Raw genomic sequence first — 47,823 nt, forward strand, 5'->3', positions numbered from 1 at the left:
GTCCGACAGCCTCCTAGCCCGCACAACGTTCCGCGATCCGCTCCAACTGCGCGGGCCCCAGGTCCTGATGGATGGGCAATACCACCGTCCGGCGACCGAGGCGGGAGGCGCACGGGAAGCCTCCCGCCTCCACCTCCGGCGGCAACTCCTCCCCCGGCCACCGGTAGGCGCCGATGCCGTCGGCGCGCAGACGCTCGACCAGACGCCCACCGGCGTCGATCAGCGGCAACCCCATCGGCACCTCGTCCTCGGCGCACCGCGCCCACGGCAGCTGGATACCCAACGCCGCCAGCCGCGTGGCCAGATAGTCGAAGTTCTCCCGCCGCCGGCGGACCACCGCTTCGGACACCGCGGGCGACCGCAGATAACGGACCAGGCGCCGCGACGGCACCCGCGGCGCGACGGCAGGGTCGAGGGCCGCCGCCCCGCCGCCGCCCCCGCGCAGCCGCCCGATCACCGTCCCCTCGGCATAGGGATTGGAGCCGCCCCAGCCGAAGAGCGCCCGCTCCGCCCAGTTCCTGACCGCGAAGCGCAGATCCGCACGGCGGTGGCCGTCCCCTTCGCCGGAGGGCGGGGGCGGCAGCCTGTCCGGTCCGCCGGCCACCACCAGCATTCCGCCGTCGCCGACCGGGATGAACTTGCGCAGGCTGTAGACCGCCGCCTCACCCAACAACGCCGCGTCGGAGACCCAGCAGTGGCATCGATCCTCCACCACCGGCACCCCCAACCCGCGCAGCCGCTCCACCGCCCCGGCGAGTCCGCACCCGAAGCCGAAGTAGCGCACCAGCAACGCCGCCGCCGGCCGACTCCGCGCCACCGTCTCCTCGAGCCGCGCGACGTCGATGGAGAAGTCCTCGCGCACGTCGATCCACACCGGCTCGATGCCCGCCGCCCGCAGCGGCGCGAGGGCCGAATCGCAGATCAGGGCAGGGACCAGAACGCGCGCTCCGGGTGCGACCCCCAGCAGGGTCAACGCCGCGAAGAGCGCGTCGCGTCCCCGCGGATAGAAGCGGCGCGTCTTATCGAGGAGGGGGAGCGGCGGCGCCCCCGTGTGGCCATCCGCCAAGGGCGCGAGGGGCTTGCCGGAAATCGGCTGCTTCATCCGCGCCCGCCTCAACCCGAGCGCAGGCCGAACACCGCCCGCAGGCGGCGTGCCGCCTTGCGCGCGAATACCGTCAACATGCGCCGATCGGCCAGCACCACGATGGCGGCGAGCTGGCGCAGCCACTCGCCGTAGCGCCGCTGGGCCAGCGCCCGGCGCGCGAAGCAGAGCGCCACCCGCGAGCGGAGCGAGCGCCATAGCCGCTCCTTGTCGGGGATCCCGTGCGGCACCTCGAAGACGTGGCGGTGGAATAGCGACCGGAGGTTGTCGCAGTAGCGCGGGAAGCGCCGGATCAGGTTGTCGTCACCCACGAAATAGCGGCCCAACACACGGTCGATGAACAGGAACCGCCCACCGTGAAAGGCGCAGTTGAGCCAGAAGTCGTAGTCCTCGACCACCACGAGGTCCGGCGACTCGCTGAACCGCAGGCCGTGCCCGTCGAGGAAGGATTTGCGCAGCACCGTGGCCGAGGGGGAGAGCCGGTTGCCGTCGCGCAGCATCTCACCATACATGTCGGCCGCGGCCGGCCCGCTGTTCACCACGCGGACGACCTCGCCGGTGCGATCGTCGACCATCCACTCGTTGTGGCCGCAGAGATCGACATCCGGCCGACCGGACAGCGCCTCCTTAACCGCCTCGAGCTTTTCGGGCAGCCATTCGTCGTCCGAATCGAGCAGGCAGATCCACTCCCCGCGGGCGAGACCGATGCCGGTATTGCGCGGACCGGCCGGATTGCCGGTCCCCGTCTGGTAGTGGTAGCGGATACGCGGGTCGCTGAAGGTCGCCTCAAGCCACTGGGCGGTATCGTCGGTGGAGCCGTTGTCGACGATGATCAGCTCGAAATCGCCGCAGCTCTGGGCGAGCACGCTGGAGACCGCCCGGCCCAGGATCCTGGAACGGTTGTAGGTGGGAATGACAACGGAGAAGAGTGGGGAAGACATGATTCGAACTCGCCTGGATGAGGTGAACTAGGGAACCCGATAGACAAACAGTTTCCCGTCCGCGCATACCGGCGAGGAGTCCGCCAACGGCCGGTCGGTCATCCAGTAACCGATCCCGAGGCGGGCGAGACGATCGGCGATCTCCGCCGGCACCACATCGCGATGGATCGCGTCGACCCGCTCCATCCACTGCGCCTTGTCCGCCACCTCCCGCCCCTCCACCAGGCGCACGAACCGCGCCAGCCCCCGCTCGCCGTACAGCGCGCGGATCTTGGCCTTGAAATATTCGTACTGCCGCTTGGTGAACAACGAGTAGTCCAGATCGGTGCCGTCGATGTAGACCTCGCGCGCGAAGTCGAAGTCGCGGAATCCGCGGGCCGGGGGGATCGCCACCTTGCCGCCGCCCGGCGGCAACGCCCGCATGCACGCCGCCAGCGAGAGGTGCCCCGCCCCCTTGCGCACCTGGAGGGCCAACTCCTCGAAGTAGCGCTCCCCGCTGTCGCCCCCCCCCGCAACCAGGCTCTGAGCGATACGCCCCTGGTATACGCCGTAGGCAAGGCCGGCCCCCAGCACGAGGAGCAGCGGAACCGCCACCACCGCGATCCGCCGATCCGTCCGGCCCCTCGCCGCGACCGCGGCGTAAAGAGCCGCCGCCACCGCGGCGATGATCAGTGAGGAGAGGACGGTACGGGTGTAGCCCCGATCCGCGTAATAAAGATACTGAACGACACCGAACCCCGCCGCCACGGCGGTCAATCCCCATAGCGGCGCCGATCGGCGGAGGCGCGCCGACGCGCCGCAGACCAGGACGGTCGCCAACGACGAAGGGAGCAGGTAAACGGCGACCGCCGCGGCACCTATCGCCCCCTCCACACCCCCCGCGACCGTGCGGCGATCGGCCGCCCAGCGGGCGATCCGTGCCAGCGAGAGGAGCGCCGCCACCCACAGCCCCCGCCGCACCTCCACGCCGATGAACAACTCGGAAAAGCGGCCAAGAAAGATCCCCCCGCGGTGCATCAGCTCCAACAGGAGCACCATCACCAAGGCCAGCGTCGCCCCCCACAACAGGTGATCGAGACGCCCGCGTCCCTCCCGCTCCCGCCACGACAGGTAGAGCGCGCCGAACAGCATCGGGAGATAGAGGAACCCGCCGAACCCCAGCGACCAGAGCGCCGAGACATCGTCCGGATCGAGGAAGTAGGCGTATCGGTACCACTCTCCGGTGGACGCCGCGAGCCCCGGCAGCGGATGCCCCATGGTGGCCCAGGCCAGATACCCCACCCCCGCGCCAAGCAGCAGCGTCCCCGCCAGGTGGGTGCGCACGCCCCGGCCGCTGGCGGCGGCATGCCACCACAGCCCCGGCACGATGAACGCCAGCGCCGCGACGCTGTTCAAGGGGTGTACCTGCATCGCCGCCAGGAACAGACCGTACCCCCACGCCGCACGCCCCCGCAGCTGCGCCCACATGCCGGCGAAGAGCAGCGTCGCCGCCAGGGTGATCGGCATGAACTTGAGCTTGCTCCACAGCCCCAGGTGGACCAGGCCGTGGGCGTAGTAGTTGTAGGAGAGGGCGAACAGCAGCGTCACCGCCAGCGCCGCACCACGCCGCCCCAGCAGCTCCAGCGCTACCCGGTAGAGCAACCACAGCAGCACCAGACGCTGGGCGAAGGCCAGAAACAGGTAGCGCCAGTCGCTGTCGAGCAGCGGCGTTACGTGGCGGATGAAGTGGTAGGTGAAGGTCAGCGGATTGCCGGGACCGAGAAAGTCGTCTTCGGCGATGCCTAGCGAGAGCAGCGGTTCCACGTTGTAGATGTAGTGGTGGAGCAGTCCGGCGCCATAGCTGAACAGCTCGACCACGGCGATCAGCGACAGCAGCAGCGCCACCGTGGAGCCTTTGAGGTTCTCACCCATTGCAAGCCCTTAGGGCTCGTCCGTGAACAAGTTGAACATATGGGGCGTCGAGGCGCCTCCCCGGCAAGGCGCGCCGACGAAGGCATACTCCTCGTATGTTGAGGAGGCGCAACGCCGCCGGGGAGGATGCATCGGCGGTCCAGATGTTCAACTTGTTCACGGACGAGCCCTTACGCGCGGTGGCGCTTCACCCGATCGATGACGTGGCGCTGCTCGTCCTCGCCCATGCCGGTGTAAAAGGGGAGCCGAACCAGGCGGCCCGATATCGATTCACTGACCGGACAGTCGGCCCCCGCGGCGCCATATTCCAACGCCGGCCGGGAGCGGTGCAGCGGCGGGTAGTGGAACACCGCGCCGATCCCCTCCTCCTTCATCTCGGCGATGAAACGGTCGCGCTGCGCCTGGTCGTCCATCAACAGGTAGAACATGTGAAAGCTCTGCTCACACCCCGGCGGCACCACCGGCAGACGCACGCGCTGCTCCGCCGCCCACTCCGTCAACGAGTCGAAGTAGCGCCCCCAAACGTCGGCTCTCCGCGCCTGGATCGACCGGTAGTCCTCCAACTGGGCGTAGAGCAGGGCGGCCAGGATATCGGACATCACGTAGCTGGAGCCCTTGTCGACCCAGGTGTACTTGTCCACCCGCCCCTGGACGAACTGGGAGCGGTTGGTCCCCTTCTCGCGGATGATTTCGGCGCGTTCGATGAAACGCTCGTCGTTGATCAGCAGCGCGCCACCCTCACCGGTGGTCAGGTTCTTGGTCTCGTGGAAGCTCAGCGCGGCGAGGCTGCCCATACTGCCGAGGCGTTCGCCGTGATATCCGCCGAAGGGGCCGTGGGCATTGTCCTCCAGCACCAGCGCGCCGCACTCCGCCGCGATCCGGCGGATCTCGCCCATCTCGCAGCTGACCCCCGCGTAGTGGACCGGGACGATCGCGCGCGTGCGCGCGCTCACCAGCCGCGCGAGGCAGCGCTCATCCAGGTTGAGCGTATCCTCGCGAACGTCGCAGAACACCAGCGTCGCGCCGTGCATGACGAACGCCAGGGCGGTGGAGACGAAGGTGAACGAGGGGACGATGACCTCGTCGCCCGGGCGCAGGTCGAGCAGAATCGCCATCATCTCCAGGGCGTGGGTTCCGGAGGTGGTGAGCAGCGCCCGCCCGACTCCCGTCTCGCGCTCGAGAATCGCCTCGGCACGTTGGCTGAACGCCCCGTCCCCGCCGATATCCCCGGAGAGAAGCGCCTCATTGGCGCGCCGAATCATCGCCTCATCGACATGGGGGCGATTAAATGGAACCGAACGCATCGACGTTGGAACTCCTAAGAGTGGTTCATTAGGCTGGAGGCTTGCGCCCCACGACCACGACACTGCCCCCACCCCATTCGGGCAACAGCGGTGCGACGCCCCGCTCCATCGAGCAGAGCACACCCAGCGCGCGGTTGAGCAGCGGATGGATGCTGAAAATCCCATCCCGCGGCACCTCGTCCGCCGCCTCATGGTGCTCTCCGAGCAGCCGGCGCAAGACCAGCAGCGGGAGCAGGAACTTGAAGAAATAGGCGCTGTGGAGCACCTCGAAGCCGGCCCCTTCGACCAGCGCCGAGAGGGTGGCACGGGTATAGCGGCGCTTGTGCCCGGAGAGCTCGTCATGGCGGTTCCACAACCAGGCGTGGGCCGGTGCGGTCAGCACCGTCAAGCCACCCGGCGCAACCATGCGGTAGACGTTCTCCACGGCGCGCCGATCCTCCTCCAGGTGTTCCACCACATCGAACAGGGAAACCACGTCGAAGGCGTCGTCGAAGGGCGGCTCGTAGATATTCATCAGATAGCGGGTTTCGACCCCCGCCTGACGCGCCCGCTCGAGGCCGGAGCGGTGGATATCCCCCACCGCCACGCGATACCCCAGCTCGCACAGACGCGCCGCCACCCGCCCGGTGCCGGCGCCGATGTCGAGGGTCGAGGCGCCGGCAGGCACCCAGCGCCGGAAAAGCGCCTCGATCCACGCCAGCCGCGCGGTGAACCAGAAGTGTCCCGCGGCCTCGGCCCGCGCCATCTCGTCGATCAGGTAGGCCTCGAAATCGCCGTGGCCCTCCTCGGCCTCCGCGGCGAACACCTCGACCTCTCCCCGCGCGCGCGCCTCACCACCCCCCTTGCCCGCTTGCGGTCCGCTCACGAGCCCGCCTCATCGCTCACCAGTACCACGATCCCGACAACGATCAGGCCATAGGCGAGCAGCTTGCGGCTCCCCATCGACTCGCCGAAATAAAGGTAGCCGACCACCCCGCCGAGCACCACGGTCAGGATGTTGGCGGGAATCAGCACGGTGAACTGGATCCGCGAGGCGGCGACGAACCACGCCGCGAGCGCCGCGCCGTAGAGCCCCAGAATCAGATAGAAGCGGGGGTCGGCGACGCCCGCCAGGATACTCCCCGCATGGCGCATGGCGATCCCCTTGAGCGCCGACTGGACACCGACGGTCAACAGAATCGAGACCAGCAGCAGCGCGTGATAGCGGGTCACCGCGCCACCTTGCGGATGACGTATTGGGGCCGCCGGTTCACCGTCAGGTACATCCTGCCGAGATACTCGCCGATCAGCCCCAGCGACATCAGCGTCATGCCGCCGAGAAAGAGCAGCAGCGCCACCAGGGTGGTCCACCCCTCGATCATCACCTCGGAGGTGAAGTAGTCGTAGATGTAGAACGTCCCGAGGACGAAGCCGAACAGCGCCGAGAGCAGCCCGATCAACGACGCGATCCGCAGCGGCGCGACCGAGAACCCGGTGGTGTGTTTGAAGAAGACCGACAACGAACGCCGCAGGTTGTAGTTGCTCTTGCCCTGATCGCGCGCACGGTGTTCGACGTGAACCTGGGTCACCGCGCTGGTGGCCCGGAAGATCAGCCCGTCGACGTAGGGATAGGGCCCCTCGTACTGAATCACCGAATCCACCACGATCCGCCGGATCGCCTTGAACGGCGAAAGATAGATCTCCCCCGGCTTGCCGATCAGGTATTCGGCCTGCTTGGAGTTGAGATGGCTGCCGAGGTTCTTCCACCACGCCTGTCGCTTGTGGCGGCTATAGTCGGCGTAGCAGACGTCGGCCCCTCGCTCCACCTCGGCCAGCAGCAGCGGGATATCGTAGGGCGAGTGCTGAAGATCGTCGTCCATGATCACCACGCTCGCCCCGACCGCGCGGCCGAGACCGGCCATGATCGCGTTGTCCTGGCCGAAATTGCGCGCCAGACAGACGCCGACCACGCCGAACTCCCGGCTCAACCGCTCGATGACCTCCCAGCTGCGGTCGGCGCTGCCATCGTTGACCAGGATGACCTCGAACTCGCGCCCGTCGAGGGCATCCCACAGCTGCCGGCACAACTCCGGCAGGGCCTCCTCGCTGTTGAAGACCGGGATGACTACGCTGACTTCCATCGCACTTCCCATACCGCATCTTTGCGGCCGAGCCGCATCAATTCATATTCGTACCGCTCCCCGCACGCCGCCGCCAGGGCGGCAGCGAGGGTGCGCTCATCATAGCGGAACACCTCGTGACCGTGCCCCGCGTCGGCGGAACGGCTTGCCAACATGCCGAGCAGGCCGCCGGCGCTCGACAGATTGCGGATCGGCTCGGAGATCACCCAGCGGCGGGACACCGCCATCACCCGCTCCAGCAACTCCGCCAGCATGTCATGGAAGTGGTAGAGCGAGCCCATCGTCACCACCACGTCGGCGGCAGGCAGGGAGGTCTGTTCGCGCAGGTCGCCATGCAGCGCGCGGTAACCCCGGGCGGCGGCGAAATCGACGAAATGGGCATTCAAGTCGATCCCCGTCCACTCGATTCCGTGGCGGCGACACCACTCCGCCACGTAGACGTCACCGAAACAGAACTCCAGTACCGTGTGATCGCGGGCCGGGTCGAGACAGGCGATGACCTCGTCGAAACGCCGGGTGTATCGCCCCAGGTAGAGTACGTTCATCATCAGCCGGTAGAGGCGGATGTTGCGGTAGATCAAGCTGGTTCTGGCCTGCATTTCCCGACCGCTACCAGACACGCCACGCGGCCTCGCCGCGCGCCCACATCTCCTCCAGAACGCGCTTGTCGCGCAGCGTGTCCATGCACTTCCAGAAGCCGTCGTGATGGAAGGTATAGAGATGCCCCTCGCGGGCCAAGCGTTGGAGCGGCTCCTCCTCGAACACCATGGCGTCGCCGGCGATGTAGTCGAAGACCTGCGGATCACACACGAAGAACCCTCCGTTGACCCAGGCGCCATCCCCCTTCGGCTTCTCCAGGAACCTCGACACCCGCAGGTCGGATTCGACGTCGAGGGCACCGAAACGCCCCGCCGGCTGCACCGAGGTCATGGTCACCATTCCGGAGTGGCCACGGTGGAAGTCGACCAGCCGGAGGATGTCGATATCGGCCACCCCGTCGCCGTAGGTCAACAGGAAGGGTTGATCGCCGACGAACTCGCGGGCGCGCAGGATGCGCCCGCCGGTCATGGTCTCCAGCCCGGTGTCGAGCAGGGTCACCTTCCACGGCTCGCAACTGCTGTTGTGGATCTCCATCCCGTTGCCCGCCAGATCGATGGTCACGTCGCTCTGGTGGAGGAAATAGTTGGCGAAGTACTCCTTGACGAGGTAGCCCTTGTAGCCGAGCAGGATGACGAACTCGTTGAATCCGTAGCGGGAATAGAGCTTCATGATGTGCCAGAGAATCGGGCGCCCGCCGATTTCGACCATCGGTTTGGGCTTCAGCTCGGTCTCCTCGCTGAGCCGCGTGCCGAGTCCCCCCGCCAAGATTAAGACTTTCACCCCACCCCCCAAAACTTCAGTGGATATCCAACAACCGCTTCCAGCGCGGCAGATCCCGATCGAGAAAGAAGAAGTCCGGATCGAGCCGCGGTGACTCGGGATCGCGCACCGCCTCGGCCAGCTCCCGCCCGTCGCCGACGAACCGCACGCCCGGCACGCCGAGCATCGAACTCACATTGAACCCGTCCACCGGACGGGCGACGATGGTCGGCAGCCCGAGATAGGCCGACTCCAGGGCGGCCGCGGTGGTATTGCCGCAGAACACCATCCCGACCCGCGGCCAGAGCGCCTCCAGCGCGCCGCCCACCACCTCCACCGACGGCACCAGGCCGAGCCGCGCCAACGGCTCGTCCAACGGGCAGAACGGGTGTGGTTTGACCATCACCCCGATCTCCAGCCGGAAACGGGCGAGCGCCTCGGCCAACATCTCCAGCAGCTCCTCCGTGGCCGCCGCCGAAATCTCCCCCAGCACCAGCAGCGAACCCGCGCCGCCGGGGTGGCGCGAGGTTCGCTTGAGCGCCGGGAGATAGAGGTAACGCAACGCCTCCACGTCCACCAGACGCCCCTCGGGAACCCCCGCGGCGGCCAGCAACTGCCGGGCGCCACGACCGTTCACCGCGATCCGATCCGGCTCGGGACAGCCGCCGGGGCGCCCCACGCCATCCCAGTACCCCGGGGCGTTGAACTGGCGGTAATCGTGCCGGCGCACCTTGCTGTGGACCACCCCGATCAACTCGCCGCCCCCGGCGCGGCGGCAGGCATGAAGCATCGCCCGCTCCCACGGCTGGTTCTCCCGCAGGTAGAGGTAACCCGCCTCCCCGCCTCCGCGGGCGCTTGCCATCCGCGCGAACAGATGGGCCGCGATGAGCCCGTGCATCGCCGCCACACCGCGCAGCGATCGGCCCACCGCATCACCGAACAGCGGCCACAACGGCACCTCCCGATCCAACCCGGCGATCAACGGACGCAATCGGCGACGGATTGTACCGGCACTCCTCCACAGGCGTAAATAGCGCGCCAGGACTGCCACGACGCCCCCCCAGCTCATGAACCCGTCGAGGGGTACGAGGCGCTGACGGCCGCGGCCGTCACCCGCGCGGCGGAGGTTGAAGCGATCCAGCAGGGCGCGGAACGCCGCACCATCGGGGCACTGCGCGCTCGGCGAGAAGAGCAGCAACCAGTCGACCGGCCGAGCCGCCCCCTCCAACAGCTCATGCAACCCGCCCCAGTAGCGCGAGCGGAACACCCCGTCCGCCGCCGCCCCGGGATCGAAGTTGGGAAAGTAGCCGACCACTCCCAGCCCGCATTTCTCACCGGCTTGCGCGTCGAGCGCACCGTCGGCGGCCGTCGGGTAGCCGAAAAGCGCGCGGCGGCGCCACAGATAACGGCCGAGGAAGATGAGCGCCCGCAGGGTGTGGGGCAACCGGTCGAAGCCCGCGCGCAGGGAGAGCCGACGCCAGCGACGCCCGGCGGCCCCGCGCACCGTCAACCCCAGCCGCTCGCACACCCCGCGCGCCGCCGCACGGGCGCTCGGGGAGGAGAGCCGGATCTCCACGTCACGATAGCCGCCCTCGCGCACCAGCTCGGCGAGCGCCCAGCAGCGCATCAACTCCTCCAACTGCGGCAACTGGTGGATATCCTTCTCCGCCACCACCCCGAGCCACCAGAACGAGAGCCCGTCCAACGGCTCCGGGGCGATCCCGGCGCAGGCCGCCACCACCGACTCGCCCATCCGGTCGATCAGCTCATACAGCCGTTGCCGGAGGCGCGCGTCGTCCCGTTCCAGTCGCAGGGAGAGGGCGATCTCCCCTTCGCGGCCGGACAGCCCGTCCCAGCGGACCACCTGGACCCCGCGGTGCGGGGGCTCCAAGGACGGCTGGTAGCGGTCGACCAGCAGCATCGAAGGGCCCACCCCGCCGTGCTCCCTCACCTCCCCGCGCCCCTCCATGGGGGTTCAGTCGTCCCGCCCGGTGTGCCGCTTGCCGATCTCCACCGCCTTGAGATCGTAGGCCCGGCAGATCCGCATCCCGCGGTCGATCAGCTCGGTGACGTTCTGCGGCGTGACGATACCGAGGAAGCGCAGCCCCGCGTCGCGGCAGGCGTTCCAGATCCTCAGGCGCACCGCCTCCAGCTCCGCGGGCAACGGGAAGTCCGGCTTCTCCGCATAGCCGAAGGAGAGCGACATATCACCGAGGCCCCACTCGCCGAAGCAGAGCCCCGGCACCCGGGCGGTCTCCTCGCAGTGCTCGGCCGCGCGGCGGTTCTCCATCTTCACCCCGATCACCAGCTCGCCCTCCGGGTTGAGCGGCCAGGGGTCGGCGCGCCGCATGTACTCCTTGGGCGTCACGCCCCACACCGCCGCGGCCCCTTTCTCGCCGCCGTGACCACGCCTGCCGATGGCCAGGCCGAGCCGCTCGTCCACCGGCTGCAGCGGGTAGCGGATCCCCTCGACCAAGGCGCGCACCGCCTCGGGCGACTCGGCATGGCAGAGCAGCAGACCGTGGACGCCGCGGGCGAGCAGTTGGGTCGCGATCCAGACGTTGCTCTCCACCACCTCGCGGCTGCTCCCCTGAAACGGCAGCTCCGCCACGATCGCCGGGGTACGGTGGCCGCCGGCGGTGGGTCCACCGGCCACCAGCCCCTGCATGAAGCGGTCGATGCCGCCGAGGTCGAAAGGACCATGTTCCAGGTCGAGCCGGATGTAGTCGGCCCAGGTGGAGGCCATCCTCACCCCGTTCTCGTAGGTGAAATCCGATGTGCTGTCGTAGTACACCGGTTGGTCCCGCTCCAGCAATTCAATGATCTTGTTGATACGCTTCATGCCTGTTCCCGCATCTCGTCAATCGCCTCTCCCGCCGCCCGGGAGAGCCTGCGCCACGCCTCGGCGGAGGTCAGCTCGCCGCCGCCCAGGGCGGGGCCGGGGTAGATGGCGCGAAACAGCGCCGGCCGCTCTTCGGCCACCCCCACCACCGCCACCACCGGGGTCCCCGACGCCTGGGCGATGCGCGCCAGGTAGTAGGGCCCCTTGTTGTGCAGGGTGGTGCGGTCCATCCGCCCCTCCCCCACCACCAGCAGATCGGCGTCGGCGATACGCCGCTCCAACGCCAGCTCCGCCGCCACCAGTTCGGCACCGAGGCGCAGCTCGGCGCCGAGAAAGCCGTGGAGTCCCGCGCCGAGGCCGCCCGCCGCCCCGGCCAGCGGTATATCCACCTCGATCCCGCTCTCCCTACGGATCACCGCCGCCAGGTTGCTCAGGCCGCGGTCGAGATAGGCGATCTCCACCGCGTCGGCCCCCTTCTGCGGGCCGAAGGTGGCCGCCTGGCCGTGCTCGCCGAGCAGCACCGTCTCCACGTCGGCCGCCACCACCAGCTCGAGGGCGCCGGGATCGACGCGCAGGCGGTCGCGGCGGAAGCCGCCCACCGCCATCAGGCTGAGGGCGTTGTGGCCCCGGTTGCAGAGCGGCGCCAGCGGCGCCCCGTCACGGTCGAGGAACTCCACCCCCAGGGCCTGGGCCATACCCATGCCGCAATCGGTGACGATGGAACCGCCGAGGCCGACGATGATCCGCCGGCGCCCCCGTTCCACCGCGGCGAGGATCAGCTCACCGACGCCGAAGGAGGTGGCCACCATGGTCTGGCGCTCGTGGGGAGCGAGGATCGCCGATCCCGCCGCCTCCGCGATCTCGATCACCGCGGTGGCCCCGTCGTCGAGCAGACCCAGCCGCGCCTCGCGGGGCCGGAACAGCGCATCGTGGGCGGGCACCGACTCCACCCGCCCGCCGACCCCGGCGGTCATCACCTCGATCAGGCCGTCGCCGCCGTCGGCCATCGGCGCGCACTCCACCTCCACCCCGCTCCGCACCATCCCCTCGGCGATGGCGCGACAGGCCTGGGCGGGGGTAAGCAGGTCCTTGTGACCGTTGCTGGCGACCAGCACCTTCATCGCACCGCCTCCCGGGGTTCCAACGCGCCTGCACCGATCGCGGCGACCCGCTCGGCCAGTCGCGCCAAACCGCGCTCGTTCAAATGATGGACGTCGAAATAGTCGTCGTCGGGGTAGTCGCGCAGCGCCTCCACCCGCCACAAGGGGTGCTCCGCGGCGATCCGCGCCAGCAACTCGTGCTCCAGCGCCCGCAGGCGGCCGCGCCGCTCCGCACCGAGGGCCGCCATCGCCACCGGAGCCGCGCCGATCAGCAGGAAGCTGAAGCGGTGGGGGATTCCGCGGTCCTGGAGATAGGCCTCGAGGCGTCCCATCGAAACCCCCAGCATCTTCACATTGTTCTCGATGACTCCGTCCCGGGCGTAGTGCGCCAGTTGCTTCCAGAACACCTGCCCCATCTCGCCGGGTTCCATGCCGGCGCGGACTCCGGCGGCGTGGCGCCTCAACCATTGGGGGCGGCGCACCTCGCGGGAGGGCGCCCCCTCGCACCACGGTTCACCGTCGGCGATCCACGCCGACAACCGGCTCTTGTTGATCGGACAGCGCATGTTACCGAGCAGCAGGCGGCTCCACCACGCCGCGCCCTCGGCCGCCGCGCCTTTGGCAGGCGTCACGTAGCGCTCCACCTTCAACGCCTCCGCCAGACCGTGAATCGCCGCCGAACGCCAGTACTGGTCGCCGGTGTAGAAACGGGCCAGGGGGTAGACGATGACGATGTCATACCCCGCGGCGGGCCGTCGGCGCTCCGCCGCTTCGATCCCCACCACCGCCAGCGAGGCGCTCGCCCCGGCGTAGTCGCCCACCAGCGCGGCGTTGATCACATCGAACCCCTCCGCCAACCGGGCGTTGAGGAAGCCACGGTCGATCGCCCCGGCCCCGGCGGCCACCGAATTGCCGATCAACACCAACCTCCGCCCCCCCTCGAAGCGCTCGATTCCACGCAGAAAGGTATCGCGCAACGCCCCCTCGCTCACCGGGACCACTCCGCGATCGGTGTCGAAGTAGGCGGCCCGGGGGACCTGGTAGGCGTCGATGCGCCCGGCGTAGTCGAAATCGAACAGCGCGACCAGCAGGGCAAGCGAGAGCAGCCCGAAGAGCGCCAGGAAGCGCCCATGATCGGCACGCAGAACCGTCGTTGCCGGGGAGTTGGGATCACCCATGGTCAGAACTGGAAGTAGATGAAAACCTTGTCGTCCCTCATGAACAACAAGAACGAGCAGAGCACGAAACCCAGCCAGACCGCCGACGCCCACCCGGGCGAAGGGCGCCAGCGCAACCTCGCTTCCCCGTCCGCCCCTTCCAGACGGAGCAGTTGCTGGGCGTTGGGCAGGCTCCACACCATCCACCAGAGCGCCCCGAGGATGGCGGCGAACGCCCATCCGGAGGCCCACCGGCCGCCGCTCAACACGCCCTCACCCAGGAACCAGGGACCCAGGTTGGCGAAACGCCCGGCGGCGCTGAAGTCGAGACCGGCGCCGTTGCCGCCGAACATCGCCCACAGATAGCGCTCCGCCCCGGCGAAGGAGTCCGCCCGGAATACCACCCAGGCGACGGTCACCGTGGCGAAAGTGAGCAGCCGCGCGCCCCAGCGCCACCACGCCGCGTCACTGAAATCGATGCCACTCAGCGCGCACCCCCGCCGCCACAGCTGATTGAGCCCCAGGAGCAGCCCGTGCAGCGCCCCCCAGGCGACGAAGGTCCAGGCGGCGCCGTGCCACAATCCGCCAAGCAGCATCGTCACCGCCAGATTGAGATAGTGCCGCGCCCGTCCCCGCCGGTTGCCCCCGAGGGGGATGTAGAGGTAGTCCCGCAGGAACCGCGACAGGGTGATATGCCAACGGCGCCAGAAGTCGATGATGCTCGCCGCCTTGTAGGGAGAGGCGAAGTTGAGCGGCAGCCGAATACCAAACATGCGCGCCACGCCCAAGGCCATGTCGCTGTAGCCGGAGAAGTCGAAGTAGATCTGGAAGGCGTAGGCGAGCGCCCCACCCCAGGCCTCCACCGCGGTGAGCGCCGTGCCCCCCTCGGCGGCGTCGAACAGGGGCGTGGCATACCCCTCCACGCCGTCGGCCAACACGACCTTCTTGACCAGCCCGATGACGAACAGGGTAAGCCCGACGCTCAAGTTCTCCGCCAGCGGCGCACGCAACCCGGCGACGAACTGGGGGATGATCTCCTTGTGGTGGACGATCGGCCCGGCAATCAGCTGGGGGAAGAAGAGGACGAACAGGCTGAAGTGCAAAAAGCTGGGATCCCGCACCTCGCCTCGATGCACGTCCACCAGATAGGCGATCTGCTGAAACGTGAAGAAGGAGATCGCCAGCGGCAGCACGACGCCGCCCAGCCCCCCCTCCCATCCGAGTTCGCCGGCGATGAAGCCGGCGTACTTGTAGTAGCCGAGCAGCAGCAGGTTGAGCACCACCCCGAGCGTCAGCAGTCCTCGCCCGCCACCATCGTGGGAGGCGCGGGAGAGCAACCGCCCGAGCCCGTAGTTGGCGGTCACCGAAACCACGATCAGCACCACGTGGGGCGGGTGCCACCAACCATAGAAAAGCAGCGAGGCGGCAACCAGGAAGCCGAGCGAGGCCTCCGCGCCGAAGGCGAGCCGAACCAGTTGGTAGCCGATCAGCGCGGCCGGCAGAAAGAGGAAAATGAAGAGTTCGGAGGAGAAGAGCATGCGTCGACCGCCCGCCCGACGGCGACCGAATCAGGCCAATTGCGCCAGTCCGTCGAGCCCGAGCGTGGGAAATCCCTGCCGTTTCGCCGCCTCGATCCCCCCTTCCCAGGTATACCCCCAGGTGCAGAGGCAGCCGGCGATGCCCTGGGCCGCCGCCATCTCCAGATTCTCGAGGTTGTCGTCGATGAAATAGAGCTCGCGGCCGGGGTGCTCCTCGATCAGGCGGCGGAAGTGGCCCGGCTTGTCCCCACCCTCGTTGCCCGAAACCAAGTCGTCGGGCAGCTCCACGCCGTTGTTGCGCAGGATGGTGAGAATCGAGCGGCTGTCCTTGGAGGAGACCAGGTGGGCACGCCCCTCGGCGAGGCGGGCGACCAGCCACTCCTTCATTCCCGGGAAGAGGGCGTGGATGGCGACCCAGCTCCGCTCATCCCGCTCCATCCAGCGGTAGCGGGTGGCATAGAACAGCTCGTGGTAGCGCATGATGCGCGCCGCATCGATCTCCCACTGACGATCGAGGGGGAGGTCGGGGTCGATGGCGCTCCCCGCCTCGATCAGGTCCCAGATCACCATGAACTCGCGGGCGGTGCGCGCCAGATAGCGGAAACGGATGAACGCCTCGGCGGCATCGGCGGGGACGTCGTCGACGGTGAAGGCGGGTTCGAAGGGCTCCCCCTTCAGCTCGCGGTAGGCGGCGTAACCGGTGACCATGCACTCGGCCCGCGAGTCGCACACCACACCGTCGAAATCCACCAGATAGAAGGGTTCTCGCATCGCTCGCTCCGCCTACAGCTTGCTGTAATCGATCACCAGGGCCTTCGGCGTCTCGCCGCGGTAGACCCGGCAGAGGTTCTCCACCACGTGTTCCACCACCCGCATCCGGGTCTCCTTGGAGGGGCCGGAGTGGGGGGAGAAGATCCCCCTGACCACCTGGACCTCGCGCTGGAAACCGAGCACGTCCCAGGTCTCGCTGACCGGCCGGCCGTAGGCGAGCAGCGGCAGGTCGGCGGCGGGGGGTTCGTCGTAGAACACGTCCAGGGCGACCCCGGCGATCCGCCGCTCATCGAGGGCGCGGGTGATCGCCGCCTCGTCCTGCAGGTCGCCGCGGGAGAGGTTGACCAGCAGGGCGGTGGGCTTCATCCAGCCGATCAGCTCCTCGCTGATCATCCCCTTGGTGCGGTGGGTGAGCGGCACGTGGAAGGTGACGATGTCGGCTTCGCGCGCCAGCGATTCCAGATCGCGCGACTCCGCCCCCTCCACCCTCTCGAACCCCTCCATGCCGTCGCGGATGTCGTGGTAGAGCACCCGCATGCCGAAGGCGAGGCAGCGCCGCGCCACCTGGCGGCCGACGCTGCCGAGGCCGACGATGCCAACGGTCTTGCCGTGCATCTCCAGGTTGTAGTGCTTGAGATTGACCCACTGGCCGTCGAGCACCGTCTGGTGGTGGTGGAACAGGTGGCGGTAGAGCGCGAGCACCACCGAGAAGAAGTGCTCCGCCACCGAGATGGCGTTGGCCCCGGCGTTGTTGGCGATCGGCAGACCGTTGCGCGCGGCGCGATCCAGGTCGATCTGGTTGTAGCCGGCAATCGGCAGTTGGAGGAACTTGAGCCGGCCGGCGGCGGCGTACTCCTCGTCCGACAGGTCCTTGCGACCGACGATGGCATCGGCCTCCGCCAGCAGCTCCAGGTAGTTGTCCGGCTTGTGGTGGTTGTCGTACTCGATGCGCACCCACTCGAAACAGGGCTCGCCGAGCCGCCGGAGTTCATCGAGGAAGGTGTCGTAGAGATCGTGGGTGATCAGGATCTTGAAGGGACGCTCACTCATCATCGTTCACCGTGCTCGATCAACAGCCGCGCCATCTCCATCTGGAAGGGGTGGTCGATGTCGATGGATCGCTCGAAGGGCATCACGAAGGGGATCGGCGCATCGCCGATGAGGTTGCCCTGGCGGCGCAGCATACCGGCGGTGTTGAACATCACCGAGTAGTTGGCGCGATAGGCCTTGGCGTGGTCGTTGTGGCGGGTCGACTTCCGGTAGTCGTCGCCGAACATCGGCGCCAGCCGTCCCCCCCCGTCGATCGACAACGCCACCTGGATCGGATACTCGTACTCGGTCACCGCCGCCACCGGAGTGGTGGCGCCGTGGTCGACGAACAGCCGATAGGCGCCGCGGATATCCTCCGCGTTGCGTAGCGGGCAGGTGGGGAAGAGGATCGAGACCACGTCGTCGTCGGCCATGCCAAGACTATCGATCATCTCCTGCACCACCTGGATCATGAAGGTGGTGCCGCTGGCCAGCGCCTGCGGCCGGCGATAGAGTTCGGCGCCGCTCGCCTCGGCGGCGACCAGGATCTCGTCGTCCTCGGAGTTGACCACCACGTGGCCGAACAGCCCGCTCGCCTTGGCCGCCTCGATGGTATGGGCGATCAGCGGCTTGCCGCCGATGGGCAGGATGTTCTTGCGCGGCACGCGGCTGGAGCCGCCACGGGCGCAGATCACCGCATAGCGCTCAGCCATTGCCGCCTCCCACCAGGGCGGCCAGGTCGACCACCCGGTTGCTGTAGCCCCACTCGTTGTCATACCAGAGCACCAGGCGCAGACGCCGCCCATGCATCAGCCTGGTCCAGCGACCGTCGATGAAGACCGACTCGTCGGTGCCGGCGTAGTCCACCGAGACCCGCGCCTCGTTGTCGTAGCCGATCACCCCGGGGTTGCGCGCCACCAACCCACTGAAGAGCTCGTCGAGCTCCTCCTCGCGGCTCTCGCGTCCCAGCTCCAGCACCATGTCGGAGACGGTGACGCTGCCGGTGGGAATGCGGAAAGACATCGCCTCCAGCCGCGCGGCCAGCTCGGGCAGCACGTCGCCGAGAGCCTTGGTCAGGGTGGTCTGCTTGGGAATCAGGTTGGTGGGGCTGGCCCGCCCGAGGGAGAAGTCGTCCCAGAAGTGGCCCGGATTGGAGATGGAGCGCACCGTGCCGTCGAGCAGGTTCTGGTAGGAGAGCCAGGGGTGCAGGGTGGTGATGAAGCCGTGCTCGACCCCCATCGCCCCCTCCAGGGCGTTGAGCACCACCGCCGAGGAGATGACGTCGCAGATGCTGGAGCTGACCAGGTGATCCCGCGCCGGATCGTAGCTCCCCTCGTTGACGCCGAAGACGACGGTGCGATCGGCATCGCGCTGGGCGTGGGTGAAGACCACCTTGCCGACCCGCCCCTGCTCCACCATGCGACGGGCCGACGGGACGTTGCGGTTGACTCCGGAGGAGTCGATCACCACATCGACGCCGAGCGACTCCCAAGGCACCTGGGCGATGTCCTCATGGGCGAAGAAGCGCACCTCGCCCTCGCCCCAGTCCATGCGCAGGGCGTCGTTGTCGCCCCGCACCGCGTGGGGAAAACGCCCGTACTGGGAGTCGTACTTAAGCAGGTAGGCGTGGTTCTCCACGTTGGGGTCGATGTCGTTGACCGCCACGACCTGGAACTTCTCCCGCCCGGCGTTGATGCGGAAGACCGCCCTCCCGATCCGGCCGAAGCCATTGATTCCAACCTTGATCATCTCTCTCGATTTCCACCGCTTTTCTTATGAATGTCGTCACCGCTCGCCGACCACCTCGGCGTAGCTCCCCTCCTCGACGATCCGCCCCTCGTGGAGGCGATAGACCACGTCGCAGTCGGCCAGGGTGCTGAGCCGGTGAGCAATGATGATGAAGGTGCGTTCGCCCCGCAGGGCGTCGACCGCCGCGGTGATCGCCCGCTCGGTCTCGTGATCGAGTGCCGAGGTCGCCTCGTCCATGATGATCACCTCGCGCTGATGGTAGAGCGCGCGCGCCAGCGCCACCCGCTGGCGCTGCCCGCCAGAGAGGCGGATGCCGTTCTCGCCGACGCGGGTCTCGACCCCCTCGGCCAACTGCGCCACCACCTCCTCCAGCTGCGCCAAGCGCAGCGCCCAATCCACCCGCTGGCCGTCGATCTCCGCCGCGGGTACGCCGAGCGCCACATTCTGGCGCAGCGTGTCGTCGGCCAGGAAGATCGTCTGCGGGATGTAGGCCACCCGCGTCAACCACCGCCGGGGATTGTCACCCAACGGCTCGCCATTCACCAGCATCTCGCCCCGCTGCGGGGGGAGAAAGCCGAGGATGAGATCGATCAGGGTGGTCTTCCCCGCCCCGGAGCGGCCGATGATACCGATCGAACGTCCCCGTTGGAGATCGATGGAGATGCCGCTCAGCGCCGGCCTGTCGGCGCCGGGATAGGTGTAGTCCACCCCCTTGAGGGTGAAGCGCTCGAAGGGCGGGCCGCTCCCCTCGGGCAGCGCCTCCGGAACGGTCCAGCGCCCCATCCGCTCCACCTCGCGCAGGTCGCGGTAGACCTCCTGCATCGCATGCCTGCTGAAACGCATCTGATTGACGCCGCTGATCATCTGGCTGGCCGCCGGCATCAGCCGCACCCCGGCGACACCGAACATCCCCAGCACCGGCAACACCTCGGTCAAACCGACGCCCGCCGCCTCGCTGACCAGCACCACCCCGACGACGAAGGTGACCATCGCCGATTCGACCAGATAGCGGGGAATGATCTGATAGCCCTGGTAGCGTTCGTTCCACAGGCCGTAGCCGTCGGAGGCCTCACGCACTTGGTCGAAGAAGTAGCGCTCGCAACCGAGCACGCGCACCTCCTTGAACCCTCCCATCCCTTCGTTGACCCCGCGGATGATCTCCTTGGAGTGGACGTTGCACTCGCGGCCGGCGACCACGATGTGGGAGCGGACCCAGGCGTAGTAGAGGGCGATCACCACCACGAACATGCCGAGCACCCCGAGCACGCCGACGGGAGAGACGCTGAACAGCAGCCCGATGACGAACAGCACCGAGATCGCCTCGGCGGTCATGCTCAGCGAGTTGACCAGCACGCCGTTGGTGTAGCTCACGGTGTAGTTGGAGATCGACTGCACCATCTCCGCGGTGTTGCGCGTCAGGTAATCGTGGTAGGGCATGCTCTGGAACGCCCCCATCAGGCGGCCGCGCAGCCAACTCAGGTGGGACATGCTGAAGGCGACGATGCGCTTGCGGATCCAGTAGGCGCTCACCCCCTTGAGGTAGAACGCGACGAGGATCACCAGCCCCATGCCCACCGCCGGGTGAGAGAACCCCGCGGCGACGAACAGCGCCTGCACCCCGCCCCACGCGGCGTTCCCCCTGGCCGCGCCCGGTTCCAGGCTCGCCATGAACGGGCCGATCAGCCCGATCCCCAGCAGATCGAGCAGCGAGACGACGCCGAACAGCATCACCATGGACGGCAGCTCCCGCCGCCGCTCACCGATGATGAAGAGATATTGGCGGAAATAGGATTTCACCGGGCGTCCGACGCCTCCCCCGTATGCAGGCCGACGGCGCGGCGAATCACCGGCACCGGATCACGCACCTCCAGGTCGATCAGCTCCGCGAACGCCTGGAAGTCGTAGCGCTCCTCGCCCGCCTCGATGCGCGTGATGCGTTGCGCGATCTCTTCGAAGCCGTCGACGCACATGGTGGGAAAGTCCCGGTAGTAGACCTGTTCACTCGCCTTGTCACGGTCGAGGAAGAAGGTGATGCAGCGCAGTTGGATCGCCTCAGCGGCGGTGGTGCTCCACACGGTGATCGCGTAGCCGGACTGAAGCATCACTTCGTAGACATAGCGCTTGCCCGCGGTATCGACCGACTCCACCCATGGCCGTGAACCGAAGCGGTCGCGGTCATGCATGCCCACCAGCAGCTTCAGGTTCGGCGGCGCATCGTCGAGCGCCCTCAGGTTCCCCGTATTGAAACTGCCGTCGGCGACCCGCGACGGCTTGGGCCAGATCACCACCTTGCGCTCGGGGAATCGTCGGGCCAGCCCGATCACCCCCCCGAGAACCCCCTCCAGGTCGTCGACCGGATTGAGGAAAAAGGCGATGTCGTTGGAGCGCTCCCCCGCGACGGCCCGCCCTAGCTGATCGGGAGAGATCGCCAACGAACCGACGGGAATGCAGCGCAGGGACTCCGACCAATAGCGGCGGTAGTAGCGCTGGTAGAGCCGGGTGCCGTAGGAGAAGTAGAAGTCGGCATCGACAAACAGCCACGGCACGGAGCCGAACGGCGTATACGGGAGTCCATGATTGGTCGCCAGCGCCACCCCGCCTGAACGGCGCAGCTCGAGATTGCGCACCACGTGATCGGCGCCGTAATCGTCGAGCATGAAGAAATGGTCGATGGAGAAGCGATCGAAGAACGCGCGATACATGCCGCGCACCACCAAGGCCCCCACCAGCGAATAGAACAGATCGCTGTCCCGCGCCCAGAAGCGCCGCAGAAAGGCCGCGCCGTCGCCGATCAGCAACGACATCGACGCCCCCAGCGTCCGCGCACAGACCCGTGCATCGGCCACGCAGTGGTGGTCGTGATCGGGAACCGCCTGCCGGCGCCGCTCATCGATCCCGCGACCGCGATGGAAGTAGAGCAACCGCTCTCCCGCATCGGGCAGACGAAGATAGACCGGATCCAGCCACCCCATCATTGCGTCGACGGCGAATTGGTAGCGCTCCTTGCGCACGCCGGAAAGCGACAGGCGCCGGACCAGCCACAGCGCCATATAGGCGCAAGCGGCAACGTAGAGGAGGAGATTGGTCACACCCCGGATCAGCGGCCTGCAGCGGACCGGATAGAGCGGCTCACCGTAGTAGATCTCCACCAGCTTGGCCAGATCCGCGTAGACGCCGACGATCCGCACCGCGCCTTCCGGCATCACCTCGCGCGACCAGCGCACGAGAAAGAGATCCTTCATCACCGCGAACAGGTGACGACTGACCAGCTTCTTCCCCACATAGCCGTAGCCGAGCGGATCGAGCCCGGCGTCGACACCGACCCAGCGGGAAAAACGCTCCCCGGCACGCGCGTAGATGTTGCTGCGAAACAGCGTCTCATGACCGACCATCGGCCGACCGGAGAGCCACTCGCCCGAGCCGGGAATCGACTCGGGCAGACCCGCCCACCCCCTGCGCACCAACCACTTGGCCACGCGCCCCAACACCCCCTTGAGCGGCGGGAACAGCGCCCGCTCGGAATAGAGATGGACCTCCTTCCGAAGCGCGATCAAGAGCAGCAGGTACGGGAGATTGAATTCGCTGAGGATGAAGAGGTAACGAGGCTTCACAAGCGACCGACGAGCCTCACCCACCCAGTGTCAGGGTGCGGGCCTGGACGCCCCGGTAGGCCTGATGCATTCGCTCCACCAGCTGCCCGTCCACCCCCGAGAGGTCGATGCTGCGGTCCTTCGCCGGCTCCCTGAACGCCGCGAGAATCCCCTCGGTCTTCTCCCCGTAGCGGACGTCGAGACGGGCCGCCAGCTCCTTGAAATAGGCGTGGGGCTGCCGGCACATGGCATCGTAATCGACAAACAGGGCGTCATCGATACGCAGTGCATGCTCATACAGGTGAGCGTACTGGTACACCGCCCTCGCCATCGGATTCATCGCCAGAAACGCCTCTTCCTGGTCGTCGGGCACCCAGTAGTGGACGTTGACGTCCTCGCGGCTCTTCAGCGGGTAGTAGCGGGCCTCGCCCGTCAGCTCCGAGGTTTCGTACCAACCGAGCTTGGCGATCGAGGCGAGCACGCTCTCGGGCTTCCTCACCATCACCACCACCGACAACGCGGGATACTGGCGCACCAGCTCCGGCACCCACGGCAGCGCATTGGGCATGCTGAACGCCAGCCGGCGTTGCGGCACCACATCGAGGATACGCCGCCGGTCCCAGTGGGTACCGATCCGCTCCTCGATCTGCGTCTCGCTCAGGGCCATCCATGCCGAAGAACGGGTGTCCATCCGGTTGTAGTTGAGCCTTCGCCCGGGGATGGCCTGTACGAACACCTCCTCGAACAGATAGGCCTCGAACAGCAGCCGCCAACTCGCCGGCGGCAAATCGGCGATTTGCGGCAACAGAAAGTTGAGCATCGGCGGCTCGTAGGCGAACTCCACCGCCTCGAGCGACTGCAACAGAGTGCCGAAGATCGACGTACCGGTGCGGGTCGAACCGGTCAGGAAGATCGAGCGGTCAATGGCTGGCCTGGCCAGCGGCGTCATTCGAAAAGTCATCGATTCTCTTCACATTCGCTGTCGCGCCTGGGGGCGGACTAGATTTTTTTCAGTACGAAGATCTTGTGATAGCCATACTCGCCGAAGTTGGGCAGCTTCGCCGCGGCATCGAACAGATCCTCATCGTAGGTGAACTGATCGATGTATTTGCCGAGGATCACCTTGTGATAGAGCACCCGGCTGACCAGCATGTAGGTCGAGGAGTGGTAGCGCTCCTTGACGAGCTCGTACTTGCCTGGAACGTACTCCCGGACCTTGGCATCCTCCAGGAAGATATTGTGCCAATTGCCCGCCTTGTCCATTCCCATCTCGAGGGTGCTGCGCACCTCGTTCATCCGGTTCACCGTATCCACACTGCCTTCGAGCATGATCAGGCGACCGCCGGGCTTGAGGATCGAGTGGATCTCGTCCATCGCCTTCTGCTGGGCCTCCCAGGAGGGCAGATTGATGATCGAGCGAGTGGTGCAAACCGCATCGAACGGCTCCTCGTTCATTTCCGACAGCTTGGTGAGATCCCCCCACTCGAAGCGTACACGCCCCAGGAGTTCGGGATGATCCCGTTCCAGTTTGGCCCGCGCGTTGGCCACCATCTCCTCGGAGAAGTCCGCGCCGACGATCTCCAGATCGCCGATCCGCGAGGCGTACTGGATCGTCGAGTAACCGTTTCCGCACCCGATGTCGAGCACCCGCTTGGCCTCACCGATCTCCTCGCACATGCTGCTGACTTCGATCTCCCGAAGATTGTGGTCCTTCAAGGTCCCACCCTGTCCCTTGGCATCCACGAAATGGTCGGACTGCCAGTCGAACACCTTCAACTCGTCCACCTCTTCCCGGTTGAGTACCGCCTGTTTGTCCCAGTACTCTTGGATCTTGCGGCTCATTTCCTCGGTCATGACATCGCCTCGCAAATTGTCGAATCGAATAAGAAAAATACGGTTAAGTTTCCCGCGCCGAGCTTTCGGCGATCAGCGCCGCGACTCGCCGACGGCCCCGCCCGTCGATCAGGCTCCGCCCGGCCCGGCCCATCCCGTCGCGGCGCTCGACGGAAACCATCAATTCATCGAGCGCCCTCGCCAATCCCCGGGAAGTCGGCTCGCCGTTCCACATGCCGAGGTCGATGGCGCAGCCGGCGTCGGCCAACCGATTCGCCACCGGCACCTCGTGTTCGATCGACGGGATCAGGATCGCCGGCGTACCGACTCTCGCCGCCTCGAGGGCGGTTCTGCCCCCCGCGCACACCACCAGATCGGCCGCCAATAGCGCGCTGCGCAGCTCGGGCAGGCTACGGTGGAGACGAACCCGCTCGGCAAGCGGCGCCAGCGTGTCGGCCAGTTCCCGGCCATCGCCATACCCCGGTCCGATGACGAAATCGAAGGTCATCGGCGGGGGATCGGCGGCGATGCTCTTCGCCACCGACATCGTCAAACCGCGGGGATCGGAACCGCCGAAGGTCACCAGCACCGATGCGGCGCGGGCCGGCACCGGCTTGGCGACGATATCGTCGTAGAGCGGGGAAAGCACGAAGTAATCCGGCCCGGTAAACAGATCCGGGGCCCCGTCGGGGCATGGTCCGTAGTGCCAGACATCGGGAACGATGCTCCCGTTGACCACTTTCGACACGCACAGCGTCTTGTGGCCGAGATCGTCGATGACCACCACCTGCCGTCCCTGCGCCAGCAGCGGCTCCATCGCCAGCCGGTCGGCGTCGTGACGGTCGACCACGATCGTCCGTTCCGGCGCCCCGAGCATGGCGGCCACCTCGTCGGCCGGTGAACTCTCCACCGGCAGGGTGGCGACCGGATACCCGGCGTCCCGCACCAGTTGCACCCCCTCCGGGTACTCCTTCATCAGGAAACGGAGGCTGAATGTCCCGAGCTGATCGAGTTCGCGGGCCAGCTCCAGGCAGCGATAGACGTGCCCGAAGGAGAGTCCCCACACCTTGCCGCCGTCTACGCGGAAAAGAATCTCGCTCATCGACGCGGCACACCCTTTCGCCCGACGCAAGCGATCAAACCATCTCCCATTCGATCGCCTCTTCCCGCGCGATCGCCCGTCGTGCGGTGCGCCCGACCAGCTCCCGCACCATGCGCGGCTCGATGGCGGTGTAGGGCCTGACGATCTTGACCATCTCCTTGGTGATCACGGTCCCGGCGGCGATCTCGCAGGCCGCATAGACGCCACGACGCATGTTATTGAGCTGCTCCCGGTCCGGGCGCGACTCGTCGGCACAGGGTCGTCCGAGGGCACTCTCGATGGTGCGAATGTCGCTGACGATGCGGGCCATCTCGTCGGTGTCGGCGGAGAGCGCCTGGTCGGGCCCCGGCAGCCCCTTGTCGATCGTGAAGTGCTTCTCGATGGCCACCGCCCCGAGCGTCACCGCGGCGAGAACCGCGGCGCTTCCGAGCACGTGATCGGAATAACCGACGGGCAGACCGAAGGCGGCCGACAGCTGTCCGATGGTCCGCAGGTTCGCCTCGTCGGGACGTGGCGGATATTTCGAGATGCAATGCAGCAGGATCAGCTGATCGTTGCCGCTGCCGTGAACCGTCTCCACCGCCTCGGCGATCTCGCGCAGGGTGGACATCCCGGTGGAGAGCAGGATCGGCTTGCCGGCCGCGGCCACCTCCTCGAGGAACGGGATGTTGTCCAGGTCCATGGAAGCGATCTTGAAGGCGGGAACCTCCAGCTGTTGCAGCAACCCCAGCGTCTCGCCGCAAAACGGCGTGGAGAGGAAGGCGATCCCCCGTTCACGGCAGCGTTCGGCCAACCGCGCAAAGCCCTCCAGGTCCAGTTCCACCGCGCGGATCGCCCGATGGGCCTCCTCACGCTCCAAGGTCAACCCGGAAGCGGTGAAGGTCTGGAACTTCACCGCATCGACGCCCGCCTCCGCGGCGGCGTCGACCATCTCCAGCCCCAGCCCCACATCGCCGTTGTGGTTGAAGCCGACCTCCGCGATGACGTAGCCCGGCGCCCCCGCGCCGATCGGCCGCCCCGCGATGGAAGGTACGATATTGCCCATGGCGCGATGCTCATCCGACACGTTTACCGCCCTTCCAATCCATCTTTTCCATGTCCCACTGCTCCGGGATGCGGTCGTAACCGTAGCGTACCGCGCCCTGATTGCAGTCGCGGCAACCGGGCACGATCTCCGTGCGACGCCCCTCGAGGTGAAGCTTGCGCATCTCCACGATCCGCTCGCCGTGCCACGCGCTCTTCAGGGTGCACTCCGGCACATCCACCTCGGCATAGGTGCCGTCGACGTTGCGAATCCGCTTGGGCTCCGCTCCGACGTAGCGCCCCAACACCATCGCGCTCTGCTCGTAGTAGGCGGTGGTGCACGGCAGCATGATCCCGTTGGCGGTGACCGTCAGGCGCTGGAAGGGGTATTGGCAACCCCAATGCTCATCGATCGCCTCCGGCGGGAGGTCACCCGGGCGAAGGTCCACGATCTCATTGATGGTGAGCAGATCGACCCCCGCCTCCAGCAGCAGTTCCCGGTAGCGCTCCTTGTTGTTCGCGATCGCCGGATAGATGGAGTTGGTGCGGACCTGGGGTCGGTTTTTGCCCTTGGCGTTGCGCGCCGCCACCAACCGCCGGATGTTCCCGATCACCGCCGAGAAGGCGTCGTATTCGTCATCGTCCTTGTATTTCGGCGGGGTACGGATCTTGTTGTAGTCCGCCTCCAGACCATCGATGGAGAAACTGATCCAGCTCGGCTCGGCATCGACCAGCGCCTCGGCCATCTTGTCGTCGATGCGCTGACCGTGGGTGATCGCGGTGATTTCGAGGATCCCCTTGTCGCGGGCGTATTTCACCACATCGGGGAAGGTCACCTCGCGATCACCGTCCTTCCACTTGTACATGGTCGGTTCGCCGCGCCAGCTGAGCAGCAGCGAGGGCACGCCGAGTTCGGCACACTCGTCGATCACCGCCTTGGCGACGGGCCAGGGCATGATCCGCTGCGCGCCGGTGATGGCGTTCTTGAAATCGTCGGAGATCGTGTAGCACATGGTGCAGGCCAGATCGCAGGTACTGACCAGCTCGCAGCACACGGCGAGCGGGAAATCACCGGCGTCCCCCTCCTTCGGGCGGCGATGCCACTCCTCGCGATACCAGCGATAGCGCTCCCGCTCATCATCGGTAAGAAACTGCTTTTCGATAAACGCCTTCTCGCGCTCGTCGGTGTCGAATCGGAACTGCACCCGGGAGACCGGGATCCGCTCGTTGACCTCGGTCCACTTTTCTCGCAGGTTCTGCTCGCGCAGACCAATCGTGGTATCGGTTTCGTCGCTCATTTGGAAACTGCTCCAACCTTCATCGATTCATTACGTCGCCGCCGGCTCAAAGGAAGCGGCGGCTCTCATCCCCATGATTAAAAACCAGATCCAACACGGATAGGTTTGGAACAAACTCGGGGCACTGCTGCGGGTAGGGCTTGGCCCGGTAGTCGAGCCAACTCACTCCCACACCGCGTTCCGCGAAATCATCCAGGACCAGATATTCCTTCCCGAACATCCCACTCAAATACTCGCTGGCACCGTTGCGCACGCACAGCTCCAGAATCAGCTCGGAGCCGGAAAACCCCTCCACCGGAAAATCGGAGGAGTAGACCAGCGGCGTATCGATTCCGAGTTTCCTGCGGAAATGGTCGATCAATGCCAGGTTGAGTTCGACCAGGCGCAGGTACTCCCGCCCTTCGATCAGTTCGCGCAGCTCCTCGAAACAGGGGGAGAAGAAGGGCGCCCGCCGATACATCTGCTGAATCGGCCCCAGCAGCTTCTTGCGCCAGGGCTGGGCATTGTCGATCTCCACCTCGTTGATCGCCTGGGTGTAGCGCCCCTTACTGATCACCGGCACGCCGACGAACTTGACCTCGCCCGCGGAGTCGACCAACCGGTTGCGGTTCTCGAAATGACGTTTCTTGAATTGGACGTGGTCGAACACCACGTAGCGCTCGGCCAGCGCCATCTTGCTGAAAAAACCCAGCCACGGCATGAACTCCGGCTGGTGAACTGCGATTTTCATCTCGATCGAACCACACCTACCCTGCATCCGGCGAGGGAACCAGGAAACGCCGCTTCTGGAAAAAGACGTTGTTCCAGTCCTCGAACACCATCTGGCGATACATCGAACGGTCGTAGAGCTGACCGCTGTTGTCCATTCTATACCAGACGTTGATCGGGCTTAAAAACCCCATTTTATTCTTGCGTTTTACCACCGCATCGGGAACGAACTTGCCGGCGACCTTCTTGAACAGCCACTTGGTGACGCCGTCGTTGATCTTGTACTTGTCGGGAAGGCTGTAGGCGAACTGGATCAGCCGCGGATCGAGAAACGGCGCGCGATTTTCGATGCTGAAGGCCATGTTCATGCGGTCGGCCATCTGCAGCAGCACCTGCATGGAGGTGTAGTAGTCGACCAGCCCCATCGCCGAGATCACCCCGGGGAAGGTGGCGAAGGGGCCCTCCACGCAGGAGCGGAGGTACTCCTGCACCCGGGGATCGAAGGGGTTCTCGGCGCGGTTGATCAACCGACCATAGCGCTCCGCCGGCGAGCCGTAGTATTTGTTGATGAGGAACGAGTAGTTCTCCATCGCCTCCAGCTCGAAGATCTTCTGATCGTGGTTGAGGAGGTGGTAGCGGTGGTAGCCGCCGAACAGCTCGTCGACCCCCTCGCCGGTGATCGTCACCCGCGTCTTCTTCGCCACCTCCTTGAGCAGCACGTACTCGTTGAAGCTGGTCCAGGTGCATGGGTAGTCGAGGAACCACATGATCTCTTCGCGGTAGGCCTCGAAATCTTCACGGGTGGGGCGGACGATGTGCAACTCGCGGCCGATGTGATCGGCCACCTCCTGCGCGTAGCGCAGCTCGTTGAACTCGTCGCCCACGTCGTAGGTAACAGTGAACAGGTACTCCGGCTTGGCGATGCAGGCGAGCAGCGAGCTGTCCACACCCCCGGAGAGCAGACTGGCGTAGTCATAGGAGCTGTTCTGGGTGCGCACCTCGACGCAGTCGACCACCAGGTCGGTGAGCATCCGCTCCAGCGTGTCGAGGTCGTCGGGCAGCTCGACGCGGTGGTCCTCGACCCGCCAGTAGGTGACCCGCTTCACCCCGCCGGCGGAGACCTCCAGATACTCGCCGGGGAGCACGCTGTGGATCCCCTCGAACAGGGTCTCCCGATCGCAGCAGATCTCGAAGGCGTGATAGGCGAGGCAGCTGTCGTTCGCCTTCGGCGGCACGTAGGGGAGCAGCGACTTCACCTCGCTGGCGAAATAGAGTATCCCGTCGCGCTCGGCGTAATAGAGCGGCTTCTCCCCGGCCACGTCGCGGGCGACGAAGAGCTTGCGCAAGCGGGCGTCGTAGACCGCAATGGCATACATGCCGTTGAGCTTGTCGAGCATCCCCATGCCCCACTCCTCGTAGGCGTGGACCAGGGTCTCGGTATCGCTGTTGTTGGCGAAGCGGTGCGCGTGCTTGAACTGGGCACGCAGCGCCTGATGGTTGTAGATCTCACCGTTGAAGACCAGCGCGACGCTGCGGTCCTCGTTGAAATAGGGGATCTCATGGTCGTCCCGGTCGATGATCGACAGACGGACCATGCCCACTCCGGCCTCCTCGCAGGCCCACGCGCCCTGGTCGTCCGGTCCGCGGTGTCGGATCAGTTCCAGCATCCGGTTGACCACCGAACGCCGGTAGTTGTCTTCGTCGGGCAGTCGCCCGAAATACCCGGCAATCCCACACATCGCCCGTTACCCCATCCACTCTTTGCCGCCGAGCGGCACGTAGGGAATGCCCTCCCCGGCCAGCCCGTAGGGAACCCACTGACCGCAGCAGTCGAGCACCAGCTTCATGTCGCGCAACGCCTCGGCCAGCCGCTCCCGCCCGAGGTGCTTGAAGTGGGCGTGGGCGGAGTAGAGCACCACCCCGTCGGCGGCGGCGAGCGCCTCGGCCAGGCCGAGGGCGCTCGCCCCGGTGATCCGCTCCACCTGGTCGGCGGCGAGAAACGGTTCGCATACCGTCACCTCCACGCCGTTGCGCCGCAGGTAGACCGCGAGGCGCGTCGCCGGGCTGTTGACCACCTGGCCGGTGTTCTCCTCCACCGCCAGACCGAGGATCGCCACCCGCGTCACCCCCGCCTTCTTGAGCCGGTCGCTGACCAGCGGCACCATGGCCAGCTCCGCGTGGTGCGCCTCCGAGGCGATGGTCAGCATCTCCGGATAGTGGGCGCCGGAGAGCAGATACTGGCAGGCCAGCGGTTGATCGTAGCCGCCGAAACCGAGGCTCGGCGCCCGTCCCCGCCCTTCGCCCGCTCCTTCGACCAGCTCGATCGCCGCACGCACGTCGGTGCCGGGAAAGGCCTGGGCCATCTGGTTGATCGCCGCCTGGCGCACCTGCGCCAGCGCCAGCTCGGCAACCCGCGCCATCTCCGCCTCCTCGGCGCCGGCGAACGCCAGACTGCGGTGACCGAACAGCTCCAGGATCGAGGCGGCCGACTCGGCCGAGGCCGCGTCGACGCCCCCGACCATCCGTGGATAGGCGGCGGGCTTGTAGGCGATGGGATTGACCTCCCGATCCCGCCGCGGCGCCACCGTGACCAGCAGGTCGCGCCCGACCTCGACGCCCACCTCGGCAAGCGTCGGCAGGATCACCTTGTGGAGCGTGCCCGGCATGAAGGTGGTCTCGATGATCATCAGCGGTGGCTGCGCGGGGGCACTACCGGCAAGCCGGCCGAAGGCGGCCAGCGCCCGGGTCAGGTCGCGGGTGGATGGTGCCCCCGCGTCCTGGTTGCTGACGCAGATGAAGTGGACCAGCGGATCGCCGGCGAACATCCCGTCGTAGTCCTCCACCACCTCGATCCTGCCGCCGCGCCAGCCGTTGCTACCGGCGAAATCGAGGGCGATCGGCACCACGCTGCGCTTGTAGAGCAGTTCACCCTCGCTCTTGAGGTTCTCCAGCCGGTCGCGGTCGTAATCCGACACCAGGCAGTCGATCCCTAAAGAGGTCAGCTGGATCAGGTTGGTACTGCCCAGGTAGCCCATGCCCCAGACGGCAGCCGCCCGCCCCTTCATCACCAGCTCCGCGTAATCACTCATGGTTGTCACCTTCAACAAGGGATTCCGGATCCATCGTTCGAAAGACGCCGCGTCGTCAGCGCATCGCGCGCGGCCGAAGCGACGCCCGCTCAGTCGATCAACGTGTAGACCTCGAACGCCTCGGCCAGGGCGGTACCGGCGCGGGCGCCGCGCACCTTCGCCAGGCTCATCATCAGGTCGTTGGAGAAGTAGTCCCCGGTGGTCATGCCGCCGGAGTGCTGCGAATGGTAACAGGCCACCGCCGCCGCCTTGCGTTCGACATGCTCCGGCTCCAGGGAGATGTAGAGGTTGGGGGCGAAACCGGTGGCGCTGTTGACGATCTCGTAGCCCCATACGGAGGCGCGCTTGAACGCCTTCAGCGCCATCTCCGAGACGGTGCGGTGGTCGTGGTGGATGTCGTGTCGCGAGGGGACCAGCACCAGCTCGGGCTGCACCTCGCGCCCGGCGCGGTAGAGCTCCTCCAGCACCAGCTGGCGGTACTCCGGCAGCATCTGGCCGGCCACCTCGTCATTGAAGTGAAAGCGCTCGCGGGGAATGCCCAGCGCATCGAGCGCCGCATACTGCTCCGCCATCTCGCGCACCTCCTGCACCTCGCCGTGGAACGACTTGCGATTCAGGCTCATGCCGAAAAAATGGATCTCCGCCCGCTCCGCGTATTTGGCGACCAACCCGCCGCAGCCGAACTCCGAGTCGTCCAGGTGGGCGCTGACGCAGAGGATCCGCTTGCCGTCCAGTTCCAACATATCTTCATCCGCCTCGTTTCAAATGGTACCCAACGCCTTCTTGCACACCCCGGCGTTGATCGCCGTCACCTCGGGATGGGCGTCGAGAAACGCGATGATCCCGTCGAGATCGGCCGCCGGGCCGAGCGCCTCGATGATACGCCGTACCACCTCCAGGTCCGGCATCTCGTCGACGGTGAAACGCAGGGTCTCACGCCGACGCCGCTCCTCCGACTCGTGGAAGTGGACGTTGAACGCCTCCGGGTGCTCCAACAGGTACTCGACGACATGCTGACGGTGGTAATCCTCCAGCGGCGCGTCGAGCGAGCGCAGCAGCGCCGGGTAGGCGACGATCTCCTCCTGGGCCCCCACCGGCAGGTGGAGCAGCCGGGTGTAGTCGGCACCGCGGGCGATGTGCTCGCGCAACGCGGCGGCCAGTTCGTCGACGGCGGTCAGCGGATCGTCGCCGGTGGCGCGCACGATGTGGCCGGTCACCCCGAAGGCCTGCGCCGCGCCGATGTAGCGCGCCAGCACGTCCTCGCTGTCACCGCGGAACACCGGCACGCCGATCCGCTCGGCGTACTCCGCCAGGCCGTCGTCGCCGGGCAGGTCGGTGGTGGCGAGGTAGACCCGGTCGCGCCCGAGCAGCGGCGCGAGACGCTCGACCACCCGCTCCAGCAACGGCTTGCCGCACAGGTCCAGCATCATTTTGCCGGGCAACCGGGTCGCGCCCATGCGGGCCTGGAGGATGACGGCGCTGTCGGCGAGCGGTGCGCAGGCCAGTTCCGCGTCGTCGAAATAGCGGGATCGGTTAACGGACATCGGGGCCCACCTGGATCATTCGAACGATCTCACGGCGCGGAACCACTCGCCGCGCCACCCATCGGAAGTACGGGCGAAGCGCTCGCACCACGCCTCCCTCGCCCGCCTCACCGCGTCGCCGTCCCACCAACGCCGTGGATCGTCCGCCACGGCGAGAAGCTGGGCCGCCGCCGACTCGCCGGAGGAGTGGCGAATACCTGCCCGCGCCAGCTCGTCGAACCAGGGGCGGGCGTCCTGGTGGATGCACCAGTGTTCGTCCCGCCAGAAGGCGATGGTCGGCACCTCCATGGCGAGGGCGATATTGAGCGCGCTGATCGGATGGTCGACGACGATCAGGCGCGCCTCGAGCATCTGGTCGATCAACGCCGCCGCCCGCGCGCTGCCGTCGACGATCCGCAGCTCGGGAAACGCCTCCCGCACGTGCTCCGCGTCGCGAAACGAGGTGGTGGTATCGGCGACGAACGGCCGGTAGATCAGTTCGCCGCGCAGCGCCGCGCCCACCCCGCGCAGAAAACCCATCTTCTCCTCCCGGTACTCCAGCCACTGGCTGCCGTAGGGCATGGAGAACAGGCGTAGCAGCAGCGGCTCCATATGGGCGCCGATCATGACGATGCCACCCCCGCCACGCCCTGCGCGCCGCCGGCGGGCGCGTTTGAGACCGCTCAGGTGGGGGGTGGGCAACGGCACGATGCGCCCGGCGGCGTCCCCGTAGCGGTCCCATCCCCACGACAGGTAGTAGTCCTGGCGCAGCTCCACCTCGCGCGGCAGCCCCAGGGAGCAGAGACGCCCGGGATAGCCGCCGTGCTGGGTGCAGATGATCTTCTCGCCCAGTTCCCGCGCCAGGGCCAGCGTCGCCTTCGCCCGATCGTCGAAGAAGAGATAGGGGCCGATGAGGCGGAAGGCACCGGGGCGCACCCACCAGGGAGTGCGGCCGGCAGCCACCGGGAGGTGGCCGTCGAGCAGGGAGTCGGGAATACAGCGCTCCACCACCCGCTCCGCCACGGCAACGAAGCGCTCCGGCAGCACCTCGACGGGATCCAGCGAAGGAGCGGCCTGCACGTTGACCACGCCACGCTTGAACCACAACAGCAACGAGGCGGCCACCTGCTCCGGCAGATTGAGGCCGTAGACGCCACGACAACGTGACCAGCGCAGATCCAGCACCCGCTCCACCAGCGCCCGGACCCGCTGCCGCGCCCCACCACGCGGCTGCGCGTCACACCGCTCCGCCCCCGGCGCCGCGCCACGCCGCTCCAACACCCACTCCGCCGGGGCCAGCTCCTCGGCGATCAGCGAGAGCAGCCAGTGGTGGAAATCGACATTGACCGCGGCGCGGCGCATGAACGCCTGGGTGTCGCTGAAATGCCAGCGGGTCTCGGGGTCGATCAGCTCCACCCGGAAACACTCCCCCGGGTGGTCCTCGATGAACTGCTCCAGTTGTCGATAGCGGCTCCAGGCGATGGCGAGCAGGGTCAGCAGCCAGCCGTTGAGCAGGGTCTTCCAATATTCGGGCCCCCGCTCGATCCCGCGCGCCTCGCGCACCCGCTCCTGGAAGCGCGGCACCACCTGCCGGTAGGCGAAATCGCGCAGTCGCCGCCAATCCCGCTCCATCGCGGCGAAATCGGTGTAGCCCCGGTAGGGCTCGCTGAAACGCCAGCGGCGCCAGTCGCCGAGCCGCTCTTCGCGACCGAGGAAACACTCGACGTAGAAGGGGTGCTCGAGCTGCGGATCGAAGCGCTCGCCGATCCGGTTGAACAGCAGACGCCGCCCGCTCACCCGCCGCCCCGCGCCTCGATCGCCGCGGCGATGCGCTCGGCGTCCAGCAGGAACGGGGGACGGTTGAGCCACTCGGTGATCCGCTCGCGCTCCTCGCGGTAGCGCCGCAGCACCCCCGCATCGCGCGCCACCCCGGACCAGTCGTAGCCGAGCGCCGCCATCCCCTCGCCGCAGAGGAACTCCATCACCCCGATCTCCTCTTCGCTCAGCGCCTCGCGCCAGTAGGCGAGCGGCTGGGCATTGAAGGCGCGGGTCACGGTGGTGGTGGAGTTGGGGGCCCAGTGCCGCCCCCGCCCGTCGGTGTAGGCGGAGGGGTCGCACATCGCCTCCTCGAAATCGATCCCCAGATGGTCGCAGACGCCGCGCAGGGTGGGCTCGGGATCGGTCACCAGGTCCTCGTAGCGCAGGGCGTGGTAGCGGGCGTCGCCGGCGTGGCGGCGGACGTAGCGCCAACTGCGGTTCCAGGTGGTGGCGACGAACAGGATCGGGTACTTCATGTTGTCGCAACCGGCCAGGTAGCGGCCGGTGTTGCGCGAGGCGAGCACCGCCCGCGGGTCACGCAGGATGTGCACGATGCGGATACCGCACTCCTCGATCAGCAGCGGCGAGAACTCCTCGCACCACACCTCCTTGACCCCCACGCCGGCGCTCCCCAGATGCTCGCCGATGACGTCGAAGAGGCGACCGACGTTGTCGATGAAGGGGCCCTCGGCCAGGGCCTCCAGGACCACCTCGATCGCCTGGAAACGCTCCTCCGGATCGCGCTCGGCGTCCCGCCTCAGGGCCGCGCGCAGCTCGGCGAGGCCGGCGGCGTCGAGCCGCGCGTCACGGGCGGCGTCGAGGAAAGTCCGTTCCCGCCGCGGGTCGTCGAGGTAATCCCACCCCATCGGCATGCTCGGGTCGAGCCCGCTCTCCTCCCCCATGCGGGCGAACGCCGCATTGCGCCAGGCACGGAACAGCGGGCTGAAAGGCTGGTAGAGGACCCGCAGCCGGGAGTGGGCATCCAACGCCCGGGTCAGCAGGGTGGTGCCGGAGCGGAAGATCCCGCTGATCAGCAATCGATTCGCACTCATCGTCTCACCGCTCGAAGGAGAGTTCATAATAGGGTCGGAGGTCGCCGCCGAAGCTGAGCTTGAACCAGCCCCGCTGCGGGCTGTTGACCCCCTCCAGATCCACCTCGTCCACCCCCTGCCGGGCGAGCCGGTGAAACGCCTCCCAGAGCACCGCGGTGCCGGTGTGGGTGTTGCGCATTTCGGGATCGCTGGCACCGAACAGGTAGTAGGCGCGGCGGCGATCGAGCAGGTAGACCGCCATGCTGCCGATGCGGCCGTCGGCGTCCTTCGACTCCACCATCAACGCCCGCCCGCACGCCGTCAGTCCGGCGACCAGCGCCTCCATCCGCTCGCACACCGCCGTCGCCACGACGATCCCCTGGCGCGCCATGGTCATCCGGTAGTATTCGGCGAAACCGGCGGCGTCGTCGCTCTGCTCCGTCACCACCCCCTTACGCATGCCGTAGCGGATCTCCTGCCGCCGCGAGACCGACGCCCGGTTGTAGATGGCGATGTCCTCGAGCCGCTCCGCGGTGGCGAAATCGGCGATCTCCACATGGCTGGTGTAGCGGATCTCGGCACTGTACTTGGGTTGATCGGTGCCGTAGTTGAACCACAGGAAGGGGCGCACGTCGACCAGCGAGGAGTGGAGCGCGGTGCGCACCCCACGGTAACGTTCGGCCAGCTCCTGCGCCACGCCCTCCTGGATCTTGAACTGTTCGGAACCGCGCTGGGCGTGGTTGAGGCGCGGCAGGTCGCGATACATCAGACCGTCGTAGATGACGAAGTCGTGGCCGACCAGACGCTCGCCACCGGCCTCCACCGGGGCGAAAAAGGCGGCCATCGGCTCGTCGCTCTTCAGGCAGTAGTAGGCGTGCACCGGCACGCCGAGCGCCTCGAGGTAGGCGACGGACGCGAAGGCGGTGCCGTTGGGGCTCGACTCGACGAAGCGGTCCCACCGCTCGTCGCAGGCGGCCTCCACCAGACGATACTTGCTCATGGTGTGCGGTCGTCGAGGAAACGCCGGATCTCGTCGATGATCCGAGTCATGTAGGCCTCGTCCACCTGGTCGTTAACCCAGAGGTTGAGGATGGTATCGCCGACCCGATCGCTGACCGGGGTCTCCGCCCAGCGCCCCGCAGGCTCCAGGAAACGGTCCACCGACGGCTGCCAGCTGCTGATCGGGTAGCGCTGGTCGAGCAGGTGGCGAAAAAGCGCGTCGCGCCCCCGCTCGACCATCACGTTGAGACGCCAATAGGTGTCGCCGGGGGAGTGCTCCACCGCGCGCACCCCCGCCACCCCGGCCAGCCCTTCGATCAGCCGGCAGGCCTTGGCCCGGCGCCGCGCCAGGTTGGCGGGGAGGTCGTCGAGGGCGCGCTCCAGGAGATCCCGTCGCGCCTCTTCCCAGCCGAACAGGTAGGCGTCGCGGTGCCCCTCGAGCACCCGCCGGAAGCGCTCCCCGTCGGGAGCGCGATGGAACAGGAACTGATTATTGTAGGTGGAGTTGTGGAGCCGGTTGACCTCCTCCTCGGCGCGCTCGTCGGCGGCGCTGAAGGGGGGACAGGCGGCGGCGAAGGCCGCCATCCCCGCGGCCCACTCCGGCTCGTCGGTGAACACCGCGCCGCCCCGTCCGATGTCGATGATCTTGCCGGCGCCGAAGCTGGTCACCGAGATATCGCCGTAGGCGCCGGCCGGGGCCTCCCCCCCCGCTCCCTGGGCGACGGCGAAGTCCTCGATCAGGTACCAACCCCGCTCGCGACAGAGCCGGGCGAGCGCTTCGATCTCACAGAGCCGGCCGTAGGCGTGGACCGCGACGAGCGCGGCCAGCCCCTGCTGCTCTGCGCAACACTCGGGGCTGAGACCGAAACGCTGCGCCTCCACGTCGAGGTAGACCGGCTCGGCGCCGGCGTAGAGCACCGCCTGGGGCACGCTGAAGCAGACGTTGTTGGGCACCCCCACCCGGCGCCCCTCAAGCCCCAATACACGCAACGCGGCCACCAATCCGACGGTGCCGCTACCAACCAGCCGCGCCTCGGACTTGCCGTGCATCCGCGCCAAACGGCGCTCGGTGGAGTTCATCGCCACACTCATCCGCCCACCGCCGTCCCCCGCTCCATCACCCCCTTCTCCACCAGCAGCTCAGCGGAGCTGCGCAGCGCCGCCAACGGCAGGCCGGTGCGCGCCGCCACCCTGCGCAATGAGGTGTTGCCGTCGCACAGGAAGAGCAGCCAGAGCCGCGCGTCGAGCTCCTGCGCCTGATCGGGCAGGAAGGCGCCGCCGGTCGCGGGGTAGATGCCGTGCTTGGAGAGCATGACCTCACAGTGCGGCTGGAGGTTGCGGTAGAACACCTCGCCGTCGAGCCGCTCCAGCACCTCCAGGTGGAGTGCCAGACTGGCCGCGAGATGCTCCCCGCGCACGAACGCCAAGTCGTCCAGCGAGGTGTGGTAGTAGGGGTACTCGTAATACTTGTCCTTGGTCAGCGAGGCGACGTTGATGCGAAACCCCTGGGACGAGTACTGGCGCTCGTCGCTGCCGTGGATGTCGAAGGGGTAGCGCACCCACTCCCCCGCCGCCCGCTCCTCCAACACCTCCTCGATCAGCGCGTTGATCGGATCCTCGGCATCGACGCTCTGCTTGTAGCCGAAGGGGCCCGGCCCGCCGACGCAGGTGACCACCAGGCCGCGCCGGATGCGCTTCATCGCCGTCTCATTGCGGGCGCAGTAGGCGACGGCACCGACGGTCTCCGGCACCCAGACGATGCGGTAGCTGTAGTGACGTCGCTCCCGTTTGAGCAGCTCGCGGGCGAGGAAGGCGGTCATCACCGTGCCGCTGAGGTTGTCGTTGGCCAGCGAGGGGTGACAGAAATAGGTGGAGATGAGGACCTCTTCCGCGCTTTCGCCGGGGATCAGCAGCTCGCCCACGGTCAGCGAGCCGGCGGCGTCGAATTCGCTGTCGACCATCACCTCCAGCGGTCCCGGCGCCCGCTCCAGCGCGTGGTACTGCGCCTGCGTGACGCAGAAGCCCCAGTCGCGGCAGTAGTAGCTGGTACGGTAGGGGATCGCTTCGGGCAACTCCTCGGAACGGTGCAGGCGGGGGGCCAGCTCGTCGAACGTCATCTGCCGATGCAGCGGTTCGCTATAGCTCACCAGATGGATGTTGCAGCGCTGGAAATCCACCAGTTTGTTGCCGGCGGCATCCTTGATCCAGGCATCGCGTACCCGCCACTCGTCGGGAATCACCCAGTCGTAGACCGGACTCCCGCAGGGGTACTCCTTGATCTCCAGCGGCACGATCCCGCGCAACACCCGCAGGGTCTCGCGGTTGCCCTCTCCGGTAAGGCTGCGGGTCAGCGGGAAGAGCCGCTCCAGCACCGCGTCGATCTCGGCAATCACCCCGCTCACGCTGCGATTCTCCAACAAAGTGGCTCTCTCACTGTTCGAACATGGGCCATTGGAGGACCGCATCCTCCTCGATCGCCGCCGCCGCGGTGCAGCCGAGAAGCCGATCAAAATCGCGCGGATCGATGCCGTGGCCGGGACGCTTCCAGGTCAGATCCTCCGCCTCGACCCGCTTGCCGGCGGGAATCGCCCGCGCCGCCACCAGACTGCGCCGGGCGTTGCGCCGCGCCGGCGCCTCGCTCGCCAACGGCTCCTTGCGGTGACCGCCGAGCAGCCCGAACAGAAGGTCCATACGGGCGTGGAAACGCTTCAGGTCCTCCTTGTCCATGGCATGATAGTGATCGTTGCCGGGTAGCGTCTTGTCGTGGGTGAAGTGTTTCTCGATGATCCGCGCGCCGAGCAGGGTGGCCACCTCCAGGGTCTTCATGTCCCTCGGCAGGGTGTGATCGGAGTAGCCGACGACATGCTCCGGGAACTTGCGCGCCAGCTCGGGAATCATCGCCAGGTTGGCGTTGGCGTCATCGGTCGGGTAGTTGAGCACGCAGTGGAGCAGCGACAGCGCATTGCCGTGGGCTTCGATCCAGCTGACGCTCTGCTCCACCTCCCATAGGTAGGCGGCACCGGTGGAGAGCACGATGGGCTTGCCGAAGCCGCACAGGTAGTCGATGAAGGGCTTGTTGTTGAGATCCGAGGAGGAGATCTTGAAGACCTCCATCATGTCGTTGAGAAAGCGTGCCGATTCCACGTCGAAGGGGGTGCTGAGAAACTCGATCCCGGCGCCCTCGCAGTGGCGGGCCAACGCCTCGTACTCGCTCTTCCAGAATTTGTCGTACTTCTGAAACAGCTTGTGTTGGCTGTCGGTCGGCTCCTTGCTCAGGTCCCAGTAGGAGGGGGAGTCCTTGGAGGCGATGGTATCGGCCTTGTAGGTCTGGAATTTGATCGCCTCGGCGCCCCCCTCGGCCGCCTCGTCGATCAGGCGCTTGGCCAGCTCCATATCGCCCTCGTGATTCACCCCCGCCTCGGCGATGATGTAGGGGCGGCACACGGGGGCGCCGCCGGGGCGGTACTCTTCGATCAGTTGGCGAAGTTTCATGTCGGGGTTCAACTCTCTCGTTGGGCCAGCGCCGCGGCGACCACCTCGTGGGCGGTGCTCTCCGGACGCACCTCCAGGCGTAACAGGCGGGCGTAATCGTCGATGGTATCCAGGTCCAGTTTCAGCTCGGGGTGGGCCAGCGCCGCGTCGGACGGGTCACAGGTGCCGATGCGGAAACGTCCGGCATCGGCCCACAGGCGGTTGAAGACATGCTCGCGGTGCTCCGGCGCGGTGGCCTCGCGGTGCAGCCGATCGAGCACCGCCATGGAGGCGATCTCCGCGCCCAGCCCGTCGGGATAGCGGTTGCCGCGGGGGATGTGGTTGTAGGCGTAGTCGTAATCGCCCCCCTCGAACAGCTCCACCAAGCGGTCGATCTCCGAGCCGCAGATGAGCGGATTGTCGGCACAGATGCGGACCACCGTGGCGGCGCCAAAGGCGGTGGCCGCACCATGGTAGCGGCCGAGCACGTCCGCCTCCGATCCGCGGAAGGTGGTGGCGCCGCACCGCTCCAGATGGGCGGCCAGCAGGTCGTCGGCGGCACGATCGGGGAGCGCGAAGACCACCCGGTCGACCCGTCGCGCCGCGCTCACCCGGCGCCACACCCACTCCACCACCGGCAGCCCGTGGAGCCACAGCATCATCTTGTTGGGCAGACGGCTGGAGCCCATGCGCGCCTGCACCACCGCCACCACCGGCGCCACCATCAGCGCAACTCCTCGATCAGCGCCAGCATGCGCCGCACAACCTTCGACTTGTTGGCGGTGAAGTGGGCGCTGCGCTGGGCGTCGAACAGGCGGCGACGGTAGGGGGCCTCATCCACCAGCCGGCGCAACACCTCGCGCAGCTCGGCGTCGGTGCGCTCGCCCTGGTGCATCCCCAGCGGGATGAAGCCGTTCTCCTCGCGGGCGAAGCGGTGGGTGTTCTCCCGTGGGTGGTGGGAGAGAACGATCGCCGGCAGATTCATGTGGGCCAATTCGTAGACCGTGCGACCGTTGGAGGAGATGGCGATTTCGGCCCGCTCCATCAGCTGGGAGATCACCCCAGTGGCGTGGGTGTGGGTCACCTCCTGATCCGCCAAGGCGGCGATCATCGCCTCCAGTTCGGCGTGGTGACCGTAACCGTCGCCGGTGACGATGTCGATCGCCACCCCGCGCTCGGCGCAATACGGGGCCACCGCCTGCAGCACCTTGCGAGTGAGGTCGCTGGGGTCGGTGCCGCCGAAGGCGATCAGCAACCGATTCACCCTGTCGCCGAAGGTATGGGGCCGGGCGTCGGTGAATTCGTCGCGGACGAAGAACCAGTCGTGGCCCCAGAGAATCCTCTCGCCGGGGATCTGCGGCTCGTCGTAGAGGTCGTTGACCGTGAAGTCCGCCTCCGCCGCGCCGGGGCCCAGGTCCTCGAAGTTGACCACTCGAACGCCGTGGTCGCGCAGACGCCGGACGTAGTCGACCTCGGTGTTGAGGATGTCGTTGACCACCAGGTCCGGTTCCAGCGCCAGGATGGCCCGGTCGATCCCCTCGGGCGGATAGACACCCAGCCAATAGTCGTAGCCGGCCAGCTTGTTGGCCACCACCCCGCTACCGGAGTCGCAGACGAAACGGATCTCGTGGTCGCTGATCTCGTGGGCCAGCGCCAGGCAGCGATAGATGTGGCCCATCCCCACCGCACGGTTGCCGATCACCCGGAAGACGATGCGGCGGCGGTTGAGCAGCTTCTCGCAGATCCACCAATCCTCGTAGCTGCGGATCTCCAGCAGACGCCCCTCCACCGGATAGGCCACTGGCAGCACCTCGCGCCCGCCGTCCCCCTCCAGCAGCGAGCGGGCGAGAATGGTGAAGGCGTGGGACTCGCTGACCAGCTCCTGAGCGGCCCCCTCATGCATCACCCGGGCGAGCGGCCGCCGCCACGGCGAATAGAGCCGCTGCCAGGCACGGGAGACCGGAACCAGCAGCTCCGCCCCCACCTCGATGAAGTGGCGGTAGGCGTCACGCAGCTGTCCGACCCCGATCAGCGGCACGTAGGGAGAGAGCACCAGCAGGTGTTCCCAGTGCTCCGCCAGCCGGCGCAGGGCCGGTGCCAGGCTCTCCAGGTACGCCTCCTCGTCGAGGCGCAGGGTCGCTTCGTAGTGACAGCCGACCCCGGCACGTTCGCAGATGAGACGAATCTCCTCGGAGTCGGTGGCCACCTGGACGGCGTCGGCGGAAAAGCTCTCCACCGCCTTGTCGATCGCGCGCTGGATCAACGCCGTCCCAGCGAGCTTCTTCACCAAATCGTCGGGGAAGGCGACACTTTTCTTCACCGCCGGGATGAGCACGGCGACGCGCGACGGGATCTCTCCGGCCATCACCCTTCCCGCGACTCGCCGAACACCACGGTGAAACGGGAGCGACGCAGCGAGACCTCCTCGAGCGGAACGAAATGATCGGCGACCGCCGCCAGCAGTTCCGCCTCCGACTTGACAAAGCCGATCGGATCCTCCGGCAGATAGAGGAAAACCATCAGGTAGCGGCTGTAACGCGACAGCAGCGCCAACAGCTCCCGCCAATTGCTCAGGTAGGAGAGGCATTCGCTGGTGAAGACCAGATCGATGCCGCCCCACGTCTCGTGACGTTCGCGCAGATACGCCTCGACGGCCTCCAGGTCATTGACGTCGAGCGCCGCGAAATCGATGTCGGGATAGCGCGAACGCGCCACCTCGATGGCGGTGGGTGAGATGTCGAGCCCCGCCACCACGTTGTTGCGCCGCTTCAGGCGGTGGGTCAGCGCCCCCTTGCCGACGCCGATGTCGACCACCCGTCCGAAGTTCCACTCCTCGAGCAGCGCCAGCGCCACCTTGCGGTTGAGCTGACGGCTATCCTCCTGGTGCCAGGAGTCGAAGCCGTCACTCCCCTCGTGGCGATACATCTCCTCGAACTCGCCGACGAAGCTGCGCCGCGCGGTATCGAAGACATATTTGTGGTAACCGGTCACGCTCATCCCTCCGCCCGCAGGGCCTCGATGGTACGGCCCGCAGCCTCCACCACCACCGCCAGCTGATCGTCGGCGAGGGCATGGTGGAAGGGGAGAGAGACCATGTTGTCGAAGAAGTCATCGGCGTGGGGACACGCCGCCTCGCCAAAGCCGAGCTTGCGGTAGAGGGGATAGCGGTTCAGCGGGTAGTACTGCACCACGCACTGGATACCGTGCTCGCGGGCCATGGTGCGGATAAAGCGGTCGCGCCAGCCGTTGCCCACGCGGGCCACCAGCAGGTGGTAGTTGTGGCGCGCGTCGTCGACGCGGTGGAAGGCGAGCTCCGGATAGCCGGCGAGGGCGTCGATCACGCGCAACGCCCGATCCCGCTTCTCCGCGTTCATGGCATCGCTGCGCTCGAGCAGCTTGGCGCCGACGGCACACTCCACTTCGCCGAGACAGTAGTTGTTGGGCATCAGCGGTTCGCCGTCCAGCTCCGGCAGGTCGACGTTGCCCATGGCGGGAACCCAGTAGTCGTCGCGCTCGCCGGGGAAGGCGCAGTGACCGTTGTGACGCAGCATCGGCACGATCGCCGCCACCGCGGGGTCGCGCACCGCCAACATCCCCCCCTCGCCGAGGGTGGTGATGTTCTTGTGGGAGTGGAAGGAGAAGACGCCGAAGTGGCCGAAGCTCCCCGCCCGGCGACCATCGATCTCCACGCCGAGGGCCTGGGCGGTATCCTCGATCACCAACAGGCCGTGGACCTCGGCCAGCGCCATGATCGCCGGCATGTCGGCGCCGAAACCGTAGAGATGGACCACCACGATCGCCTTGGTGCGCGGGGTGATGCAGGCGGCGATGCCCTCGGCGGTGACCACCCGGGTGGCAGGGTCGATGTCGGACCACACCAGTTTCGCCCCCTTCTTGGCGAAGGGGTAGGCGGAAGCGGTGAAGGTGTGCGACGGGATGATGACCTCGTCGCCCGGTTGAAAACGGCACAGCTGCGCGGCGATCTCGAGCGCGGCGGTGGCATTGCAGAGCGCAAAGGCGTGCTCCACGCCAGCGTAGCCGCGGAAGGCCGTTTCGAAGGCCTGGAGATAGCGCCCCTGGGTAAGCGGCACCGCTTCGCGGGCCGCCTCCACCATCACCGCGATCTCCTCCTCGGTGAAGGCGTGGGCACGACCGCTGAAGGGGATCTTGAACGTCATCGCCCTACATCCTCTTGAAGATCTCGATCACCCGCTCCTTGGTGAGGATGTCGCGAAACCCCTCGCCGAGGGCGTTGGTCAACGGCTTCTCGTGGATCACCGTGGAGTTGAAAAGGGCGTCGTACTGTTCATCGGTGAGATCACGACAGACCCCCTCGGGGACCTCCACCCCCTGGCGCTCCGCCATCGACCAGAACTCGCCATACCGCTCGGGATAGAACTCCTCCATGGCGCGCATGGTGATGCAGTTGGCCACGCCGTGGTGGAGCTTGAGCACCACACTCAGCCCCGCCGAAAAGGGATGAACCACGCCGACGTAGCTGTTGGCGATGGCGCAACCGCCGAGATAGGCGGCGACCATCATCTTTTCGCGGTTCTCGGCGCTCATCATGTCGTCGCTGAGAAAAACCTCGCGGCAGAGCTTGAGGGTCTCCTCGGAGAAGGCGTCGCCGACCGCGTTGCGATAGCCCCCCTCCAGTGACTCGATGCAGTGGATGTAGGCGTCCATGCCGGTGTAGAAGTATTGGTTGCGCGGCACCGTGGCGGTCAGATCCGGATCGAAGATGATCTGGTCGTAGACGGTGAAATCGCTGTTCATGCCCAATTTGAGACCGTTGTCCGGATTGGTCATGACACAGGTACGGGTCGCTTCGGCGCCGGTGCCGGAGAGCGTCGGCACGGCCACCTTGTAGATCCCCGGCCGCTTGACCAGGTCCCACCCCTGGTAGTCGCTCGCCGAACCGCCGTTGGTCAGCAGGTTGGAGACCGCCTTGGCCACATCCATGGTGATGCCGCCACCGACGCCGACCACCGCGCAGGGCTCGCCGCACCCCTCGCTCACCAAGCGGTCGCGCAGCTCGTCGATGTAGCGGGTGGTGGGCTCGTCGGCGGTGTCGACATGGATCACCACGTCGTCGGGCCCCACCGCGTCGATCCCCTCGGGGAGGCCGCGCGCATCACCGTTGCCGGCGAAGTACTGGTCGACGAAGAACACCGCATAGGCCCCCTCGCCGTGGCGTCTCGCTTCCACGATCCCCGCCAGATCGGCTCGCGCACCACTACCGTAGATGTAGCGCAGCACATTGCGGGAGTTGCGGATGCCGGTCTTAAGGATTTCGCTCATGATTCGATTCCATAGGTTGCCCCAGCGGGGCATCACCCGGGCGCGCAAAGCGCCCGAGAAGGTGGTGGATCAATGCTCGGCACCATTGCGGACATTGGCGCTGAACTCGGCGACAAATGCGGCCAGCGGCGCAAGCAGCAGCCCGAGCAACAGCGATAGCACGATGGGCTGTTTGGGGTTGCGCGGCCGGACGGCGATATCGGCGTCAGGGGCGACGATCAGCGAACTCTGCTCGACGACCACCTCGTCCGCCCAGGGCGCCTCACTGTGCTGCTCACGGCTCAGCGCCTCGCGTTGCGCCGTCATGGAGGCGATCCTCTCCTCCTGCTCGATGCTACGCTGCCGCGCCTTCGCCAGATGTTCGGCGGGACTCTCCGCCACCGTCCCGCCGGCACCAAGGAAAGGGCGCCACCCCATGGAATAGGGCTGCGAATTCATCCATGCGACGGGCGGGCCACGTCGCATCTTCATCACCTCGCCCCATCGGTCGAACTGCGCCACCTCCGCATCCGTCAGCTCCTTCTCCTGCCTCTCCTCGTGGATCTTGCGATCGAGCTCTTCGATCTCGCGTTGCGCCTCCGCCTCCCGCTGGCGCAGCGTGCTCTCAAGCAGCGCAGCAGCCCGCTTCCGGTGGGCCTCAAGCACCCCCTGGACCGCGGCACCGAGCCGCCGCTCAATCCACTCTGGCGAGCGCGAACGGAGATTCACGCTGACGAAGGGGGAATCTTCGGAGGGAACACTCACCTCGCACGACGGGCAGATAACGGCAAGCAGCGAGCGCACCTCGCCGATAGATTCGATCGGTTTGCCGTCCACCGTACCCACCTTGATCGCGCTCCGCCCGGTGTAGTCACGCGGCGTGGAGATCAGGTAAACCATTGCCGCGGCGAGGGTGGCGAGAAAGACCACGCCGACCAAGCGGCGACGCCGGACCATCACCAGCCACAGATCCGCCAGGGTGACCGAGCGCTCCACCGCCGACTGTTGCTCTTCGCTCTCCATGCCGTCCCCCAGGGTTTTAGACTCGGTAATAGTCGCGATACCACTCGACGAAGCGGGCAATCCCCTCCTCCACGGTAGTCTTCGGCAGATAGTCCATGTCGCGCACCAGATCGTCCACGTCGGCGTAGGTATCCGGGACGTCTCCCGCCTGCAACGGCAGCAGATTCATCTCCGCCTTGCGGCCAAGGCAGTTCTCCAGCGTTTCGATGTAATGGAGCAGCTCCACCGGCTGGTTGTTGCCGATGTTGTAGACCCGCCACGGCGCCGAACTGCTGCCTGGATCGGGGTGGGCACCGTCCCACTCCGGATTGGGGGCAGCGACCCGGTCGAGGGTGCGCACGACCCCTTCGACGATATCGTCGATATAGGTGAAGTCGCGGCGGTGCTTGCCGTAGTTGAAGACATTGATCGGCTCGCCGGCGAGGATCGATTTGGTGAACAGGAACAGCGCCATGTCGGGGCGCCCCCAGGGCCCGTAAACGGTGAAGAAACGCAGGCCGGTCGTGGGCAACTGGAACAGATGGCTATAGGAGTGGGCCATCAGCTCATTGGCCTTCTTGCTCGCCGCGTAGAGCGACAGCGGGTGGTCGACGTTCTCGTGGATCGAGAAGGGCATGTCGGTGTTGGCGCCGTAGACCGAACTGGAGGAGGCGTAGACCAGGTGCTCCACCTGGTGGTGACGACAGTTCTCCAGGATGTTGGCGAAACCCACCAGATTGGTGTCGACGTAGGAGGCGGGGTTTTCCAATGAGTAGCGCACACCGGCCTGGGCGGCGAGATTGACCACACGGTCGGGTTTATGCTCCGCGAACACCCTGGCCAACCCCTCGCGGTCTGCCATGTCGAGGCGCACGTCGACAAACCCCTCGCCACACTCCTGGACACGGCGCAGACGGGTGCGTTTTAGATTGACGTCGTAGTAATCATTGAGGTTGTCGACGCCGACCACCTCGTCGCCACGTGCGAGCAGGCGCATGGCCAGATGGGAACCGATGAAGCCGGCGGTTCCGGTGATCAAGACTTTCATATTCGTTCCACTCGTCGGTTTCGGTTGTTCTTAGGGCCCGCGAAAGAATAACTTCCTGTTTTGGGGCGTCGAGACGCCCGTCCGG

43 protein-coding genes are annotated in these 47,823 nt (G+C 66.8%); all 43 read right to left on the reverse strand.

Features of this window, described 5'->3' with window-relative positions; all coding sequences use genetic code 11:
• Positions 1-13: 13 nt before the first annotated feature.
• The gene (locus ACYQ2W_RS11305) at positions 14-1,102 is read right to left on the reverse strand and encodes a DegT/DnrJ/EryC1/StrS family aminotransferase (RefSeq protein WP_459866612.1); all 1,089 of its coding nucleotides are present in this window, start codon (positions 1,100-1,102) and stop codon (positions 14-16) included.
• 11 nt (positions 1,103-1,113) lie between these two features.
• The gene (locus ACYQ2W_RS11310; RefSeq protein ID WP_459866615.1) at positions 1,114-2,043 is read right to left on the reverse strand and encodes a glycosyltransferase family 2 protein; all 930 of its coding nucleotides are present in this window, start codon (positions 2,041-2,043) and stop codon (positions 1,114-1,116) included.
• Between the two features lie 27 nt (positions 2,044-2,070).
• Positions 2,071-3,954 (reverse strand): hypothetical protein, encoded by a 1,884-nt coding sequence (locus tag ACYQ2W_RS11315; protein ID WP_459866618.1) that lies wholly within the window; start codon positions 3,952-3,954, stop codon positions 2,071-2,073.
• A 170-nt stretch (positions 3,955-4,124) separates the two neighbouring features.
• Positions 4,125-5,258, reverse strand: coding sequence for a dTDP-4-amino-4,6-dideoxygalactose transaminase (gene rffA, locus ACYQ2W_RS11320; RefSeq protein WP_459866621.1), 1,134 nt, complete (start codon positions 5,256-5,258; stop codon positions 4,125-4,127).
• 28 nt (positions 5,259-5,286) lie between these two features.
• Positions 5,287-6,123: a class I SAM-dependent methyltransferase gene (locus tag ACYQ2W_RS11325; RefSeq protein ID WP_459866623.1), complete on the reverse strand. Its 837-nt coding sequence runs from the start codon at positions 6,121-6,123 to the stop codon at positions 5,287-5,289.
• Positions 6,120-6,470, reverse strand: coding sequence for a hypothetical protein (locus ACYQ2W_RS11330; RefSeq protein ID WP_459866626.1), 351 nt, complete (start codon positions 6,468-6,470; stop codon positions 6,120-6,122). The genes ACYQ2W_RS11325 and ACYQ2W_RS11330 overlap by 4 nt, the downstream gene beginning before the upstream one ends.
• Positions 6,467-7,378 carry a glycosyltransferase family 2 protein gene (locus ACYQ2W_RS11335; RefSeq protein ID WP_459866629.1) on the reverse strand — a complete coding sequence of 304 codons (912 nt, stop codon included), beginning with the start codon at positions 7,376-7,378 and terminating at the stop codon, positions 6,467-6,469. The genes ACYQ2W_RS11330 and ACYQ2W_RS11335 overlap by 4 nt, the downstream gene beginning before the upstream one ends.
• Positions 7,363-7,977 (reverse strand): class I SAM-dependent methyltransferase, encoded by a 615-nt coding sequence (locus ACYQ2W_RS11340; RefSeq protein ID WP_459866632.1) that lies wholly within the window; start codon positions 7,975-7,977, stop codon positions 7,363-7,365. Before ACYQ2W_RS11340 ends, ACYQ2W_RS11335 begins: the two co-directional genes overlap by 16 nt.
• A 10-nt stretch (positions 7,978-7,987) precedes the next feature.
• Entirely contained in the window at positions 7,988-8,758 is a 771-nt protein-coding gene (gene rfbF, locus ACYQ2W_RS11345) for a glucose-1-phosphate cytidylyltransferase (RefSeq protein WP_459866635.1), read from the reverse strand.
• 16 nt (positions 8,759-8,774) lie between these two features.
• Positions 8,775-10,706, reverse strand: coding sequence for a TIGR04326 family surface carbohydrate biosynthesis protein (locus tag ACYQ2W_RS11350; protein WP_459866638.1), 1,932 nt, complete (start codon positions 10,704-10,706; stop codon positions 8,775-8,777).
• Between the two features lie 6 nt (positions 10,707-10,712).
• Positions 10,713-11,579, reverse strand: coding sequence for an HpcH/HpaI aldolase family protein (locus tag ACYQ2W_RS11355; protein WP_459866641.1), 867 nt, complete (start codon positions 11,577-11,579; stop codon positions 10,713-10,715).
• Complete coding sequence (locus tag ACYQ2W_RS11360; RefSeq protein ID WP_459866644.1) at positions 11,576-12,700, reverse strand: glycerate kinase family protein; 1,125 nt, start codon at positions 12,698-12,700, stop codon at positions 11,576-11,578. The genes ACYQ2W_RS11355 and ACYQ2W_RS11360 overlap by 4 nt, the downstream gene beginning before the upstream one ends.
• Positions 12,697-13,857, reverse strand: coding sequence for a hypothetical protein (locus tag ACYQ2W_RS11365; protein ID WP_459866647.1), 1,161 nt, complete (start codon positions 13,855-13,857; stop codon positions 12,697-12,699). The genes ACYQ2W_RS11360 and ACYQ2W_RS11365 overlap by 4 nt, the downstream gene beginning before the upstream one ends.
• A gap of 2 nt (positions 13,858-13,859) precedes the next feature.
• Positions 13,860-15,374: an MBOAT family O-acyltransferase gene (locus ACYQ2W_RS11370; RefSeq protein WP_459866650.1), complete on the reverse strand. Its 1,515-nt coding sequence runs from the start codon at positions 15,372-15,374 to the stop codon at positions 13,860-13,862.
• Between the two features lie 30 nt (positions 15,375-15,404).
• Positions 15,405-16,145, reverse strand: a complete 741-nt coding sequence (locus ACYQ2W_RS11375) for an HAD family hydrolase (protein WP_459866653.1) — start codon at positions 16,143-16,145, stop codon at positions 15,405-15,407.
• A gap of 12 nt (positions 16,146-16,157) precedes the next feature.
• Positions 16,158-17,195, reverse strand: a complete 1,038-nt coding sequence (locus tag ACYQ2W_RS11380; RefSeq protein WP_459866656.1) for an NAD(P)-dependent oxidoreductase — start codon at positions 17,193-17,195, stop codon at positions 16,158-16,160.
• Positions 17,195-17,887, reverse strand: coding sequence for an acylneuraminate cytidylyltransferase family protein (locus tag ACYQ2W_RS11385; protein WP_459866659.1), 693 nt, complete (start codon positions 17,885-17,887; stop codon positions 17,195-17,197). The genes ACYQ2W_RS11380 and ACYQ2W_RS11385 overlap by 1 nt, the downstream gene beginning before the upstream one ends.
• A complete protein-coding gene (locus ACYQ2W_RS11390) occupies positions 17,880-18,923 on the reverse strand; it encodes a type I glyceraldehyde-3-phosphate dehydrogenase (RefSeq protein ID WP_459866662.1) in 1,044 nt (347 codons plus the stop codon). The genes ACYQ2W_RS11385 and ACYQ2W_RS11390 overlap by 8 nt, the downstream gene beginning before the upstream one ends.
• A 36-nt stretch (positions 18,924-18,959) precedes the next feature.
• A complete protein-coding gene (locus ACYQ2W_RS11395) occupies positions 18,960-20,720 on the reverse strand; it encodes an ABC transporter ATP-binding protein (protein ID WP_459866665.1) in 1,761 nt (586 codons plus the stop codon).
• Positions 20,717-22,534: a hypothetical protein gene (locus ACYQ2W_RS11400; protein ID WP_459866668.1), complete on the reverse strand. Its 1,818-nt coding sequence runs from the start codon at positions 22,532-22,534 to the stop codon at positions 20,717-20,719. The genes ACYQ2W_RS11395 and ACYQ2W_RS11400 overlap by 4 nt, the downstream gene beginning before the upstream one ends.
• Positions 22,535-22,550: 16 nt before the next feature.
• Entirely contained in the window at positions 22,551-23,474 is a 924-nt protein-coding gene (locus ACYQ2W_RS11405; RefSeq protein ID WP_459866671.1) for a sulfotransferase, read from the reverse strand.
• Between the two features lie 38 nt (positions 23,475-23,512).
• Positions 23,513-24,355, reverse strand: coding sequence for a class I SAM-dependent methyltransferase (locus tag ACYQ2W_RS11410; protein WP_459866674.1), 843 nt, complete (start codon positions 24,353-24,355; stop codon positions 23,513-23,515).
• 55 nt (positions 24,356-24,410) lie between these two features.
• Complete coding sequence (locus tag ACYQ2W_RS11415; RefSeq protein ID WP_459866677.1) at positions 24,411-25,448, reverse strand: PseG/SpsG family protein; 1,038 nt, start codon at positions 25,446-25,448, stop codon at positions 24,411-24,413.
• A 34-nt stretch (positions 25,449-25,482) separates the two neighbouring features.
• Positions 25,483-26,493, reverse strand: coding sequence for an N-acetylneuraminate synthase family protein (locus ACYQ2W_RS11420; RefSeq protein ID WP_459866680.1), 1,011 nt, complete (start codon positions 26,491-26,493; stop codon positions 25,483-25,485).
• A gap of 10 nt (positions 26,494-26,503) precedes the next feature.
• A complete protein-coding gene (locus ACYQ2W_RS11425) occupies positions 26,504-27,769 on the reverse strand; it encodes a radical SAM/SPASM domain-containing protein (RefSeq protein ID WP_459866683.1) in 1,266 nt (421 codons plus the stop codon).
• Between the two features lie 46 nt (positions 27,770-27,815).
• Positions 27,816-28,499 carry a WbqC family protein gene (locus ACYQ2W_RS11430; protein ID WP_459866686.1) on the reverse strand — a complete coding sequence of 228 codons (684 nt, stop codon included), beginning with the start codon at positions 28,497-28,499 and terminating at the stop codon, positions 27,816-27,818.
• A 16-nt stretch (positions 28,500-28,515) separates the two neighbouring features.
• Positions 28,516-30,216: an asparagine synthase (glutamine-hydrolyzing) gene (asnB, locus tag ACYQ2W_RS11435; protein ID WP_459866689.1), complete on the reverse strand. Its 1,701-nt coding sequence runs from the start codon at positions 30,214-30,216 to the stop codon at positions 28,516-28,518.
• 6 nt (positions 30,217-30,222) lie between these two features.
• A complete protein-coding gene (locus ACYQ2W_RS11440) occupies positions 30,223-31,566 on the reverse strand; it encodes a UDP binding domain-containing protein (protein WP_459866692.1) in 1,344 nt (447 codons plus the stop codon).
• Positions 31,567-31,655: 89 nt separating this feature from the next.
• Positions 31,656-32,309: a PIG-L deacetylase family protein gene (locus ACYQ2W_RS11445; protein ID WP_459866695.1), complete on the reverse strand. Its 654-nt coding sequence runs from the start codon at positions 32,307-32,309 to the stop codon at positions 31,656-31,658.
• A gap of 18 nt (positions 32,310-32,327) precedes the next feature.
• Positions 32,328-33,110: a cytidylyltransferase domain-containing protein gene (locus ACYQ2W_RS11450; RefSeq protein WP_459866698.1), complete on the reverse strand. Its 783-nt coding sequence runs from the start codon at positions 33,108-33,110 to the stop codon at positions 32,328-32,330.
• 15 nt (positions 33,111-33,125) lie between these two features.
• Positions 33,126-34,886 (reverse strand): LIC12162 family transferase, encoded by a 1,761-nt coding sequence (locus tag ACYQ2W_RS11455; protein ID WP_459866701.1) that lies wholly within the window; start codon positions 34,884-34,886, stop codon positions 33,126-33,128.
• Positions 34,883-35,959: a sulfotransferase family protein gene (locus ACYQ2W_RS11460; protein ID WP_459866704.1), complete on the reverse strand. Its 1,077-nt coding sequence runs from the start codon at positions 35,957-35,959 to the stop codon at positions 34,883-34,885. The genes ACYQ2W_RS11455 and ACYQ2W_RS11460 overlap by 4 nt, the downstream gene beginning before the upstream one ends.
• Before the next feature lie 4 nt (positions 35,960-35,963).
• A complete protein-coding gene (locus tag ACYQ2W_RS11465) occupies positions 35,964-36,938 on the reverse strand; it encodes a GNAT family N-acetyltransferase (RefSeq protein WP_459866707.1) in 975 nt (324 codons plus the stop codon).
• Positions 36,935-38,017 (reverse strand): DegT/DnrJ/EryC1/StrS family aminotransferase, encoded by a 1,083-nt coding sequence (locus ACYQ2W_RS11470; RefSeq protein WP_459866710.1) that lies wholly within the window; start codon positions 38,015-38,017, stop codon positions 36,935-36,937. Before ACYQ2W_RS11470 ends, ACYQ2W_RS11465 begins: the two co-directional genes overlap by 4 nt.
• Before the next feature lie 8 nt (positions 38,018-38,025).
• A complete protein-coding gene (locus ACYQ2W_RS11475) occupies positions 38,026-39,339 on the reverse strand; it encodes a DUF4910 domain-containing protein (RefSeq protein ID WP_459866713.1) in 1,314 nt (437 codons plus the stop codon).
• Positions 39,340-39,367: 28 nt separating this feature from the next.
• Positions 39,368-40,429, reverse strand: coding sequence for an N-acetylneuraminate synthase family protein (locus ACYQ2W_RS11480; RefSeq protein WP_459866716.1), 1,062 nt, complete (start codon positions 40,427-40,429; stop codon positions 39,368-39,370).
• A gap of 8 nt (positions 40,430-40,437) precedes the next feature.
• Positions 40,438-41,133, reverse strand: coding sequence for a cytidylyltransferase domain-containing protein (locus ACYQ2W_RS11485; protein WP_459866719.1), 696 nt, complete (start codon positions 41,131-41,133; stop codon positions 40,438-40,440).
• Complete coding sequence (locus ACYQ2W_RS11490) at positions 41,133-42,773, reverse strand: cytidylyltransferase domain-containing protein (RefSeq protein WP_459866722.1); 1,641 nt, start codon at positions 42,771-42,773, stop codon at positions 41,133-41,135. The genes ACYQ2W_RS11485 and ACYQ2W_RS11490 overlap by 1 nt, the downstream gene beginning before the upstream one ends.
• A complete protein-coding gene (locus ACYQ2W_RS11495; RefSeq protein ID WP_459866725.1) occupies positions 42,773-43,399 on the reverse strand; it encodes a class I SAM-dependent methyltransferase in 627 nt (208 codons plus the stop codon). The genes ACYQ2W_RS11490 and ACYQ2W_RS11495 overlap by 1 nt, the downstream gene beginning before the upstream one ends.
• 2 nt (positions 43,400-43,401) lie before the next feature.
• Entirely contained in the window at positions 43,402-44,586 is a 1,185-nt protein-coding gene (locus tag ACYQ2W_RS11500) for a DegT/DnrJ/EryC1/StrS family aminotransferase (protein ID WP_459866728.1), read from the reverse strand.
• A 4-nt stretch (positions 44,587-44,590) separates the two neighbouring features.
• Positions 44,591-45,709 (reverse strand): iron-containing alcohol dehydrogenase family protein, encoded by a 1,119-nt coding sequence (locus tag ACYQ2W_RS11505; protein ID WP_459866731.1) that lies wholly within the window; start codon positions 45,707-45,709, stop codon positions 44,591-44,593.
• Between the two features lie 69 nt (positions 45,710-45,778).
• Positions 45,779-46,711, reverse strand: a complete 933-nt coding sequence (locus tag ACYQ2W_RS11510) for a hypothetical protein (protein WP_459866734.1) — start codon at positions 46,709-46,711, stop codon at positions 45,779-45,781.
• Positions 46,712-46,727: 16 nt separating this feature from the next.
• Positions 46,728-47,738, reverse strand: coding sequence for an NAD-dependent epimerase (locus ACYQ2W_RS11515; protein WP_459866737.1), 1,011 nt, complete (start codon positions 47,736-47,738; stop codon positions 46,728-46,730).
• Positions 47,739-47,823 lie beyond the last annotated feature (85 nt).

It is taken from the genome of Endothiovibrio diazotrophicus (assembly GCF_054657215.1).

Bases quoted from the DNA above. Each gene is read 5' to 3' on its own strand.
- ACYQ2W_RS11305 (WP_459866612.1), bottom strand. From the start codon at position 1,102: ATGAAGCAGCCGATTTCCGGCAAGCCCCTCGCGCCCTTGGCGGATGGC.
- ACYQ2W_RS11310 (WP_459866615.1), bottom strand. From the start codon at position 2,043: ATGTCTTCCCCACTCTTCTCCGTTGTCATTCCCACCTACAACCGTTCC.
- ACYQ2W_RS11315 (WP_459866618.1), bottom strand. From the start codon at position 3,954: ATGGGTGAGAACCTCAAAGGCTCCACGGTGGCGCTGCTGCTGTCGCTG.
- rffA (WP_459866621.1), bottom strand. From the start codon at position 5,258: ATGCGTTCGGTTCCATTTAATCGCCCCCATGTCGATGAGGCGATGATT.
- ACYQ2W_RS11335 (WP_459866629.1), bottom strand. From the start codon at position 7,378: ATGGAAGTCAGCGTAGTCATCCCGGTCTTCAACAGCGAGGAGGCCCTG.
- ACYQ2W_RS11340 (WP_459866632.1), bottom strand. From the start codon at position 7,977: ATGCAGGCCAGAACCAGCTTGATCTACCGCAACATCCGCCTCTACCGG.
- ACYQ2W_RS11350 (WP_459866638.1), bottom strand. From the start codon at position 10,706: ATGGAGGGGCGCGGGGAGGTGAGGGAGCACGGCGGGGTGGGCCCTTCG.
- ACYQ2W_RS11355 (WP_459866641.1), bottom strand. From the start codon at position 11,579: ATGAAGCGTATCAACAAGATCATTGAATTGCTGGAGCGGGACCAACCG.
- ACYQ2W_RS11360 (WP_459866644.1), bottom strand. From the start codon at position 12,700: ATGAAGGTGCTGGTCGCCAGCAACGGTCACAAGGACCTGCTTACCCCC.
- ACYQ2W_RS11365 (WP_459866647.1), bottom strand. From the start codon at position 13,857: ATGGGTGATCCCAACTCCCCGGCAACGACGGTTCTGCGTGCCGATCAT.
- ACYQ2W_RS11370 (WP_459866650.1), bottom strand. From the start codon at position 15,374: ATGCTCTTCTCCTCCGAACTCTTCATTTTCCTCTTTCTGCCGGCCGCG.
- ACYQ2W_RS11375 (WP_459866653.1), bottom strand. From the start codon at position 16,145: ATGCGAGAACCCTTCTATCTGGTGGATTTCGACGGTGTGGTGTGCGAC.
- ACYQ2W_RS11380 (WP_459866656.1), bottom strand. From the start codon at position 17,195: ATGAGTGAGCGTCCCTTCAAGATCCTGATCACCCACGATCTCTACGAC.
- ACYQ2W_RS11385 (WP_459866659.1), bottom strand. From the start codon at position 17,887: ATGGCTGAGCGCTATGCGGTGATCTGCGCCCGTGGCGGCTCCAGCCGC.
- ACYQ2W_RS11390 (WP_459866662.1), bottom strand. From the start codon at position 18,923: ATGATCAAGGTTGGAATCAATGGCTTCGGCCGGATCGGGAGGGCGGTC.
- ACYQ2W_RS11405 (WP_459866671.1), bottom strand. From the start codon at position 23,474: ATGACTTTTCGAATGACGCCGCTGGCCAGGCCAGCCATTGACCGCTCG.
- ACYQ2W_RS11410 (WP_459866674.1), bottom strand. From the start codon at position 24,355: ATGAGCCGCAAGATCCAAGAGTACTGGGACAAACAGGCGGTACTCAAC.
- ACYQ2W_RS11415 (WP_459866677.1), bottom strand. From the start codon at position 25,448: ATGAGCGAGATTCTTTTCCGCGTAGACGGCGGCAAGGTGTGGGGACTC.
- ACYQ2W_RS11420 (WP_459866680.1), bottom strand. From the start codon at position 26,493: ATGGGCAATATCGTACCTTCCATCGCGGGGCGGCCGATCGGCGCGGGG.
- ACYQ2W_RS11425 (WP_459866683.1), bottom strand. From the start codon at position 27,769: ATGAGCGACGAAACCGATACCACGATTGGTCTGCGCGAGCAGAACCTG.
- ACYQ2W_RS11430 (WP_459866686.1), bottom strand. From the start codon at position 28,499: ATGAAAATCGCAGTTCACCAGCCGGAGTTCATGCCGTGGCTGGGTTTT.
- asnB (WP_459866689.1), bottom strand. From the start codon at position 30,216: ATGTGTGGGATTGCCGGGTATTTCGGGCGACTGCCCGACGAAGACAAC.
- ACYQ2W_RS11440 (WP_459866692.1), bottom strand. From the start codon at position 31,566: ATGAGTGATTACGCGGAGCTGGTGATGAAGGGGCGGGCGGCTGCCGTC.
- ACYQ2W_RS11445 (WP_459866695.1), bottom strand. From the start codon at position 32,309: ATGTTGGAACTGGACGGCAAGCGGATCCTCTGCGTCAGCGCCCACCTG.
- ACYQ2W_RS11450 (WP_459866698.1), bottom strand. From the start codon at position 33,110: ATGTCCGTTAACCGATCCCGCTATTTCGACGACGCGGAACTGGCCTGC.
- ACYQ2W_RS11460 (WP_459866704.1), bottom strand. From the start codon at position 35,959: ATGAGTGCGAATCGATTGCTGATCAGCGGGATCTTCCGCTCCGGCACC.
- ACYQ2W_RS11465 (WP_459866707.1), bottom strand. From the start codon at position 36,938: ATGAGCAAGTATCGTCTGGTGGAGGCCGCCTGCGACGAGCGGTGGGAC.
- ACYQ2W_RS11470 (WP_459866710.1), bottom strand. From the start codon at position 38,017: ATGAACTCCACCGAGCGCCGTTTGGCGCGGATGCACGGCAAGTCCGAG.
- ACYQ2W_RS11480 (WP_459866716.1), bottom strand. From the start codon at position 40,429: ATGAAACTTCGCCAACTGATCGAAGAGTACCGCCCCGGCGGCGCCCCC.
- ACYQ2W_RS11485 (WP_459866719.1), bottom strand. From the start codon at position 41,133: ATGGTGGCGCCGGTGGTGGCGGTGGTGCAGGCGCGCATGGGCTCCAGC.
- ACYQ2W_RS11490 (WP_459866722.1), bottom strand. From the start codon at position 42,773: ATGGCCGGAGAGATCCCGTCGCGCGTCGCCGTGCTCATCCCGGCGGTG.
- ACYQ2W_RS11500 (WP_459866728.1), bottom strand. From the start codon at position 44,586: ATGACGTTCAAGATCCCCTTCAGCGGTCGTGCCCACGCCTTCACCGAG.
- ACYQ2W_RS11505 (WP_459866731.1), bottom strand. From the start codon at position 45,709: ATGAGCGAAATCCTTAAGACCGGCATCCGCAACTCCCGCAATGTGCTG.
- ACYQ2W_RS11510 (WP_459866734.1), bottom strand. From the start codon at position 46,711: ATGGAGAGCGAAGAGCAACAGTCGGCGGTGGAGCGCTCGGTCACCCTG.
- ACYQ2W_RS11515 (WP_459866737.1), bottom strand. From the start codon at position 47,738: ATGAAAGTCTTGATCACCGGAACCGCCGGCTTCATCGGTTCCCATCTG.